At 62.6% G+C, this 57,671-nt stretch carries 51 protein-coding genes, 1 tRNA gene and 1 pseudogene; 24 read left to right on the plus strand and 29 right to left on the minus strand.

Features of this window, described 5'->3' with window-relative positions; genetic code table 11:
- From LVY71_RS00005 to nifA, 3 genes and pseudogenes are all read right to left on the minus strand, one after another.
- Positions 1-156: pseudogene (locus tag LVY71_RS00005) on the minus strand (Fe-S cluster assembly protein SufB); the annotation flags it as partial.
- Between the two features lie 225 nt (positions 157-381).
- Positions 382-576, minus strand: coding sequence for a 4Fe-4S binding protein (locus LVY71_RS00010; protein WP_235097161.1), 195 nt, complete (start codon positions 574-576; stop codon positions 382-384).
- A 158-nt stretch (positions 577-734) separates the two neighbouring features.
- Complete coding sequence (gene nifA, locus LVY71_RS00015) at positions 735-2,474, minus strand: nif-specific transcriptional activator NifA (RefSeq protein WP_235097162.1); 1,740 nt, start codon at positions 2,472-2,474, stop codon at positions 735-737.
- A 708-nt stretch (positions 2,475-3,182) separates the two neighbouring features.
- On the opposite strand from nifA, the gene LVY71_RS00020 reads away from it, so the two are divergent.
- From LVY71_RS00020 to LVY71_RS00030, 3 genes are all read left to right on the plus strand, one after another.
- On the plus strand, positions 3,183-3,410 hold the full coding sequence (locus tag LVY71_RS00020; protein ID WP_235097163.1) for an FmdB family zinc ribbon protein: 228 nt from the start codon (positions 3,183-3,185) through the stop codon (positions 3,408-3,410).
- A 194-nt stretch (positions 3,411-3,604) separates the two neighbouring features.
- Positions 3,605-5,134, plus strand: coding sequence for a glycosyltransferase family 39 protein (locus tag LVY71_RS00025; RefSeq protein ID WP_235097164.1), 1,530 nt, complete (start codon positions 3,605-3,607; stop codon positions 5,132-5,134).
- A gap of 15 nt (positions 5,135-5,149) precedes the next feature.
- On the plus strand, positions 5,150-6,676 hold the full coding sequence (locus LVY71_RS00030) for a glycosyltransferase family 39 protein (protein ID WP_235097165.1): 1,527 nt from the start codon (positions 5,150-5,152) through the stop codon (positions 6,674-6,676).
- 120 nt (positions 6,677-6,796) lie between these two features.
- On the opposite strand, the gene LVY71_RS00035 is transcribed toward LVY71_RS00030, so the two are convergent.
- Both LVY71_RS00035 and LVY71_RS00040 read right to left on the minus strand, forming a co-directional pair.
- Positions 6,797-6,886 (minus strand) — tRNA-Ser (locus LVY71_RS00035).
- 242 nt (positions 6,887-7,128) lie between these two features.
- The gene (locus LVY71_RS00040) at positions 7,129-8,205 is read right to left on the minus strand and encodes an ROK family protein (protein ID WP_235097166.1); all 1,077 of its coding nucleotides are present in this window, start codon (positions 8,203-8,205) and stop codon (positions 7,129-7,131) included.
- A 425-nt stretch (positions 8,206-8,630) separates the two neighbouring features.
- On the opposite strand from LVY71_RS00040, the gene rplU reads away from it, so the two are divergent.
- From rplU to LVY71_RS00055, 3 genes are all read left to right on the plus strand, one after another.
- The gene (gene rplU / locus LVY71_RS00045; protein WP_235097167.1) at positions 8,631-9,125 is read left to right on the plus strand and encodes a 50S ribosomal protein L21; all 495 of its coding nucleotides are present in this window, start codon (positions 8,631-8,633) and stop codon (positions 9,123-9,125) included.
- Positions 9,126-9,181: 56 nt separating this feature from the next.
- Positions 9,182-9,451, plus strand: coding sequence for a 50S ribosomal protein L27 (gene rpmA, locus LVY71_RS00050; protein WP_235097168.1), 270 nt, complete (start codon positions 9,182-9,184; stop codon positions 9,449-9,451).
- Between the two features lie 138 nt (positions 9,452-9,589).
- Positions 9,590-10,177, plus strand: coding sequence for a GNAT family N-acetyltransferase (locus LVY71_RS00055; protein ID WP_235097169.1), 588 nt, complete (start codon positions 9,590-9,592; stop codon positions 10,175-10,177).
- Between the two features lie 10 nt (positions 10,178-10,187).
- Here LVY71_RS00055 and LVY71_RS00060 read toward each other — a convergent pair whose 3' ends face one another.
- Positions 10,188-11,114, minus strand: coding sequence for a DMT family transporter (locus LVY71_RS00060; protein WP_235097170.1), 927 nt, complete (start codon positions 11,112-11,114; stop codon positions 10,188-10,190).
- 156 nt (positions 11,115-11,270) lie between these two features.
- The gene (locus LVY71_RS00065; RefSeq protein WP_235097171.1) at positions 11,271-12,191 is read right to left on the minus strand and encodes a DMT family transporter; all 921 of its coding nucleotides are present in this window, start codon (positions 12,189-12,191) and stop codon (positions 11,271-11,273) included.
- 251 nt (positions 12,192-12,442) lie between these two features.
- Between LVY71_RS00065 and obgE the strand changes: the two genes are divergently transcribed.
- The 10 genes from obgE (at position 12,443) to LVY71_RS00115 (ending at position 22,692) form a co-directional block, all read left to right on the plus strand.
- Complete coding sequence (gene obgE, locus LVY71_RS00070) at positions 12,443-13,516, plus strand: GTPase ObgE (RefSeq protein ID WP_235097172.1); 1,074 nt, start codon at positions 12,443-12,445, stop codon at positions 13,514-13,516.
- A 45-nt stretch (positions 13,517-13,561) separates the two neighbouring features.
- Positions 13,562-14,707 carry a glutamate 5-kinase gene (gene proB / locus LVY71_RS00075; protein ID WP_235097173.1) on the plus strand — a complete coding sequence of 382 codons (1,146 nt, stop codon included), beginning with the start codon at positions 13,562-13,564 and terminating at the stop codon, positions 14,705-14,707.
- A gap of 149 nt (positions 14,708-14,856) precedes the next feature.
- The gene (locus tag LVY71_RS00080) at positions 14,857-16,167 is read left to right on the plus strand and encodes a glutamate-5-semialdehyde dehydrogenase (RefSeq protein ID WP_235097174.1); all 1,311 of its coding nucleotides are present in this window, start codon (positions 14,857-14,859) and stop codon (positions 16,165-16,167) included.
- 44 nt (positions 16,168-16,211) lie between these two features.
- Positions 16,212-16,832 (plus strand): nicotinate-nucleotide adenylyltransferase, encoded by a 621-nt coding sequence (locus LVY71_RS00085; protein WP_283842522.1) that lies wholly within the window; start codon positions 16,212-16,214, stop codon positions 16,830-16,832.
- A 176-nt stretch (positions 16,833-17,008) separates the two neighbouring features.
- A complete protein-coding gene (rsfS, locus tag LVY71_RS00090; RefSeq protein ID WP_283842492.1) occupies positions 17,009-17,419 on the plus strand; it encodes a ribosome silencing factor in 411 nt (136 codons plus the stop codon).
- A gap of 57 nt (positions 17,420-17,476) precedes the next feature.
- Complete coding sequence (rlmH, locus tag LVY71_RS00095) at positions 17,477-17,959, plus strand: 23S rRNA (pseudouridine(1915)-N(3))-methyltransferase RlmH (protein WP_235097175.1); 483 nt, start codon at positions 17,477-17,479, stop codon at positions 17,957-17,959.
- 58 nt (positions 17,960-18,017) lie between these two features.
- Complete coding sequence (locus LVY71_RS00100) at positions 18,018-19,376, plus strand: murein hydrolase activator EnvC family protein (RefSeq protein ID WP_235097176.1); 1,359 nt, start codon at positions 18,018-18,020, stop codon at positions 19,374-19,376.
- The gene (locus LVY71_RS00105; protein WP_235097177.1) at positions 19,373-20,716 is read left to right on the plus strand and encodes a S41 family peptidase; all 1,344 of its coding nucleotides are present in this window, start codon (positions 19,373-19,375) and stop codon (positions 20,714-20,716) included. The genes LVY71_RS00100 and LVY71_RS00105 overlap by 4 nt, the downstream gene beginning before the upstream one ends.
- 164 nt (positions 20,717-20,880) lie before the next feature.
- Positions 20,881-22,089, plus strand: a complete 1,209-nt coding sequence (locus tag LVY71_RS00110; protein ID WP_235097178.1) for a divergent polysaccharide deacetylase family protein — start codon at positions 20,881-20,883, stop codon at positions 22,087-22,089.
- Between the two features lie 108 nt (positions 22,090-22,197).
- Entirely contained in the window at positions 22,198-22,692 is a 495-nt protein-coding gene (locus tag LVY71_RS00115; RefSeq protein WP_235097179.1) for an RNA pyrophosphohydrolase, read from the plus strand.
- A gap of 116 nt (positions 22,693-22,808) precedes the next feature.
- On the opposite strand, the gene LVY71_RS00120 is transcribed toward LVY71_RS00115, so the two are convergent.
- The 5 genes from LVY71_RS00120 to LVY71_RS00140 form a co-directional block, all read right to left on the minus strand.
- Positions 22,809-23,216 carry a F0F1 ATP synthase subunit epsilon gene (locus LVY71_RS00120; protein ID WP_235097180.1) on the minus strand — a complete coding sequence of 136 codons (408 nt, stop codon included), beginning with the start codon at positions 23,214-23,216 and terminating at the stop codon, positions 22,809-22,811.
- A 139-nt stretch (positions 23,217-23,355) separates the two neighbouring features.
- Positions 23,356-24,786, minus strand: a complete 1,431-nt coding sequence (gene atpD, locus LVY71_RS00125; RefSeq protein ID WP_235097181.1) for a F0F1 ATP synthase subunit beta — start codon at positions 24,784-24,786, stop codon at positions 23,356-23,358.
- 40 nt (positions 24,787-24,826) lie between these two features.
- Positions 24,827-25,705 (minus strand): F0F1 ATP synthase subunit gamma, encoded by an 879-nt coding sequence (locus LVY71_RS00130; protein WP_235097183.1) that lies wholly within the window; start codon positions 25,703-25,705, stop codon positions 24,827-24,829.
- Between the two features lie 88 nt (positions 25,706-25,793).
- Positions 25,794-27,326, minus strand: a complete 1,533-nt coding sequence (atpA, locus tag LVY71_RS00135; protein WP_235097184.1) for a F0F1 ATP synthase subunit alpha — start codon at positions 27,324-27,326, stop codon at positions 25,794-25,796.
- Complete coding sequence (locus LVY71_RS00140; RefSeq protein ID WP_235097185.1) at positions 27,326-27,886, minus strand: F0F1 ATP synthase subunit delta; 561 nt, start codon at positions 27,884-27,886, stop codon at positions 27,326-27,328. Before LVY71_RS00140 ends, atpA begins: the two co-directional genes overlap by 1 nt.
- Before the next feature lie 752 nt (positions 27,887-28,638).
- Here LVY71_RS00140 and LVY71_RS00145 point away from each other — a divergent pair.
- On the plus strand, positions 28,639-29,076 hold the full coding sequence (locus LVY71_RS00145; protein ID WP_235097186.1) for a septal ring lytic transglycosylase RlpA family protein: 438 nt from the start codon (positions 28,639-28,641) through the stop codon (positions 29,074-29,076).
- Positions 29,077-29,257: 181 nt separating this feature from the next.
- Here the strand turns inward: LVY71_RS00145 and LVY71_RS00150 are convergent, their stop codons facing one another.
- Positions 29,258-31,432: a primosomal protein N' gene (locus tag LVY71_RS00150; RefSeq protein WP_235097187.1), complete on the minus strand. Its 2,175-nt coding sequence runs from the start codon at positions 31,430-31,432 to the stop codon at positions 29,258-29,260.
- 159 nt (positions 31,433-31,591) lie between these two features.
- Between LVY71_RS00150 and LVY71_RS00155 the strand changes: the two genes are divergently transcribed.
- Entirely contained in the window at positions 31,592-32,503 is a 912-nt protein-coding gene (locus tag LVY71_RS00155; RefSeq protein WP_502797563.1) for a tyrosine recombinase XerC, read from the plus strand.
- Positions 32,504-32,599: 96 nt separating this feature from the next.
- A complete protein-coding gene (locus LVY71_RS00160) occupies positions 32,600-33,190 on the plus strand; it encodes a DUF4337 domain-containing protein (protein ID WP_235097189.1) in 591 nt (196 codons plus the stop codon).
- A gap of 319 nt (positions 33,191-33,509) precedes the next feature.
- On the opposite strand, the gene LVY71_RS00165 is transcribed toward LVY71_RS00160, so the two are convergent.
- The 12 genes from LVY71_RS00165 to LVY71_RS00220 all read right to left on the minus strand — a co-directional run bounded on the left by LVY71_RS00165 (position 33,510) and on the right by LVY71_RS00220 (position 47,364).
- Complete coding sequence (locus LVY71_RS00165) at positions 33,510-34,037, minus strand: hypothetical protein (protein ID WP_235097190.1); 528 nt, start codon at positions 34,035-34,037, stop codon at positions 33,510-33,512.
- A gap of 44 nt (positions 34,038-34,081) precedes the next feature.
- Positions 34,082-35,485, minus strand: coding sequence for a dihydrolipoyl dehydrogenase (gene lpdA, locus LVY71_RS00170; protein WP_235097192.1), 1,404 nt, complete (start codon positions 35,483-35,485; stop codon positions 34,082-34,084).
- Between the two features lie 33 nt (positions 35,486-35,518).
- Positions 35,519-36,262 (minus strand): SDR family oxidoreductase, encoded by a 744-nt coding sequence (locus tag LVY71_RS00175; protein ID WP_235097193.1) that lies wholly within the window; start codon positions 36,260-36,262, stop codon positions 35,519-35,521.
- Between the two features lie 23 nt (positions 36,263-36,285).
- Positions 36,286-36,927, minus strand: coding sequence for a LysE family translocator (locus tag LVY71_RS00180; RefSeq protein WP_235097194.1), 642 nt, complete (start codon positions 36,925-36,927; stop codon positions 36,286-36,288).
- Positions 36,928-36,931: 4 nt separating this feature from the next.
- Positions 36,932-38,188, minus strand: coding sequence for a 2-oxoglutarate dehydrogenase complex dihydrolipoyllysine-residue succinyltransferase (gene odhB / locus LVY71_RS00185; RefSeq protein WP_235097195.1), 1,257 nt, complete (start codon positions 38,186-38,188; stop codon positions 36,932-36,934).
- 106 nt (positions 38,189-38,294) lie between these two features.
- Positions 38,295-41,258: a 2-oxoglutarate dehydrogenase E1 component gene (locus LVY71_RS00190; protein WP_235097196.1), complete on the minus strand. Its 2,964-nt coding sequence runs from the start codon at positions 41,256-41,258 to the stop codon at positions 38,295-38,297.
- 135 nt (positions 41,259-41,393) lie between these two features.
- Positions 41,394-42,278: a succinate--CoA ligase subunit alpha gene (gene sucD / locus LVY71_RS00195; protein ID WP_235097197.1), complete on the minus strand. Its 885-nt coding sequence runs from the start codon at positions 42,276-42,278 to the stop codon at positions 41,394-41,396.
- A gap of 4 nt (positions 42,279-42,282) precedes the next feature.
- A complete protein-coding gene (sucC, locus tag LVY71_RS00200) occupies positions 42,283-43,479 on the minus strand; it encodes an ADP-forming succinate--CoA ligase subunit beta (RefSeq protein WP_235097198.1) in 1,197 nt (398 codons plus the stop codon).
- 115 nt (positions 43,480-43,594) lie between these two features.
- A complete protein-coding gene (mdh, locus tag LVY71_RS00205) occupies positions 43,595-44,563 on the minus strand; it encodes a malate dehydrogenase (protein WP_235097199.1) in 969 nt (322 codons plus the stop codon).
- 192 nt (positions 44,564-44,755) lie between these two features.
- Entirely contained in the window at positions 44,756-45,943 is a 1,188-nt protein-coding gene (zapE, locus tag LVY71_RS00210; protein ID WP_235097200.1) for a cell division protein ZapE, read from the minus strand.
- A gap of 56 nt (positions 45,944-45,999) precedes the next feature.
- Complete coding sequence (gene thpR / locus LVY71_RS00215) at positions 46,000-46,536, minus strand: RNA 2',3'-cyclic phosphodiesterase (protein WP_235097202.1); 537 nt, start codon at positions 46,534-46,536, stop codon at positions 46,000-46,002.
- Positions 46,537-46,644: 108 nt separating this feature from the next.
- A complete protein-coding gene (locus LVY71_RS00220; RefSeq protein ID WP_235097203.1) occupies positions 46,645-47,364 on the minus strand; it encodes an arylesterase in 720 nt (239 codons plus the stop codon).
- Here LVY71_RS00220 and LVY71_RS00225 point away from each other — a divergent pair.
- The 4 genes from LVY71_RS00225 to LVY71_RS00240 all read left to right on the plus strand — a co-directional run bounded on the left by LVY71_RS00225 (position 47,363) and on the right by LVY71_RS00240 (position 52,309).
- On the plus strand, positions 47,363-48,109 hold the full coding sequence (locus tag LVY71_RS00225; protein WP_235097204.1) for an ABC transporter ATP-binding protein: 747 nt from the start codon (positions 47,363-47,365) through the stop codon (positions 48,107-48,109). The genes LVY71_RS00220 and LVY71_RS00225 overlap by 2 nt on opposite strands.
- Positions 48,106-50,688 (plus strand): ABC transporter permease, encoded by a 2,583-nt coding sequence (locus LVY71_RS00230; protein ID WP_235097205.1) that lies wholly within the window; start codon positions 48,106-48,108, stop codon positions 50,686-50,688. The genes LVY71_RS00225 and LVY71_RS00230 overlap by 4 nt, the downstream gene beginning before the upstream one ends.
- 208 nt (positions 50,689-50,896) lie before the next feature.
- A complete protein-coding gene (locus LVY71_RS00235; RefSeq protein ID WP_235097206.1) occupies positions 50,897-51,688 on the plus strand; it encodes a Bax inhibitor-1/YccA family protein in 792 nt (263 codons plus the stop codon).
- Between the two features lie 93 nt (positions 51,689-51,781).
- Positions 51,782-52,309, plus strand: coding sequence for a GNAT family N-acetyltransferase (locus LVY71_RS00240; RefSeq protein WP_235099965.1), 528 nt, complete (start codon positions 51,782-51,784; stop codon positions 52,307-52,309).
- A gap of 3 nt (positions 52,310-52,312) precedes the next feature.
- Here LVY71_RS00240 and LVY71_RS00245 read toward each other — a convergent pair whose 3' ends face one another.
- Positions 52,313-52,615, minus strand: coding sequence for an ArsR/SmtB family transcription factor (locus LVY71_RS00245; RefSeq protein ID WP_235097207.1), 303 nt, complete (start codon positions 52,613-52,615; stop codon positions 52,313-52,315).
- 75 nt (positions 52,616-52,690) lie between these two features.
- Here LVY71_RS00245 and LVY71_RS00250 point away from each other — a divergent pair, with 75 nt between their 5' ends.
- On the plus strand, positions 52,691-53,035 hold the full coding sequence (locus LVY71_RS00250) for a carboxymuconolactone decarboxylase family protein (protein WP_235099966.1): 345 nt from the start codon (positions 52,691-52,693) through the stop codon (positions 53,033-53,035).
- 13 nt (positions 53,036-53,048) lie between these two features.
- Here the strand turns inward: LVY71_RS00250 and LVY71_RS00255 are convergent, their stop codons facing one another.
- From LVY71_RS00255 to acnA, 3 genes are all read right to left on the minus strand, one after another.
- Positions 53,049-53,414: a DUF2794 domain-containing protein gene (locus LVY71_RS00255; RefSeq protein ID WP_235097208.1), complete on the minus strand. Its 366-nt coding sequence runs from the start codon at positions 53,412-53,414 to the stop codon at positions 53,049-53,051.
- 427 nt (positions 53,415-53,841) lie between these two features.
- Positions 53,842-54,612 (minus strand): DUF1223 domain-containing protein, encoded by a 771-nt coding sequence (locus LVY71_RS00260; protein ID WP_502797523.1) that lies wholly within the window; start codon positions 54,610-54,612, stop codon positions 53,842-53,844.
- Positions 54,613-54,741: 129 nt separating this feature from the next.
- Positions 54,742-57,459, minus strand: coding sequence for an aconitate hydratase AcnA (gene acnA / locus LVY71_RS00265; RefSeq protein WP_235097209.1), 2,718 nt, complete (start codon positions 57,457-57,459; stop codon positions 54,742-54,744).
- Positions 57,460-57,671: the final 212 nt, after the last annotated feature.

Raw genomic sequence — 57,671 nt, forward strand, 5'->3', positions numbered from 1 at the left:
GGCCGGCTCGTTCTTCTTCGCCGAGATGAATCGAACCGTGTCCTCCGAAAGACCCTTCGGCGCCTTCTCCGATTCAATGACTGTCTCGAAACCGTATTTGTACTGTTCGACATCAATGCTTTTGACGCGCTCGACGGTTTCCTGCACGGCGGCCATGGGTCACTCCCCTCGCATCTTCGTCGCTTGGGTGTGCCGTGCATACCAACGCGATGTCATCTCAGCATCGTGACTTGAACGCGTGCGCGCGACCCCGCCTGCAATCAAATTACGGACCCGCAAATCTTCCCCGGAAACCAGCGCAGCGAGTTGCCCACCCAGCCACGCGATAAGCCTGCCTGACGCACTCGAGTTGCTGCCATCGTTTGCCATCGCCGCGATTCCTTACGCAGGTACGCAGGTATTTTCGACCGGGCAAACCACCGCGCATTGCGGCGTATCGAAACTCCCAACGCACTCGGTGCATTTCTTGGGATCGATAATGTACATATCGTTCTTGAGACGAATGGCAGCGTTGGGGCACTCGAACTCGCAAGCGCCGCAGACCGTGCATTGTGAGGCGATGATCTTGTAGGACATCTCGTGACTCCCGAACCGCGCATGCGATGTCGAATGACAGCTCCCTTTCAAGCGGCGTGCCAGAAATCAGACCTTTGATTTGTATTGGTTATTTGCGGCAATTGTCGATGAACGGCTGTCGCGCCCACGACAGGCTGTCGCACTTGCGACAGCCGGGATCAGAGGTGCTTGACCTCGATGCCATGTTTTTTCAGCGCATAGCCAATCTGGCGCGGCGTCAATCCGAGGATGCGGGCGGCCTTGGCCTGAACCCAGCCCGATTTCTCCATCGCCGCGATGAAGCGATCACGATCCGGCATCTGCCCACGGCTCACGGCTCCCGAACCAGCCGTCGCATGAGCCGGGTCTGCAACTGCTTGCCCCGGCGTTGTATCAGCACTCGTGCCGTCAGCGGCGGCCGGCAACACCGGAAACGAGACCGCAGGCCGCAAACGCGGCGGTGCCACCTCGGAATGGCCTCGCCACAGCATCGCAGACAGACACTCGTTCCGGCGGCAGGCAAAGTCATCCATCATGATCGACGGACCATGCGCCAGGGTTGCGGTTCGCTGCACGCAGTTCTCAAGCTCGCGCACATTTCCCGGGAAACCACAGCTCATCAGCACCTCCAATGCACTCGGGTCGAGCGACATGGCGCGGCCATTCTCTTCATTGAAACGCTTGAGAAATTCGCCCGCAAGCGGCGGAATATCCCCGCGCCGTTCGCGCAGCGGCGGCAGCAGCATCGGCACAACGCTGATACGATAGTAAAGATCGGCGCGAAATTCGTTGCGCGCCACAGCTTCTTCGAGATTCCTGTTGGTTGCTGTCACGAGACGCACGTCGACCTTGATGGTGTGATTGCCGCCGACACGCTCGAATTCCTGCTCCTGCAACACACGCAGGAGCTTGGCCTGAAAGGCCGGAGAAATTTCTCCAATCTCGTCGAGGAACAGCGTGCCTTTGTCGGCAAGTTCGAAGCGCCCCTTGCGCGCATTGACGGCACCCGTAAACGCCCCTTTTTCGTGGCCAAACAATTCGGACTCGAGGACGGATTCCGGCAACGCTGCACAGTTGATCTTGATGAAAGGACCCTTCGCACGGGGCGACAGCTCGTGAATCGCCTTGGCGATCAACTCTTTGCCGGTGCCGGATTCGCCGCGAAGGAGCACCGTGGAATTGGATTTGGCGACAATCATGATCTTGTCGAGTAACGAGCGAAGCGCCGGGCTGTCTCCAATAATACCCTTGATATGAACCTTCTTGCGCTCCTTCACCGGCTTGAGTTCGAGCAACTCCTTCTGAAGACGGTGGCTCTCGGCCATGAGGCGGTCGCGGTCACGCGAGACCACGCGATAGAGCTGAACGGTCTGGCCGATCAAATTGGCGATCATCGTGAGAAAGCGCACGTCATTGTCGAGACGGAAGACCGAGCGGCCGTCCCAGACGCGGTCGATGGTCAGCGTGCCGACAACCTTCGCGCCGATACGGATCGGAACGCCGATGAACGAGACCCTGACGTCATCCGCAGCGCCAAGCAACGCCGCATCGGTCGCAAACAGAGGATGCGTGGCAACGTTTTCCGCGACCAACGGAACGGCCGTCGCCACAATCTGTCCGATTGCCGTTTCCGGCAGACGCGCCCGGTAGCGTTCGTCGGCCCCCTCGTTCCAACCGATACCGACGGTAATGTCCGGGATGTCGTCATCCGCTAACAGCGAAATAACGCCGTGCCGCATCTGCAGGAATGACGACAGAACATTGAGAACGTTTGAAAGCGTAGCCTCAAGCCTGTTCGGCGCGTTGAGGATCTTGGATATCTCGTAAATGCCCGTGAGCGCAATCTCACTCAGCGGAATCAGCGGAGCGCCCGGCCGGGCTTCCAATCTTACGGCTTCAGATACATCAGCATGAGCCATAGCGGGTTCTCCATCGTCCTGGACTTTCCCCGCCGACTTTTCTGAGTGCTTTTTATTATCCTGTCCCATCTTCACACGAATGTCGTGCCCAACTTGAACGCATCGCAGCAGAACAAGAGGGCGAGAATCTGCTCATTTACTGTTCGCAAGCCGCAGCGCCAAATCCAGCAATTGCGGGCAAATAGATGGTCCCGATGATCGCCACAATCCGCACATTGACCTGGATCAAACTGCTGCGGCTAAATTGACAGCATCCGGCACCTCGCCAATCAACGCTTCGCTTCCTTTTCGGATTCTTCAACACAGGCCACTCCGGCATGCTGTCCGCCAACTATCTTGAGTGGCGCAACTCCGCGCTGTTTCAACGCGTCGCATCGGAAGCTTTCCGACACTGAATGCGTTTGCATGATCCGGGCCAAGTTATGAAAATCGGTTTTCGGTGGCGAAGTGATCCGATCGTGTGAAGCACGAACCAGATTTGACACGTGGTGCCAATCGAATGTCGATTTTCCGACATCTCCCGTCATGTTCGATACAAAGCATGCGCCGCCTGGGCTCCATTGACGACGCTCGAACTTGGTCCGGTTCCTGCACGACTGTGCTGGAAGTTCCGAGCGACAGGAATCGGCCCAACAAGACGATCACCTCACCGGCCGGAATTACCTGAAGAAAGTATGCTGCCGAGGCAGTCAAACAGGAGGCGCGGCCATGCCGCTTTATAGTTACCATTGCGCGGAGTGCGACAAGGACGTGGAGTTGCTGGCCAGCTTTTCCGACACGCCCATCTGCCCAACCTGTGGAAGCCAAAAGATGGAGCGTCTGATGTCGCGCACAGCTCCGCCGGGCAAGAGCCGCGGCATCATAAGATCCGCAAGAGCGCAGGCGGCCCGCGAAGGACATCTGAGCAATTATAGTCGTTCCGAACGCCGGCGCTGAAAGTATCTGCGAGCGGGAAGCGGCGCATACCGCTTATGCAACCGGTCCGTCACCGAATTGATTAACGGCGGAAAAATCCTTACGATGCGCCACCATCGCTCCATTAACTGTTGTGAGCGCACAATCATACTCGGCCGCAACATCGGAAGGCTTGTAGTTTCATTCGTGGGCATTCGTCGTCTGAGGCTATTAAGATGCTGGTGTTGGAACGGCCAGCGAGGCTTGTCGCGTGGACGATCGCCTGCAGCACTGCGTTTCGCATCGCAATTGCCGTTGCCGGCCTGGATTTCGATCACAGCGAAGCCTACTACATCGCGAACGCCCGCAGCTTCGAACTCAGCTATTTTGACCACCCTCCTCTGGCGTTCTGGATTATTTGGCTGACGCGGACGGTAACCGGAGCCGATGCGCTGGCCATCCTGCGCGGGCCGTTCATCGCCATGTCGATCGGCTCGACCTGGATGCTTTACCGGATCGGCACAGACCTGTTCGACAAACGGGCGGGCGCCGTGGCGGCGCTGCTCCTGAATCTCTCGCCGCTTTTCACCATCAGCTTCTCGGCCTGGGCGCAGCCCGATGGCCCGATGACGTTCTTCCTGCTGGCCGCGATCCTGCTCATTGTCCACCTTGAAGGGGTAATCCGCGAGAGGCAGCGCCTTATCCGTTGGCTTGGCGTAGGCATGTGTCTGGGTTTGGCATTGCTGTCCAAGTATTCAACCGTCGTTGTCGCATTCGGTTTGATCCTGTTTGCGATCACAAGCCCGAGCCACCGACGCTGGTTTTCCGAACCCGGTCCCTATCTCGGAGCGGCTTTGGCTTTGGCCATGTTCAGCCCGGTCCTGATCTGGAATTGGCACCACGACTGGATTTCATTCGGCTTTCAGGGTCAGCGAGCGATTGAATTCGAAGGGATCAATTTTCTCAGCCTGCTTGAGACGATTGCCGGACAGGCGGCGCTGATCGGCCCATGGATATGGATACCCTGTATCCAGGCTTGCATGTGGGGATTTGGACAAGGCCCACGCGACTGGCGAACCTGGCTGCCATCGGTGATCGGCGCGACGCCGATTGTGCTGTTCAGTATTATTTCACTGTGGGTTTCGTCGGGTGGTCATCATCACTGGCAGGCGCCGGGCTATCTGGCGCTGTTTCCGCTGGCCGGGCATTTCATTGTGCAGCGGCTGGAACGCGACAATGCGCTGACGCGAAACTGGCTGCTAGCGTCCATCGCGGCCACGGTGCTGATGGTCTCGCTCGTCACTGCGGAGATCGCGACCGGCGCGCTCTGGAACCGACTGCCATCATCGTTGGTAGACGGCCGCTTCAATCCCTCATTGAAGGGCTTGCGATGGAGGGAGTTGCGGCCCGCGTTCGATGCGCACGGCTTTACAAGACAGTCGCGACTCTTCGTGGCGACAACGGCCCGCGGCGTTACCGGAAAGGTGGACTTCGAACTTGGCAGCAAGCTGCCGGCCTTTTGTTTATGCGGCGACGCGCGCAGTTTCGCATTCAGTCACGATTCCCGATCCGCGGTCGGATGGGATGCCGTGATCGTCATCGCCGATGACCAGGAGCCTCAGCTCATGGCTCGGCTCGGTCCCTTTTTCGAGAAGATCGAACCGATCGAGGTGGTGGAGGTTCGGCGTGGCGATCAGCTCGTGATCAGGCTACATCTTCATTACGCCAGAAACTATTTGAGGCCTTACCCGACATCGCCGTTTTAGCCCCAAGGAGGCTCGATGACGATTCTCGCCAATCACGAACCGCATCAGATCGCGCCGCTTGAATTCATCACGCGAAATCCTCGCGCCGCGTTTGCGCTGTTTCTGGCTTTGCAGTTTGGTATCTGGACCGCTCTTCCATCCCTGCTTTACAACGCGCTGCCCCTCGACGGACTCGAGGCGCTGATCTACGGCCGGGAGTGGCAACTCGGGTACGCCAAGCTATCGCCATTGCCTTGGTGGATTGCCGAAGCAGTGTATCGGATCCTGCCTTATGATGCCGCGTACTATGCACTATCGCAACTTTTCGTCGTAGCGACCTTTGCTATCGTCTGGGCGACGGCGCGACGGCTGGTCGGCCCTGTCGGCGCGCTGGTCGCCGTGCTGATCGTGGACGGCCTCGATTACTTCCAGTCAGCTTCGACACACTTCAATCACGACGTGGCGCAATTGCCATTCTGGGCACTTGCGGGTTACGCGCTGCACGCAGCTTTACGCAACGGGCGTCATCGTGACTGGATATTGCTCGGCGCTGCGCTCGGAGCCGCGTTCTGGGCTAAGTATTTCGTCATCGTTCTCGCGCTGCCCATTGCCGCATTCATGATTCTGGACCGCGACGCCCGTCCGAACCTGAAGCGGCCGGGCCCGTGGATCGCCGTGGCGGCGGGACTCGTCGTCATCCTGCCGCACCTGATCTGGCTGATGCAGCATAACTTCGCCCCGTTCGAATACGTGGATCAAAGAGCCGCACCATCGCGAAGCATACTGGACCACGTCGTTTATCCGGGACAGTTCGCAATCAGGCAGCTCGGCTACCTGTTGCCATCGCTTTTAATAGCCGCTCCGCTTCTCTATTTTTCAATTTTCAAACTCGCTGTCACGCTCGGCAAGCCCGTCGTACCGGCAGGCTTTGACGCCTTCGACCGGCGGATCGTAGCGCTTCTGGCCTTTGGACCATTCTTGACCATGATCCTGCTCAGCGCCGTTACCGGCCGCGGGACCATTGCACTGTGGGGCTACCCGCTGTGGCTCTATCTCGGGCTTTGGTTTGTCGTAACTTACAATCATGCGATTGAATCGCGCAGTCTTGCCTGGATAACGGGTGCATGGGCGGCAGTTTTCACTGCATCCGCCGTACTCATCATTATCTTCAACAGCGGGGCTTTCAGCCTGAACTATGTAAGGCGAACCCAACAGTTTCCGGGTCCGCAGCTCGCAGCCGAAATTGAGCGCAGGTATGTTGCAGCGACTGGACGCACGCCGGCTTACGTGATCGGCCCCCTGATCGAGGCCGGGAATATATCGCGTTATCTTGCCAGCCGACCACGCGTGGTGATCAACGCCGATTTCGCCAAGGCTCCGTGGATTGATCCGACCGATGTGCGGGCCAGGGGTGCGATTCTGATCTGGAATCCGAATGACGAAGGATCAATGCCGAGCCATCTCGCCAAAATTGCCGGAAACGTGCCGCAACAGCCCCCTGTTGTGATCCCGGTGGCGAACGGCCGCTTCACCTTCTATTTCGCCTGGGCGATCCTTCAATAACGTTCAAGCGCGCGGCGCGACAGATTCAGCGCGTCGAATTGCAGGTCCGGGATTTCGGTCGGCCTTCGCGACGCCGGGATCTCCGAATGATGCTTATGTCGGGTATACGATTCGTGAGGGTGGCGGAGAGGGAGGGATTCGAACCCCCGATAGGCTTGCACCTATGCCGCATTTCGAGTGCGGTGCATTCGACCACTCTGCCACCTCTCCGGGTACCAAAGCGGCGGTTTCCCGCCGGGTCGCGGGCGAGTTCTAAGCGAGGACGCCGGTCCAGACAAGGCGCTGGACCTCTTTTCAAGCCTTTAGAATGAACGGATTGGCCCGGAAGCGGGAGGGTGCCGGGGCTGGCGCTCTGCTCACGGTCAAGGAACACGCATTTACCGCCACTTCATGTCACGGGAAGCAGCCCGGCCGCCACTGCCGGGTACAGCCCGGCAACCCCACCGCCCGCGTCACCCTTTTTTCTTCTCCTTCGGATTGCGCATGGTGAAGCGCGCGTTGCCAAGCCCGGTTCCGATGGTGAGGATTCCCCATCGCTTGTAGTCCTGCATGAAGGGAATTTCGCTTAAACCCTGCACCACGCCGTCATTGTGCATGAGTACGGCGGTGTCGTGATCGCGGATGGCGGGGATCGCCTCGATCAGGCTTGCAGGCAAATTGAACTTGCTGCTTTCCCAGTTGCCCGGCAGGTTCTGCGCGCCTTTCTCGATCGATCCATCGGAATCGATCGCGCCGGGACACGACACGCCAATGAAAGGCGCAAGTTTGAGACCTTCGGCCTCCGCCTCCTTGAGCAGGCCCTTCAGCATTCCAGCGAGCTTTTTCACGGCCCCTTCGCGCGTCGGCTCGTCATCCGCATGACGCCACAGTTCGGATTTCCAGACCGAGGCTTTCGACAAATCCGGTGTCTTTTTCTGCCGCGTTTCCACCACGCCGCAGCGGATATTGGTGCCGCCGATGTCGACAGCGAGAAGACTGTCATGACCCTCAAAAATCCATGACGGCGCGAGATGAGCGCAGCCGATCAATGCAGCTTCATCGGGATGGAAGCGGATCGGGATCAGGCCAGCTTTTCCGCCGTTCGCGGCAAGAATAATGCTGGCTCGCGCGATCGCCAGTTCTCCGATCCGGCTTTGCCGGAAACCGCCGCCGACGATGATCGCCTCGGTCTTGTCCCACGCCTTGGTCTTGAGAAAACGTTGCGTGACGTAGGCCAGCTCCTGCGCAAACTCTTCGATGGCGCTGTGCACCAGCGCCGCCGCCTCGACATCATCACCACCGAGAATCTCGTCTAGCTTCTTCTTGCTGATGTCTTCCGACGCCTTGCCGCCGAATGGATCGTCGCCATTCTTCTTGAGCGGTTTGCGCCACTTGTCGAGAATGTCCTGAAACGCACCCTTGCTGGCGCGGTCGCCGAGAAACCCGTCATCGTCCTTGAGTTCGATGTTGTAGCTGTCGATGTCCACGGACGGCAGCCGCGCCGCCCCATGATTGCCGATTCCGGCAGTTGCGAGAGTGTCCTCAGCCATATGCGGTGCCCCTTGCCTGTTGCCGGGTATAACGGCCGGGGAACCGGATGGTTGCGGTGGCGCGGCGACGCAGCGGCCGCAAAGGGCCGGAAGGCAGGAAAATTGGCCCAAATGGCTTACAAATGGCCCATTTTCAGGCCACTTTTTCTTGACTCGCAGCCTTCTGCGGCTATAACACCCGCAACCCGGCGCGGGATTTCTCGCGCCGTTTGTTTTTGCGTGACCGGACCGCTCCGAAACGAGAGCAGCCGCGATAGCGCAGAGATTTCGCGATGATCGCATGATGATCGCGGCGAACCCAACGAGCGCGGCCCAGCAAAAGTGGAAACCGGTTTTGCTTCCGGTCGCGCTTAAAATGTAACGACTGAACAAGAAGCCGGGCCGGAGTCATCCGAGCGCCGGAATCGAACACAAGGAAAAAAACGATGTTCGCAGTCATCAAAACCGGGGGCCGGCAGTTCCGCGTCGTTCCGGATGATGTGCTTGAGATTGGCAAGATCGCCGGCGATGTTGGATCGATCGTGCAGCTTGGTGAAGTTTTGGTGGTTGGCGGCGATACGCCGGTTCTGGGGGCTCCGTTCGTCAGCGGCGCATCCGTGGCCGCCGAAGTGCTGGACCACAAGCGCGGCCCGAAGGTTATTGCCTTCAAGAAGCGCCGCCGCAAGAATTCGAAGCGTAAGCGCGGCTATCGCGATGAAATCACGGTGATCCGCGTCACCGAAATTCTGACCGATGGCAAGGCCCCGACCGTGGGTCCGCGCCCGAAGAAAGAAAAGAAGGTCGAGGCCGCGCCGGTTGACGGTGACGAGGCTCCGGCCAAGGTCGCGAAAAAGGCTCCGGCCAAGAAAGCGGCTCCCAAGGCCGCGGCCAAGCCGAAGGCTGCTGCGAAGAAGACCGCGGCAAAGAGCGACAAAAAGTGAAATGATTCCGTCAAGGAATCGGTCTATAGCTTAAAGCGAATTTTGGAGACGGAGCCATGGCTCACAAAAAAGCAGGCGGTTCATCGCGCAACGGACGCGACTCGGCAGGCAAGCGCCTTGGGGTCAAGGCGTACGGCGGCGAGCACGTGATTCCGGGCAACATCATTGCGCGTCAGCGCGGCACGACCTGGCATCCCGGCCTCAACGTCGGCATGGGCACCGATCATACCCTGTTCGCCAAGGTCGAAGGCAAAGTCGAATTCCGCGCCAAAGCCAACGGCCGCACCTTCGTCTCGGTTATTCCGACGGCGGAAGCGGCTGAATAAACGGTAGACACATCGCGTCTGCCGGGTCTCGTTGAACCGGCAGAGCACTGGAAGGCTCGAAGGGGAGACGGGAAACCGGCCTCCCCTTTTGTTTTGCGCGCTCGTTGCTTTCGGGGCGAGCGCAATAAGGAGCCCACCATGCTGCAGCCAACGCCAACTCTCACCTTGCGGGAATCAAGAGCCGTCGTCCTCGAGACCGATCGGCTGGTGTTGCGTCAGCCGACGCTCGCGGACGTAAAAGCCATCGCGCAGGTCGTCGGCGACAAGCGCGTGTCGATCAATCTGCGCCGCGTGCCACATCCGTACACAACGGACGATGCCATCAGCTTCGTGACCACCGTCGCGGCCACCATCGATACTGTTTTCCTCGTCGAGCGCGAACGCGCTGCCGTCGGCCTGGTCGGCGTGAGTTGGGAAAACGAGAACGAACCCGAGCTTGGCTACTGCTTCGGTGTCGAGCACTGGGGCAAGGGCTATGCGACCGAGGCCGCGCGCGCGGTGATCGATTACGCGTTCGAGGAATTCGCCATCGAGCAGCTTCTCGCCGGCGCACGGGTGCTGAACCCGGCGTCGCGTCATGTGCTGGAGAAGTGCGGCTTCCAGTGGACCGGCGTCGAGCTGCACCGGTTTCTCGCGCTTGGATCATCGACCCCGGTGGACCGCTTCAAGCTGGAGCGCGGCGTCTGGTCGTCGATCAAGAGCTGGAACAACTCGACTCGGCGCTAGGCAAGACGCATCATACCACCGTCGGCGGATTGGGCTGGGGCTCGCGGTGCATCGCCGTCCGCTCGCGCAGGAAGATGTAGATTCCGGCGCAGGCAACGATGGTTGCTCCTATCACGGTGTTCGGTGACGGCACGTCGCCGAACACCAGAAAGCCCAGCACAATCGCCCAGACAATCATGGTGTATTGAAACGGCGCCACCACGCTGGCCGGCGCAAGAATCAGCGAACGGTTGAGGCACAGCACCGCGGCGACATTGACGACGCCGCTAATCAGCAACAGCGCGACGAGAATCCACGTCGGCGGCACGAACAGAAACGCCGACACCACGCCGCCGAACACGAACGATCCGACCACCTGGGTGGTCGCCAGAAAGATATTCGACGTCCCGCGCACGTATCGCGTCACGATCATGAAAATCGACTGACAGAGACATCCGGCCAGCGCGATCAGCGCAGGCCAGGAGATGGCCGCACCGGTCGGCCGAAGCGCGATCAGCACCCCCACAAAGCCGACAACGACGGCGGTCCAGCGCCGCCAGCCGACATGCTCGCGCAGGAAAATCGCTGAAAACGCGGTGACGAAAATCGGCGCTGCGAGATAGCACGTCGTGGCGTCCGCCAGCGGAATGTACTTGATCGCCGTGAAGAACAGCATGCCGTCCGAGACCGACAATGCCATTCGCAACACCTGCAATCCGGGCCGCGGCACATTGCGGGCGGCGGCGAAATTGTCGCGCGCCAGAAACGGCAGCAGCGCTGCAATCGCACCGAAGCCGCGAATGAAAAACAACTGCGCCGGCGGATAAGCCGCCACCATCATCTTGCTGAAGACATTGACCAGCGAGAAGATCGTCATCGCCGCCAGCATGAATAGAATCCCGCCAAGCGCGGCGGAAAGCGGCGGCCTGCGGCGCAACGATTTGAAGGAAAGATTCATCGGCAACGGGCTGGCGCAGAAACCGCTAAATGGAGGTGTTTAAAACAGGAGCGGTGCGCGCCGAATCTGACCGACGCGCCGCACGCAATCCTGCTTAGAAAGCAATCGCTTCCCACACAACCGCCAGAAACGCAGGCCGTTTTGCACGGCCATGCTTCAACCCGGCGGCGGCACCACAACCGGCTCGGCGCGCACAAGCTGGCGCTCGCGCAGGAAGATATAGAGGCCGGCGAGGATGATCACCGCCGCACCTGCGAGCATGGCAATCGACGGCACATCACCGAACACCACGTAACCGAAGATCACGGCCCAGATAATCATCGTGTACTGGTACGGCACGACCACGCTGGCCGGCGCGAGCTTGAGTGAGCGGTTGACGCACATGGCTGCCGCAATGGAAATGCAGCCCGCCACCGCGAAAAGACCGAAGTCCGGCAGGCTCGGCGTTATCCAGCCGAACGGCGCAGCAATCAGGCCGAACAGCAGGGTTCCGGCGAACTGCGCCGAGGTCAGCACGATGTCCGGCGTGCCGCGCAGCGAACGCGTAATGATCATCAGCGCGGCAAACGACGCGCTGCCCGCCAGCGCGATCATCGCCGGCCAGCTCACGGCCTGGGTCGATGGACGCAATGCGATCATCACGCCGACAAAGCCGACGAGGATGGCGCTCCAGCGCCGCCAGCCGACATGCTCGCCCAGGAAGATCGCGGAGGCCGCAGTGACGAAGATCGGCGCAGCGAGATAGTAGGTGATGACATCCGCGAGCGGCAGATAAACGGAGGCAGCGAAGAACGCCGCCACCTCGAGCGTGGACAGCACGACGCGGATGGCTTGCAGACCCGGCCTCTGAATGTTGCGAAGTGCTGCACGCTGGCGCCAGATCGCCGGAGACAGCAGAACGAGACTCGAGGCGGCGCGCAGCAGCAGCAACTGCCCGACCGAGTAAGTCGCCACGATGTACTTGCCCAGCGCGTCGCCGAACGAGAACATCCAGACCGCCAGCAGCATCAGCGCGATGCCCGCGAGCGCCGCCGAGCGGTTGCCGGTATCGGCCGAGATTTTCGCCAACAGGGTCATGCGCCGCCGCCGGGGTGAATGGGTCCAAAATGCGGCCGCGAGACATTCCGAGTGAAGCAGCACCGGCTCGCGACGATTCTGCCGCTGTTTAAGAGACCCAGACGTTTACCGCAACCGCCGGAAATACGGCCTTTTCGGCGTTATTTGGCATGAATGGGTTGCCGCTCGGGCACCCATGGCGCATATATCCGGAGCGTGACTGGAGGCAAAAAGCCGACTTTTCTTGCCCGTCGCGGCACCATGGAAAACCGATGAAATTTCTCGACGAAGCCAAGGTCTATATCCGCTCCGGCGACGGCGGTAACGGCTGCGTGGCATTTCGCCGCGAGAAGTTCATCGAGTTCGGCGGGCCGAGCGGGGGCAACGGCGGCCGTGGCGGCGACGTCATCGTCGAAGTCGCCGATGGTCTCAACACGCTGATCGACTACCGCTACCAGCAGCACTTCAAGGCGCCCAAGGGCGTGAATGGCATGGGCTCGGATCGCCACGGCGCCAACGGCAAGGACGTCGTCCTCAAGGTGCCGCTCGGCACGCAGATTTTCGACGAAGACCGCGAGACCCTGATCCACGACTTTACTGAAGTCGGCGAGAAATTCGTGCTGGCGACGGGCGGCAACGGCGGTTTCGGCAACGCGCATTTCAAGACCTCGACCAACCGCGCGCCGCGCAACGCCAATCCTGGCCAGCCCGGCGAGGAGCGCTGGATCTGGCTGCGGCTGAAACTGATCGCCGATGCGGGACTCGTCGGACTGCCCAATGCCGGCAAGTCCACATTCCTGTCGGTCGTCAGCGCGGCAAAACCGAAGATCGCGGACTATCCCTTCACAACACTGCACCCGCAGCTTGGCGTCGTCAGCATCGACGGACGCGAGTTCGTGCTGGCGGATATTCCGGGGCTGATCGAGGGCGCGCATGAAGGCGCGGGACTGGGTGACCGTTTTCTCGGCCACGTGGAGCGCTGCCGCGTGCTGCTGCATCTGGTGGACGCAACGTGCGAGCACGCTGGCAAGGCTTACAAGACCGTGCGCGCCGAACTTGAGGCCTACGACGAACATCTCGCCGAGAAGATCGAGATCGTGGCGCTCAACAAGATCGATGCGGTGACGCCCGAGCACCTCAAGGACCAGAAGGCGCGGCTGAAGCGCGCGGCGAAGAAAACGCCGCTCTTGCTGTCCGGTGTCACGCGCCAAGGCGTGCCGGAAGCGCTGCGAGCGCTGGTGGCGCTGATCGACGAAGCGCCGGTCTCCGCGAAGGCCAAGAGAGCGACAGAAAGCGTTGTGGAGGCGGACCCGGAGCCGGCCGGCTGGACGCCGCTGGGCCACTGACGCCTTCCGCCTTTTTCAAGTTATCCCTGATAATGCTGATTTCTCATGTCGCACCCCAAGCTGAAAAACTTTCGCCGCATCGTCGTCAAGGTCGGATCGTCGCTGCTGATCGATTCAGTTGCCGGCGAAGTACGCGCAAGCTGGCTGGCCGCGCTGGCCGCCGACATCGCGAAACTGCATCATGACGGCAAGGATGTGCTGGTCGTCTCGTCCGGTTCGATCGCGCTCGGACGCAGCCGCCTGAAATTGCCAAGCGGCGCGCTCAAGCTCGAGGAAAGCCAGGCGGCGGCGGCAGTCGGGCAGATCGCACTGGCACGGATCTGGTCGGAGGTGCTCGGCGCGCACGGAATCGGCGCGGGACAAATCCTGGTGACGCTGCAGGACACCGAGGAACGGCGGCGCTATCTCAATGCGCGCTCGACGATCTCGAAACTTCTGGAATGGCGCGCGGTGCCGGTCATCAACGAGAACGATACCGTCGCCACCAACGAAATCCGCTACGGCGACAATGACCGCCTCGCTGCGCGCGTCGCCACCATGACCAGCGCTGATCTGCTCATTCTGCTCTCGGACATCGACGGCCTCTACACTGCGCCGCCTTCGGCAAACCCGAACGCAAAGCTGATACCCGTCGTCGAATCCATCACCGCCGATGTCGAGGCGATGGCGGGCGCTGCGGAGTCTGAACTGTCGCGCGGCGGCATGCGCACCAAGATCGAGGCCGCGAAGATCGCAACCAGCGCCGGCACCCACATGCTGATCGCATCGGGCAAGATCGAGCATCCGTTGCAAGCCATCGCCGACGGAGGGCCATGCACCTGGTTTCTCACCCCGGCCAATCCCGTCACCGCGCGCAAGCGCTGGATCGCGGGGTCACTGGAGCCGAAGGGCACGCTCACCATCGACGCGGGCGCGGTCGCGGCATTGCGCGCCGGCAAGAGCCTGCTGCCGGCCGGCGTGATCCGGGTCGACGGACAGTTCGCGCGCGGCGATGCCGTGGTGGTGCGCGGTCCGGATACCCATGAGATCGGGCGCGGTCTCGTGGCCTATGACGCGGAGAACGCGGAACTGATCAAGGGCCGCTCCTCCTCGGATGCCGCCCAGATCCTCGGCATCAGCGGGCGGGCGGAAATGATCCACCGCGACGACCTCGTGGTCGGCGGCCCCCGCGGCGTCGACAGCGCCAAGTAGGACAAAGCGCAAGCCCGGCCAATGACCTAGAGGCGACCGCAACAGGCCATTGGCCGACCCGCCGACCAGCCATGTTCCCGGCGGCTCGCCGGATCAGAATTTCTGTGCTAGGGCATAGCCTTACAGGCAATCCGCACTAGATAGACCTCATGTCCGCACCGCTCAAAGTACTGGATAGCGCCAAAGATCTGGATGGCGCTGCTGATCTGGCCGCGCTGATGACCGACCTCGGCGCGGGAGCGCGCCGTGCTGCGCGGGTTCTGGCGCTGGCCCAAAGCGCACAGAAGGACGCGGCGCTTGCCGCCATGGCCGCGGCTATCCGGGCCAGTGCAAAAGAAATACTCGCCGCCAATGCCGAGGACGTTGCCGAAGCAAAAGCCAACGGATCAAGCGGCGCCTTCGTCGATCGTCTCGCGCTCAATGACGCGCGCATCGCCGCCATGGCCGACGGCATCGACGTGGTGCGAGCGATCCCCGATCCTGTCGGCATCGTCACCGAATCCTGGACGCGCCCCAACGGCATGACCATCGAACGCGTGCGCGTGCCGCTCGGCGTAGTCGGCGTGATCTTCGAGAGCCGCCCCAATGTCGCCGCCGATGCCGGTGCGCTGTGCCTGAAATCCGGCAACGCCGTGATCCTGCGCGGCGGCTCGGACAGCTTCCGCTCCTGCCGCGCGATCCATCAGTGCCTCATCGAAGGTCTCCGCAAGGCGGGACTTCCCGAAGAATCCATTTCGCTGGTGCCTACCCGTGACCGCGCGGCGGTCGGGCAGATGCTCGCAGGACTCAACGGCGGGATCGACGTGATCGTGCCCCGTGGCGGCAAAAACCTCGTCGCCCGCGTGCAGCTTGAGGCGCGCGTGCCGGTGTTCGCGCATCTCGAAGGCGTCAATCACGTCTATGTCGACAAGGCGGCGTCGCTCCATATGGCAAAGACGATTGTTCTTAATGCCAAGATGCGACGCCCCGGTGTCTGCGGCGCGGCCGAAACGCTGCTGATCGACAAGGCTGCGGCGGACAAGCAACTCAAACCGCTGGTGACGATGCTGCTCGATGCCGGCTGCGAAGTGCGCGGCGGCGATGACATTCGCGCGGTCGATGCACGAGTCAAACCCGTCTCGGACGATGACTGGGCCACCGAATACGAAGACGCGATCATTTCCGCGAAGCTGGTGGACGGCGTCGACGACGCGCTCGCCCATATCGCACGCTACGGCTCGCATCATACCGACGCCATCGTGACCGAGGACACGAAAGCCGCACAGAAATTTCTCAACGAGGTGGATTCCGCCATCGTGCTGCATAACGCCTCGACGCAGTTCGCCGACGGCGGCGAGTTCGGCTTCGGCGCGGAAATCGGCATCGCCACCGGCAAGTTTCACGCACGTGGCCCGGTCGGCGCGGAGCAACTCACCAGCTTCAAGTATCGCGTTCACGGCACCGGACAGACACGTCCGTGAATCGCGCGCCCGGGACCGACGCGCCCTCGCATGACGCGACGTGCCTGTCTCACGGCATTCCGCTTCACACCGACGGCATGCGGATCGGCCTGCTCGGCGGATCGTTCAATCCGCCGCACGAGGCTCATCGTGCGATCAGCCTGTTCGCAATGAAGCGGTTGCAGCTTGATCGCATCTGGTGGCTGGTCTCGCCTGGCAATCCGCTCAAGGACAACGGCTCGCTGCATGCCTTGCGCGAGCGCATGGCGGCAGCCGAGAGGGTTGCGCATCATCCGCGCATCGATGTCAGTTGTCTCGAAACCGTCATTGGCACCCGTTACACTGCGGATACGATTTCCTACTTGCGGCGCCGCTGTTCCGGTGTGCGTTTTGTGTGGATCATGGGCGCTGACAATCTCGCGCAGTTCAACCGCTGGGAAAGCTGGCGGCATATCGCCGACATGGTGCCTATCGCCGTGATTGATCGCCCGCCCAACAGTTTCCGCTCCCTGTCGTCCGTCGCCGCTCAGGCCCTGATGTCTTGCCGCATTGACGAGCGCAATGCCGGAGCGCTGGCGAGCCGCCGCGCGCCGGCATGGACCTTCCTCACCGGGCTGAAATCGAGCCTGTCCTCGACACGATTGCGGAACCCGGACGGAAGCTGGAAGGATGCCGATTCGCGATGACGCTTTCCGGCAACAGAACGGCGCAAATCACCGCGCGCTCATCTGGAACATTGAAACCGTTAACCCCACATGCGTATGATGAAGGCGGGCGTCAGGATTCGGCGCTCGCGATACAGTGAAAGGAATGGTCCCTGACCACATCTGTATTGTCCAAAACTGCCTCGGCCAAGGCTGCTTTGTCCAAGCCTCGTGTTAGAGCGACGCCTGTCTCCGTCGGCCTCGTTCCCGCCTTGCAGGCGCGGCCGGATTCCGACGAGACGCTGAAACTGATCCTCTCCCGCCTTGACGACATGAAAGCGGAAGAGACGGTCACCATCGACCTTCGCGGCAAATCCTCCATCACCGACTACATGGTCGTGACCTCCGGACGGGCCAACCGTCACGTCGGCGCGATCGCGGAGAACGTCGCAAAGGGCCTGAAAGAGAGCGGCATCCCCGCCCCTCATATCGAGGGACTGCCCAACTGCGACTGGGTGCTGATCGATTCCGGCGATGTGATCGTTCACGTGTTCAGGCCGGAAGTCCGCGAGTTCTACAATCTTGAAAAGATGTGGACCTCCGAGAAGCCGGCGGCGAAGGCGCGCTGAACGGAGCTGAGGCTGCGCGTGTATTCACGTGCGTGCGCGCATGGTAGTTTGCGCGCCATGCGCATCCTCGTCATCGCCATCGGCCGCCTGAAACAGGGTCCGGAACGGGAGCTTGCCGAACGTTATCGCGAGCGGTTCGACGATATCGGCCGCAAGCTTGGATTCCGCGGCCTCGAGATTCATGAAATTCCGGAAAGCCGCGGGCGCGATGCCGCTGCCCGGATCGGCGAAGAAGCGGCGGCGATCGCGGCTCTGATTCCTGACAAATCGTCCATCATCGCGCTCGACGAGCGCGGCGAGACCATCGACAGCGCAACCTTCGCGCGGCATCTTGGCCGCTGGCGGGACGAATCGGTTCCAAACGCCGTTTTTTTGATCGGCGGCGCGGACGGACTTTCGCCCGATTTAAGGCGCAAGGCAAAACTCAGCGTTGCGTTTGGAAAAGCAACCTGGCCGCACCAGATGGTGCGCGTCATGCTGCTGGAGCAGGTTTACCGGGCCGCGACCATTTTATCAGGCCATCCGTACCATCGCGCGTAAGGCATGATCTGCTTTAAAAGATCACGTCCACTCAGAAGATCCGAGAGATCGACCGTACGTGACCGACACTGCAACCCCGCTGACCATACGCAGGCTGACGCGCGGCGCGGCGCTGCCCTTGTCGCTGGTGTTGTCATCACTGCACGTTACGGTCGGAAGCTGGCCCGCATCGGCGCAGAGCGCCGTCAAGCAGGTCAGCGCGCCGGATCCGGAAGCCCTCAAGCAACGCACGCAGGAACTTGAAGCTGCGCGCGAGCAGCAGAAGAAAGCCGCCGAACTCGAACAAAAGCTGAAGGCCGATATCGCGGCCATAGGGCAGGATCGCACCAAGCTCAACCAGCAGCTGATCGGCATCGCCGCACAGGTCCGCGACGTCGAAGGCAAGATGGCCGAGACCGAGGGCCGCTTGCGCCCCCTTGATGCGCGCGAGCTTCAGATTCGCGCCTCGCTCGAGTCGCGCCGCGATGAAATTTCCGAAGTATTGGCGGCCCTGCAGCGCGCCGGACGCCGCGCACCGCCGGCGCTCTTCGTGCGGCCTGAGGATGCATTGCAGTCACTGCGCACAGCGATGCTGCTCGGCGCCGTCGTGCCGGAGATGCGCGCACGCGCCGCCAAGCTCGCCAGTGATCTCGGCGAACTGGTGAGCTTGCGCAAGAATATCGCGGAAGAACGCGACCGGCTGGCGACGGATCGCGACAAGCTCAACGACGACCGCGCGCGCCTCGCGGCGCTGGTGCAGGCGCGTCAGAAACAGCAGACCGACACCGAGAAGGATATGGAAGCCGAACGGCAGCGCGCTATCGCGCTGTCCAGACAAACCGAGACCCTTCAGGACCTGATCGCCAAAATGGAACAGGACGTGAAGGCGGCGGCGAAGGCCGCCGCTGCGGCCGAACTGCAAGGCACCCCAGTCTCCCTCAACGGCAAGCCGAACCTGGGCGCGCTGAAGGACCCGGCGCGATTGAGCCCGGCGATCGCCTTCGCCTCCGCCAAGGGACTATTGCCAATTCCGGTTAACGGCACCCGGATCCGCAGTTTTGGCGGTTCCGACGGAAGCGGTGGCCAGGAAAAGGGCATTTCCATCGCCACGCGACCGGGGGCGCAGGTCACAACACCTTGTGATGGCTGGGTTGTTTACTCAGGCCCGTTCCGGAGCTACGGACAACTCTTGATCCTCAACGCCGGCGGCGGGTATCATGTCCTGATCGCCGGGATGGAACGTATTTCGGTCACGATCGGGCAGTTTGTTCTAACGGGAGAACCGGTCGCGACCATGGGGAGCACCTCTCAGGTCGCGTCAATTCTGGCGGCAGCGTCCAGCCAGCCTGTGCTCTACATCGAGTTCCGTAAGGACGGCACTCCAATCGATTCTGGTCCATGGTGGGCCGCAAGTGAAGGCCAAAAGGTTCGCGGATGATGCGCAAGACTTCCCTGGTTCTCCTCAGCGTCGCGGCGGGCGCGGCGGCAACACTTTTCCTCACTCAGCCGCGTGCTGCGCTGGTGGGATCGACGGCGCGTGCCGCGTCGTCCGACACCTATCGCCAGCTCAACCTGTTCGGCGATGTGTTCGAGCGGGTACGTAGCGACTATGTCGAGAAGCCGGACGACAGCAAGCTGGTGGAGACCGCCATCAGCGGCATGCTCACCGGCCTCGATCCGCATTCCAGCTACATGGACGCGAAGAGCTTCCGCGATATGCAGGTGCAGACGCGCGGCGAGTTCGGCGGCCTCGGCATCGAAGTCACGATGGAAGACGGCCTTATCAAGGTGGTCTCGCCGATCGACGAAACGCCGGCATCCAAGGCCGGCATCATGGCCAATGACATCATCTCGAATCTGGACGACGAGCCGGTGCAGGGCCTGACCCTCAACCAGGCCGTCGAGAAGATGCGCGGCCCGGTCAACACCAAGATCAAGCTGAAGATCATCCGCAAGGGGCAGGACAAGCCGCTCGAAGTCACGCTGACGCGTGACAACATCCGCGTGCGCTCGGTGCGCGCGCGCGTCGAGAGCGACGATATCGCCTATATCCGCATCACCACCTTCAACGAACAGACCACCGAGGGTCTAAAGCGCGAGATGACGAACCTGACCACACAGATTGGTCCGGACAAGATCAAGGGTTACATCATCGACCTGCGCAACAATCCCGGCGGACTGCTCGAGGAAGCCGTGTCGGTCTCCGATGCGTTCCTCGATCGCGGCGAGATCGTCTCCACTCGCGGCCGCAACGCCGAGGAAACCCAGCGCCGCACCGCCAAGGCCGGCGACCTCGCCAAGGGCAAGCCGGTGATCGTGCTGATCAACGGCGGCTCCGCATCGGCATCGGAAATCGTCGCCGGCGCCTTGCAGGATCACAAGCGCGCAACGCTGCTCGGAACCCGCTCGTTCGGCAAGGGTTCGGTGCAGACCATCATTCCGCTCGGCTCCGGCAACGGCGCGCTGCGGCTCACCACCGCGCGCTACTTCACCCCGTCGGGCAAGTCGATCCAGGCCAAGGGCATCATCCCGGATATCGAAGTCCAGCAGGATGTGCCTGACGACCTGAAGTCGAAGACCGACACCAAGGGTGAAGCCTCGCTGCGCGGCCATCTGAAGGCCGAGGGCCAGGAAGAAACCGGCTCGCAGTCTTACGTGCCGCCGGATGCCAAGGACGACAAGGCGCTGAAAATGGCCGCAGACCTTCTGCACGGCATCAAGCAGACCACGTCGGCCCCTGCGCCCACGGACAAGGCCTCGAACAAGGCTGCAAACTGAGCCTCGATTCCGGAAAGTTATTTCCATCCGTTTGGGCGGCCTCCGGGCCGCCCTTTTTGTTGGGACATAGCGACCTTCTCAATCGCTCCGGAACCCACGCCTTTGCGGCCACGAGTCAGGTGCCGTGATAGGATTCGGCGATTGATTCGCGAGGGTTGAGGTCAGTGACCACCGACGATCTGAGCGCTCCGCTCGGACAGGATCCGCCGCGCAAGCGGCGATACCGGCTTCCGTTCACGGCACCGCAGGCGATTGCGGCGCTGTTCGGGCTGTTTCTGACCGTCTTTCTCGGCTTCGCAATCTTCAACCACGACCCGATGGGCGGCGAGCCACTGGCGAAGGTCGCCTACGATCCCGCTACGCTACCCGGTGAGAAGGCCGCACAGCAGCAGGCCGGCGCTGCTCCCCCGTCAGCGCCCAAGGAAGCCCCTGCAAGCGCCCGAGAGCCCACCGCCGGGCAACAGACTGTCACCATCATCGACGGCTCGAGCGGCGCCCGGCAAAGCGTCATTGTCGGTACCGCGGCAGACGTTCCGGTGAAAGCGGACGGGCCGCCGGCCGGGACGGCCGGCATCAATCCGAAGCTGCTTGAGAGTTCACGCTATGGCATGATTCCGGTGGCGGCCGACGGGTTGAAGCCGTTCCGGGCCTATGCTGCCGGCAGCGACGCCGAGCGAGCGGTCGCCGGCAAGACCCCCGTCATCGCCATTGTCGTATCCGGCCTTGGCGTGGGTGCCGCCAAAACCAGCGATGCGATTACCAAGCTGCCCGGCGCGGTGACGCTGGCTTTCACCCCTTATGGCTCGGATCCCGGCAAGCTGGTCGAGCGGGCGCGCGCGCAGAAGCACGAAGTTTTGCTGCAAGTGCCGATGGAGCCGTTCGACTATCCCGACAACGATCCCGGTCCACAGACGCTGCTCACCACGCTGGCTGCCGATCAGAACTCCGACCGGCTGGCGTGGCACATGAGCCGGTTTCAGGGCTATGTCGGAATCGCCAATTTCATGGGCTCGCGTTTCGTCGCGACCGACGCGGCAATGCAGCCGGTCGTCAAGGAAGCGGCCCGGCGCGGCCTCGCCTGGCTGGATGATGGCAGCGCGCCGCGAAGTGTCGCGCGCGTGATCGCCGAGGGTCAGGCGATGCCGTTTGCAAAAGCCGACCTGACCATCGACACCGTACCGACGGTGGCGGAAATCGACCGGTCACTTGCGCGGCTGGAGGCGCTGGCGAAGGAGCGCGGGTCCGCCGTGGGTATCGCGTCGGCACTGCCGATCTCCATCGAACGGATCGGAACCTGGGCAAAGCAGCTTGAGGGCAAGGGCGTCCTGCTGGTGCCGTTGACAACGGCGATGCTGAAACCAAAATCTAGCTAGGTGCGCTTAAGTTGGCGGGAACGGCGTTCCGCGCCCCCACGCAGACGAGAGCAAAGAGCGTAATGAGCACGCCCGGCGCACCGGACAAGGACCGAGGATTTTAGCAGTATGGCGCGTTACGACGATCTGCCCTACCGGACTTGCGTCGGGATTACCCTGATCAATGCACACGGACTGGTTTTTATTGGACGCCGGATCGGCGGCCCCGAGCATGTCGATCAGACTCACGTCTGGCAGATGCCGCAAGGCGGTGTCGATGCCGGCGAAGACACCTGGGCCGCAGCCAAGCGCGAGTTGTACGAGGAAACCAACGTCAAGTCGGTGGAGAAACTCGGCGAGGTGAAAGACTGGCTCACCTACGACATCCCGCGCACGGTCGCCGGACGGGCCTGGAAGGGCCGGTTCCGGGGCCAGAAGCAGAAATGGTACGCGCTGCGCTTTACCGGCAAGGATAGCGAGATCAACGTCGCTTCTCCGGCCGGGCACAAGCCCGAGTTCATTGACTGGCGCTGGGAGCCAATGAAGAATCTCCCGGAGCTGATCGTGCCGTTCAAGCGCCCGGTCTACGAGCGCGTGGTCGAGGAATTCTTGCCGCTGACCTGAACACGAACGACGACGACGCGAGCGCTGTCATGCGTGGCTTCGGGAAGCCTGTTTTGCAGAAGGTATTTGAAATCGCCGGTGTCCGGCCGCTGGCGCGCGCGACAAGCGCACGCGCCTCAATGCATAGCGGTCGAGATGATCTGCTGCTGAATGACCTTGAAGTGATCGAGGCGGGTGATGGCGCGATCGAGCGCGTCGCCCTCTTCTTCCTTCAGCCCCTCTTCCATCTCGGCGATCTGCTGCGCGAACAGTTCGCGATCCAGTTCCGCGATCGAGGTCGCGGTGTCGGCAAGCACCGTGAGGCCCTTGTCCGAAATTTCCGCAAGGCCGCCGAGCACGATGATCTTCTCGTGCTTGCCGCCGACCGTGACGGTCATGATGCCGGGGCGAACGGTCGCCACCAGCGGCGCATGACCGGCCATCACGCCAAAGTCGCCTTCGACGCCTGGAATATCGACCTGCTCGACTTCACCCGAGAAGGCGATCTTTTCCGGCGACACGAGATCGAAATGAAAGGTGGCCATATGCAGTCAAACCTTAGCTACAAGCGCGATCGTCATCCTGAGGTGGCCGTTTCTCCGCGGCTCTCGAAGGATAACACCGTCGCCCTTCGAGGCTCGTTGCGCTCGCACCTCAGGGTGACGGCGCAGTCTCCGATTGCAGTCAGGCCGCTTCCGCCGCGAGCTTCTTGCCCTTCTCGACGGCTTCTTCGATGGTGCCGACCATGTAGAACGCGGCTTCCGGCAGGTGATCGTACTTGCCGTTGCAGAGATCCTTGAAGCCCTTGATGGTGTCGGCGAGGTCGACGAACTTGCCCGGCGAGCCGGTGAAGATTTCAGCGACGTGGAACGGCTGCGACAGGAAGCGCTCGACCTTGCGGGCGCGGGCCACGGTCAGCTTGTCCTCCTCCGACAATTCATCCATGCCAAGAATGGCGATGATGTCCTGGAGCGACTTGTAGCGCTGGAGCACCTGCTGCACGAGACGCGCGGTCTGGTAATGCTCTTCGCCGACAATCAGCGGCGACAGCATGCGCGAGGTCGAGTCGAGCGGGTCCACCGCCGGATAGATGCCCTTTTCCGAAATTGCGCGGTTCAGCACCGTCGTCGCGTCCAAGTGGGCGAACGAGGTTGCAGGCGCCGGGTCGGTCAAGTCGTCGGCCGGAACGTAAATCGCCTGCACCGAGGTGATCGAGCCCTTGTTGGTGGTGGTGATGCGCTCCTGCAGCGCGCCCATGTCGGTCGCGAGCGTCGGCTGATAACCCACCGCCGAAGGAATACGGCCAAGCAGAGCGGACACTTCCGAACCTGCCTGGGTGAAGCGGAAAATGTTATCGACGAAGAACAGCACGTCCTGGCCCTGATCGCGGAAGTGCTCGGCGACAGTCAGGCCGGTGAGGCCGACACGCGCGCGTGCACCCGGAGGCTCGTTCATCTGGCCGTACACGAGGGCGCACTTCGAACCTTCGCCGCCGCCTTCCTTGTTGACGCCGGATTCGATGAACTCGTGATAGAGGTCGTTGCCTTCGCGGGTTCGCTCACCCACGCCTGCGAACACCGAGTAACCGCCGTGCGCCTTGGCGACGTTGTTGATCAGTTCCTGAATGAGAACGGTCTTGCCGACGCCGGCGCCGCCGAACAGGCCGATCTTGCCGCCCTTGGCATAAGGCGCGAGCAGGTCGACGACCTTGATGCCGGTGACGAGAATTTCAGCCTCGGTCGACTGATCGGTATAGCTCGGCGCTTCCTGATGGATCGCGCGGGTGCCTTCGGCTTTCACCGGGCCCTGCTCGTCCACCGGTTCGCCGATGACGTTCATGATACGGCCGAGCGTGCCGGCGCCGACCGGCACCATGATCGGCGCGCCGGTGTCGGTGACTTCCTGACCGCGCACCAGACCCTCGGTGGTGTCCATCGCAATGGCGCGCACCGTGGATTCACCGAGGTGCTGCGCGACTTCGAGCACCAGACGGTTGTTGCCGTTCTTGGTCTCGATGGCGTTGAGAATGGCCGGCAGATAGCCGTCGAACTTCACGTCGACGACGGCGCCGATAACCTGCGAAATGCGTCCGGTCTGGTTGGCGGGTGATGCCATGGGATAGTCTCCTTAAAACTCGGTCTGTGCGGCGGTCGGCTCAGATGGCTTCGGCGCCGGAGATGATTTCGATCAGTTCCTTGGTAATCATCGCCTGGCGGGTGCGGTTGTAGATCAGCGTCTGCTTGCGGATCATGTCGCCGGCGTTGCGGGTCGCGTTGTCCATCGCGCTCATCTGCGCGCCGTAGAACGATGCGTTGTTCTCGAGCAGTGCGCGGAAAATCTGCACCGCGAGATTCCGCGGCAGCAGGCTCGACAGAATTTCGTCCTCAGCCGGCTCGTAGTCGTAAACCGACGCCGCACCGGTCGCGGCTTCCTTCTGTTCGATCACAAGCGGAATGATCTGTTGCGCGGTCGGAACCTGCGCTATCACCGACTTGAAACGCGAATAGAACAGCGTGCAGACGTCGAACTCGCCTGCATCGAACATCGCGATGATTTTCTTCGCGATGTCTTCAGCATTCTTGAAGCCGAGAACCTTTACCGAGCGAAGCTCGGTATGGCCGACGATCTGCCTCTCGAACTGGCGGCGCAGCTGCTCGTAGCCCTTGCGGCCGACGCAGAAGATTTTGACTTCCTTGCCCTGGTTCATCAGCGCCAGCGCACGCTCGCGCGCAAGCCGCACGATCGACGAATTGAACGCGCCGGACAGGCCGCGCTCGCCGGTGCAGACCAGCAGCAGGTGAACCTTGTCATTGCCGGTGCCGGCCAGCAGTGCCGGCGCCGTGCCGGAACCGGTAGCCGCGCCCGCAATATTCGTGATCACCGCGTCCATGCGCTCGGCATAGGGGCGCGCGGCTTCGGCCGCGGTCTGGGCACGGCGCAACTTGGACGCCGCAACCATCTGCATGGCCTTGGTGATCTTCTGCGTCGCCTTGGTCGAGGCGATGCGGACACGCATGTCCTTGAGAGACGCCATTCTTTATCTCACCCTGACGATCCAGCTTCGCGCCGGATCGCAACCCCAGTTTCGCCGCGCGCGAATTAATCGGCGCGGCGACGATCTTTTAAGCGAATGTCTTGGTGTAGCCTTCGACCACGCCCTTGAGCTTGCCGGCGCTGTCGTCGGACAGATCCTTCGAGTCGCGGATCGCGTTGAGAATGTCGACATGCTTGCCGCGCAGCAGGGACAGCAGGCCGTCCTCGAACGCACGCACCTTGTTGACCGGAATGCCGTCGAGATAGCCGTTGACGCCGGCGTAGATCACCGCGACCTGCTCTTCCATCTTCAACGGCGAGAACTGCGGCTGCTTCAGAAGTTCGGTGAGGCGCGAGCCGCGCGCCAGGAGGCGCTGCGTCGACGCGTCGAGGTCGGAGCCGAACTGCGCGAACGCCGCCATTTCGCGGTACTGCGCCAGCTCGCCCTTGATCTTGCCGGCGACCTTCTTCATCGCCTTGGTCTGCGCGGCAGATCCCACGCGGGACACCGACAGACCGACGTTCACCGCAGGACGGATGCCCTGGAAGAACAGGTCGGTTTCGAGGAAGATCTGACCGTCGGTGATCGAGATCACGTTGGTCGGAATGTAGGCCGACACGTCGTTGGCCTGGGTTTCAATGACCGGCAGCGCGGTCAGCGAACCATTGCCCTGACTGTCATTGAGCTTCGCGGCGCGCTCGAGCAGGCGCGAATGCAGATAGAATACGTCGCCCGGATAGGCTTCGCGGCCCGGCGGACGGCGCAGCAGCAGCGACATCTGGCGATAGGCAACGGCCTGCTTGGACAAGTCGTCATAGATGATGACGGCGTGCATGCCGTTGTCGCGGAAGTACTCGCCCATGGTGCAGCCGGTGAACGGCGCGAGATACTGCATCGGCGCGGGGTCCGACGCGGTAGCGGCGACGACGATGGAATATTCCAGCGCGCCCTGCTCTTCGAGCACCTTCACGAACTGCGCGACGGTTGAACGCTTCTGGCCGATCGCGACATAAACGCAATACAGCTTCTGGCCTTCCGGCGCGCCGGCGACGTTGAGCGGCTTCTGGTTGAGAATGGTGTCGAGCGCGATCGCGGTCTTGCCGGTCTGGCGGTCGCCGATGATCAGCTCACGCTGGCCGCGTCCGACGGGGATCAGGGCGTCGATGGCCTTGAGGCCGGTCGCCATCGGCTCGTTCACCGACTTGCGCGGAATGATGCCGGGCGCCTTGACGTCCACGCGCTTGCGCTCGGTCGCCTGGATCGGACCCTTGCCGTCGATCGGATTGCCGAGTGCGTCGACGACGCGGCCCAGAAGGCCCTTGCCGACCGGCGTATCCACGATGGCGCGCGTGCGCTTGACCGTCTGGCCTTCCTTGATCTCGCGGTCAGCGCCGAAGATCACGATGCCGACGTTGTCGCTTTCGAGGTTGAGCGCCATGCCGCGCGTGCCGTTCTCGAATTCGACCATCTCACCGGCCTGGACGTTGTCCAGACCGTAGACGCGGGCAATGCCGTCGCCGACCGAGAGAACCTGACCGACTTCCGAGACTTCGGCTTCCTGGCCGAAATTCTTGATCTGGTCCTTGAGGATTGCGGAAATTTCCGCGGCGCGGATGTCCATCAGCCTGCCTCTTTCATCGCGTGCTTGATCGAATTGAGTTTGGTGCGAAGCGAGCTGTCCACCATGCGGCTGCCGAGCTTGACGACAAGCCCGCCGATGATCGACGGATCGACCTTCACGTTGAGATCGACGTCCTTGCCCGACACTGATTTCAGCGCGGCCTTGAGAGCGTCGAGATTCTTGTCGCTGAGCGGCTCGGCGACGGTGACTTCCGCGGTGGCCTCGCCCTTGAACTTGGCGACCAGCGCACGGAACGCCCTGATGACATCATCCACGGCGAACAGCCGGCGATTGGCAGTCAGGACCTTGAGGAAATTCGCGGCAATGCCTCCGATGCCCGCCTTGGCAAGCACAGCGCCAAGCGCCTTGGCCTGCGCGTCGGCGGTGAACACCGGGCTGCGCACCAATCTCAGGAGATCGGGGCTGTCGGCCAGCATCGTGGAAAACCTGTCGAGATCCGCCTTGACGGCGTCGACGGATTTCTGGTCGCGCGCCAGTTCGAAAAGGGCCGTTGCATAACGGCCGGACACGCCAGATACGGAGGGATCTTCAGCTGCCACAGATAAGCTCTTCTAGCTGTCGAATGCCCAAGAAAAAGACCATCGCTGCCAGTGTGGTGTCACGAGGACACCAAGCGATCCAAGTCCTTGGAATTCAAGCGGGACTTCGATTCCTGGCCGGAGCGATCTACCCAGCAGCCCAAAATCGCGGTTTTGCTAACATAGCGCGAGCGCAGGTGCAACATGACCGCGATTGCCAATGAGTTTTTCGTGGCGCCGGTTTGTCGCAGCGCCGATACCGCAATGAACATCTCGCGCGGGAGTTTTTCGGGACCCGTATGTCCGTGTCGCGATCACAACTGATCCGCATCAGGCGGGATGCGCCAAGCCCGCCCTCTCAGACGGCGTCCATACCTCATCCGAGATCCGTCGATTCGCCGTCGGACCGCATGAAACGCGGATTTTGGCAGTCCGAATCCAAAATCGCGGCCGTGAGCTACCCGACCAGCGCATGGAGCATTGCGTGTATTGCATTTCGGGAACGATTTCAGCGAATTCGGTTTACTTGGCGAAGCCAACACTCACAAAAACTATATAGTATATAAATGTATAGAATATCATATGCCCGATACTGATGAGTATACTATCAATAATTTAGGCTAGTTTCTATTCACTCTCTCTATCTCAATGATATTGGAACAAATCTGCTTGCCGCGCTTATGCCTCATTATTGGATGAACCGTCCCGCTACGTGACTGCTGGCTCGATTTAGTCAGCAGCTGGATGGAATATACCAAGACGAGGACAACTATATGATCGCTGCTATCAAGCGCGTGCCGGGGCAACCCGTGAAGATTCGGAATGCCTCTGTCGCGCTGGTCGCTGCCGGAATCCTGGCACTCAGCGCGTCCGCCAGTGAAGCTGGACGCAAATCTTCCTGGCGCGACGCAAACGCCTCGATCGGCTCCGGCCGGAGCTTCTCTGGCGTGGCTTCCTACTACGGCAACGAATCCGGTAGCCGGACCGCTTCAGGGCAGCGCTTCAACCAGAACGCCATGACTGCCGCCCACCGCAGCCTGCCGTTCGGCACCAAGCTCAAGGTCACGCATAGCGGCCGCAGCGTGGTCGTCACCGTCAATGACCGCGGCCCCTTCATTCGTGGCCGCGTACTTGATTTGTCGAAAGGCGCCGCTCACGCCATCGGCCTGACCGGCCGCGGCGTCGGTCGCGTGGTCGCAGAAGTTCAGTAAGCGCGGCGCCCGGAAGCGGGGCATCGCTTCCAGTGAAGTTGCGGACGCTTGCTGATGCGTAAGTAGCGTATGCGTTCAGTTGCGTTGAAAAGGCCGGCGCCGGTTGCGCCGGCCTTTTTCACGGGCTTCGCTTGGGCATGATCTGATCCGAAAACCGATGGCCACCTTTCGGGATCATGCCCTACAAGAAACTTTGCGGATCGATGTCGACTTCGAGCTTGAGATTGCCGGTTGTCTTCGGACCTGCCGCGAGCCAGTCGCGCATATAGGCCGACAAATCGACGGCGCGCGCAGCCTTCACCAGAATCCGAAACCGATAGCGGCCCTTGATGACCGCGAGCGGCGCTTCCGCAGGGCCGAGCACCTGAATGCGCTCGTCGAGCGGCGCAATGGCCGCGAGCTTGCGCGCAAACCCTTCCGCCGCCGGGCGATCGCCTGCTGAAATGATCAAGGACGCCAGCCGGCCGAATGGCGGATACAGCGCACGTTCGCGCGCCTCGATCTCGCTGGCGTAAAATGCCTCGCGGTCGCACGCCACCAGCGCCTTCATCACCGGATGTTCCGGCTGATGGGTTTGCAGATAGCCGACACCGCGGCCCTGCTCGCGGCCGGCGCGGCCGATCACCTGATTGAGCAACTGGAATGTGCGCTCGGCGGCGCGCGGATCGCCGTTGCCGAGGCCGAGATCGGCGTCCACCACACCGACAAGATTGAGGCGCGGGAAGTTATGTCCCTTCGCCACAAGCTGCGTGCCGATGATGATGTCGACGCGACCTTCCGCGATTTCGTTCAGTTCCGAGCGCATGGTCTCGATGTCGGTGATGAGATCGCTCGACAGCACCATGGTGCGCGCATCGGGAAACAGCGCGGCGGCTTCTTCCTGCAAGCGCTCGACGCCGGGGCCGATGGCGGCCAGCGATTCCTCCGCGCCGCAATGCGGGCACTGATGCGGACGCGGCATCGAGAAGCCGCAATGGTGACACACGAGTCTTTGCCTGAAACGATGATCCACCAGCCACGCATCGCAGATGGTGCAGGCGAAGCGATGCCCGCAGGCGCGACACAACGTCAGCGGCGCATAGCCACGGCGGTTGAGAAACAGCAACGCCTGTTCCTTGCGCTCCACCGCGATCTTGATTTCTTCGGCCAGCCGCGGGGAAATGAATTTGCCGCGCTGCGGGCCCTCACGCCTCAAATCGATCGCCTCGATATGCGGCATGTGCTGGCCGCCGAATCGCGAGGGCAGCACCACGCGCCTGTAGCGGCCCTTGCGCGCATTGACTTCGGTTTCCACCGACGGCGTCGCCGAACACAGCACCACGGGAATCTTCGCGATTGACCCGCGCACCACCGCCATGTCGCGCGCATGATAATGCACGCCCTCGTCCTGCTTGTAGGCCTGATCATGCTCTTCATCGACGATGATCAACCCGAGATTGGCGTAGGGCAGGAACAGCGCCGAGCGCGCGCCGACGATCACCTGCGCGTCGCCGGACGCCACCGCCGCCCAGTTGCGCGCGCGGGTGCGCGGCGTCAGTTCGGAATGCCATTCGATCGGACGCACGCCGAAGCGTGCCGCGAAGCGATCGAGAAACTGCCCGGTCAGCGCGATCTCCGGCATCAGGATCATCGCCTGCCTGCCGCGCCGGATGACTTCAGCCACCGCCTCGAAGTAGACTTCGGTCTTGCCTGAACCCGTGACGCCGTCGAGCAGCGCGACCTGAAATTCGTCTTTCGACGCGAGCTCCTTCATCGTGTCGGCGGCGACGCGCTGCTCCGGCGAAAAATCCGGTTCGGCAAAGGACGGATCCGGCGCAGGCGGCGCGAGATCCCGCGGCATCGCCTCCGTAACCAGCGTGCCTTCATCGACAAGGCCGTCAATCACGCCGGCGCTGACACCGGCTTCCTTCGCCGCTTCGGACTTCGCATGCAGCAAGCCATCAGACAGGAGTTCAATCACGCGATGCCGCGCACTGGTCATGCGCTGCGGCGGCGCGCCGACAAGCCGCACGCCCATGCGCACGCGCTCCGGACCGAGATGCTCGCCCATACGCAGGGTCATGCGCAACACCATGCCGCGCGCCGAGAGCGTGTAGTTGGCGACCCAGTCGACGAAGCCGCGCAGTTCGGGCTTCAGTGGCGGAACGTCGAGCTTCTCGCCAGTGTCCTTCAGCCGGTTGTGCAGCCTGGGATCGGGGTTCGGGTTGTCGGCCCAGACTACGGCCGTGACTTCGCGCGGTCCGAGCGGCACGCTGACCACGTCGCCGGGTTTCAGGTCAACATCGTCAGGAACGCGATAGGAATAGGTCTGGTTCAGGGCCACCGGGACAAGAACGTCGACAACTCGTCTTGCCATGGTGAGAGGAATCCAGATTAAGGGGTGTATAAGGAAAAGGGTGCGATAAACTGATTCCTGTCAAGGATCGAACGCATCCGGGATATGATGGCAAAGGCCGCCAAAGCAAGCCGTCCAGCGGACAGCGGAGTGCAGTTGACCTGCGCCGCGCCGGACCTGATGGCCGAGATCGCGCAGTGGCTGTCGCATTTGCGAGCCGAGCGGCGGCTGTCGCCCAAGACGCTGGAAGCTTATGCGCGCGACCTGCGCCAGTGCCTGGTGTTCCTGAGCGAGCACTGGGGCGGCCTCGTCACCCTGAAACAATTTGCAGCCATTGAGGCCACCGACGTGCGCGCCTTCATGTCATCCCGCCGTGCCGACGACATCGGCGGCCGCTCGCTGATGCGCGCACTGGCGGGCTTGCGTTCGTTCGGACGATTCCTGGAGCGCGAAGGCAAGGGCAAGGTCGGCGCGCTGTCGGCGATCCGCGCGCCGAAGATCGGCAAGAGCCTGCCAAAGCCGATTCAAATGGCCTCGGCAAAACAGATGACTGACGCCGATATCCGCGCCGGTGAAAATCGCGAACCGTGGATCTGGGCGCGCGACGCCGCGGTGATGGCGCTGCTTTATGGGTCAGGCCTGCGTATTTCCGAAGCGCTCGGTCTGGTCCGGCGCGACGTGCCTTTGCCCGGCAAGGGCGACGTGATCGTGGTTACCGGCAAGGGCAACAAGACGCGGATGGTGCCGGTGCTGCAAAACGTGCTGGCTCTGATTCAGGACTATGTCGCGATGTGTCCGCACACGATCGCGCCGGACGGTCCGATTTTCGTCGGCGCACGCGGCGGTCCGCTCAGTCCTCGCATCATCCAGTTGACCATGGAGCGGCTGCGCGGCGCACTCGGACTGCCCGACAGCGCCACTCCGCACGCGCTGCGCCATTCCTTCGCCACACATCTCCTGACGCGCGGCGGCGACCTCCGCGCCATTCAGGAATTGCTCGGCCACTCGTCGCTTTCGACCACGCAGATCTACACCGGCGTCGATGCCGACCGGCTGCTCGACGTCTACAAGACGGCCCATCCGCGCGCATGACATAAATAAGTCGTGTCTTGCGATGGCGTCGCCCCTTGCGCGCGAACCGTAGTTCGGTCAATCGTTGCTCGGTTTTGACCGGGAGGACGATCTGTTATGGGCGCACACGAAAGCATGGAGCACGCCGAGCATGCCGAACACGCATCCGGCTCCAACAAGAACATTGCACTGCTGATTGCAGTGATCGCGCTGTTCCTCGCCTTCTCGGAGACACTCGGCAAGGGCGCCCAGACCGAGTCGATCAGCAAGAACGTCGAGGCTTCGAATCTGTGGGCCTTCTTCCAAGCGAAGAGCATCCGCCGCACCGTGGTGCAGTCGGTGTCCGAACACGCCAAGCTCAGCCTTGGGCTTTCCGGCGACGACGCGCAGAAGGCCGCGCTGACCAAGCAGATCGACGACTGGACCAAGACCGCGGCGCGTTATCGCTCCGAGCCGGAGACCGGCGAGGGCTCCGAGCAACTGGCCGCGCGCGCCAAGGAAGCGGAACACGCACGCGACCTCGCCATGGCGCGCTATCACCACTACGAGGTGGCTTCGGCTGCTTTCCAGATCGGCATCGTGCTGGCTTCGGCGACCATCATCACCGGCATGATCGCGCTGGCCTGGGTCTCCGGCCTGCTGGCGCTGGCGGGTATCGCATTCACCGCGATCGGCCTGTTCGCTCCGCATGCCGTGCATCTAATGTAGACGCGCCGAAATTCATCCCGCTTTCAAGGCGTTATGAAAAAAAGCTCCGAACGCTCGCGGCATAAGGCGAAATGGCGGAAAACTCCGCTGCAAAAGGCGGAAAAGCGGCCGGATTGCGATACGCGTTTTTTGGCCCAGGGATGCCCGAACCGCCTCAGAGCTGGCTGAAAAAATCCAAAACGGGAGGTCGTGTATCCCGGGCGCAGCGCAGCACGAAGTGATGCGCTGCTGAACCGGGACCGCAAGAAGCCGTGGCGGTCCCGGCTCTGCGATGCAACGTTGCAGGTTGCATCGCGTCCGGGACAAGCCGATCAGATTCTCACGACGAGGATCGCGACGCCTGCATGCGCCGGCGTAGTCGCCGAATAAATCCGGGCGACGCGCGGCGGCGGAAGCGCGCCATCCATTGCGCGATGGCGAACTTGAACGGCGCGACGATCTCGGACGCCCTGGCACGCAGATCGATGACGAATTCATAGAGCCTGCGGAACCAGTTCATCCGCAGCAGCTTGTCGCGCGTCACGTCGAACACGAACGCGATGATGCCGACGCCCACGATTTTCTGAAGGACAATGAGGAGCGTGGCGCTGACGAAATACTTTTTCATCAGCAGCCACGCCTCGACCAGATTGAACGGCGCCAGAATAATAAACGGGACAGCGAATATCAGCAGCGTCGCGCCGGGCGACAGATGCGCGACGCTCTCGGCAAACCATTTCTTCAGGCGCGGCAGCGGAATGAGAGCGACGATGCGCGCGATGACCGGCTCGACGCGGTCCCACAGCCACGCTTCGAGCAGAAAGATCAGCGCGAGCAGAATCCAGAGGGGACGGAGCAGCCGGCGCATGACGGATTTTCATCCAGCATGACCGGCTGAATGCCGGTCAGTGCTCACATATGGATAGCGCGTTTTGCCACCGCAAGCGCCGCTTCCTTGACGGCTTCCGACCGCGTCGGATGGGCGTGGCAGGTGCGGGCGAGATCTTCCGCGGAACCGCCGAACTCCATCAGCACCGCGGCCTCGTGAATCATTTCGCCGGCTTCCGCGCCGATAATGTGCACGCCATAGACGCGATCGGTCTTGGCATCCGCGAGAATTTTCACGAAGCCGTCGGTGGTCTGGTTGACCTTGGTGCGCGCATTCGCGGTGAACGGAAACTTGCCGACGTTGTAGGCGATGCCGGCCTGCTTGAGTTCTTCCTCGGTCTTGCCGACGGTGGCGACTTCCGGGAACGTGTAGACCACACCGGGGATGACGTCGTAATTGGTGTGACCGGCCTGGCCTGCGAGAATTTCCGCAACCGCAATGCCTTCGTCCTCGGCCTTGTGCGCCAGCATCGGCCCCGCGATCACATCGCCGATGGCGTAGATGCCCTTCACGTTGGTGCCGAAGTGGCCGTCGGTCTGCACCCGGCCGCGCGGATCGAGTTCGACGCCGGCTTCCTTCAGCCCGAGACCGTCGGTGTAAGGCACGCGGCCGATGGCAACGAGCACCACATCGGCTTCGATGGTTTCCGCAGCGCCGCCCGCAGCCGGCTCGATGCTGGCTTTCAGCTTCTTGCCGGATGTGTCGACACCGGTGACCTTGGCGCCGAGCTTGAACGTAATGCCCTGCTTTTCCTGAATACGCTGGAAGGATTTCGCGACCTCGCCATCCATGCCGGGCAGGATGCGATCGAGGAATTCCACCACGGTGACCTGCGCGCCAAGACGCCGCCACACCGAGCCGAGTTCGAGACCGATCACGCCCGCGCCGATCACCAGCAGCTTCTCCGGCACCTTGTCGAGGGTCAGCGCACCAGTGCTTGAGACGATGCGCTTCTCGTCGATCTCGACGCCCTTCAGCTTCGCAACGTCGGAGCCGGTGGCGATGACGATGTTCTTGGTCTCGAGAATCTCGGTCTTGCCGTCGTTGGCCTTCACCTCGACCTTGCCGGCGGAGACGATGCGGCCGGTGCCTTCGTAAGGCTCGATCTTGTTCTTCTTGAACAGGAAAGCGACGCCCTTGGTGTTGCCGTCGACGCCGTCGGTCTTGAACTTCATCATGGTCGAAAGATCGAGCTTCGGCTTGCCGACGCCGATGCCCATCTTGGGCAGCATGTGGGTGACTTCCTCGTAGCGCTCCGAGGCCTGCAGCAGCGCCTTGGACGGAATGCAGCCGATGTTCAGGCAGGTGCCGCCGAAGGTGGAACGTTTCTCGATCACGGCCACCTTCATGCCGAGCTGGGCCGCGCGGATCGCGCAGACATAGCCGCCGGGGCCGGTACCGATAATGACGAGATCATAAGAAGCCATGATGGGAATCCTGTACTTGCAGAGAAATAGAAATCAGCGACCGCCCGAGACGTCGAAAATCGTACCTGTGACATATGATGCTTCGTCGGACATCAACCAGACCACGGCATTGGCGATTTCATCCGCGGTGCCGACGCGCTTCATCGGCACCATATGCGCCAGCCGGTGCGCACGATCCGGCTCGCCGCCGCTGGCGTGAATATCGGTATCGATCAGGCCGGGGCGGATCGCGTTGACGCGAATGCCCTCGGTGCTGACTTCGCGCGCCAAGCCCACCGTGAACGTATCGATCGCGCCTTTCGAGGCGGCGTAATCGACGTACAGTCCCGGCGAGCCGAGCGTCGCCGCGACGGACGAGATATTGACGATGACGCCGCCGGCGCCGCCGTGAGTGGTCGACATGCGTTTCACCGCCTCACGTGCGCACAGAATACTGCCGACGACATTGATATTCATCATACGGACGAGCCGCTCGGCGGACATTTGGTCGACGCGGGCGGTCTTGTCGACCACGCCGGCGTTGTTGACCAGCGCGCCGAGCTTGCCGAATGTCTCAGCTTCCTTGAACAGATGCAGAATGTCGGCCTCGATGCCGACATCGCACTTCACCGCGATGGCCTTGCCGTTGCTGGCTTCGATCGTGGCAACCACCTCATCGGCGGCGGCCTTGTTGCTGGCATAGCCGACAACGACCTTGTAGCCGCGCCTGGCCGCGGCCAAGGACGTCGCGCGGCCGATGCCTCGGCTTCCTCCGGTGACGATGGCGACGCTATCCATCCGAACCAATCCCCGCACGAACGTCAGTTTGCTTTTTGAAGAGCGATACGAATGCCCAGCCCGATCAAAACCAGCCCCGTCACGCGGTCGATCCAGTGTCCGATCCGCTCATAGCCCGCGCGCATCGAGCGCGTCGTCAGGAAGACCGCGACAAAGCTGAACCAGAGCGCAAGAAACACGGCCAGCGCGGCGCCGTAGGCGAACTGCGTCATCACAGGCGTTTCATGCGAAACGATCGTGGCAAACAGCGAAACGAAAAACAGCGTCGCCTTGGGGTTCAGAAGATTGGTGAGAAAGCCCACACCGTACGATGTGACAACGCTGCGCGCGCCGCCGCCGGGAGCGACGGAAGTTCTATCGAGGGCTTGAGATGAGCGGCGGCTCGCCGTCAGCGACCGGACGCCGAGATAGACCAGATAAGCCGCACCGCACCACTTCACGATGGTGAAGATCAGGACCGACTGCGCAACGATCAGACCCACGCCGGTCACGGTGTAGGCGACATGGACCATGATCGCCGATCCCACACCGATGGCCGACACGATTCCCGCCCGCCGTCCAAAACTCACGCTCTCGCGAAGCACGCAGGCGAAGTCCGCGCCCGGCGCGATTGCCGCCAACACAAACACGCCGAACAAAGCGAGGAATTCGGGCGGCAGACTCATCGGCCTACAGATCCAGCACCAGCCGCGCGGGATCCTCAAGGCATTCCTTGACGCGGACCAGGAAGGTGACCGCTTCCTTGCCGTCGATGACGCGGTGATCGTAGGACAGCGCCAGATACATCATCGGGCGCACTTCGATCTTGCCGCCGACGACCACCGGCCGTTCCTGAATCTTGTGCATGCCGAGAATGCCGGCCTGCGGGGCGTTGAGGATCGGGGTCGACATCAGCGAGCCATAGACGCCGCCGTTCGAGATGGTGAAGGTGCCGCCCTGCATGTCCTCGATCTTGAGCTGGCCGTCGCGGGCCTTCTTGCCGAACTCGGCGATGTTCTTCTCGATGTCGGCCAGCGACTTGTGATCGCATTCGCGCACCACCGGCACGACCAGGCCCTTGTCGGTGCCGACCGCGACGCCGATGTGGTAGTAGTTCTTGTAGATCAGGTCGGTGCCGTCGATCTCGGCGTTGACGGCGGGCACTTCCTTCAGCGCCTGCACGCAGGCCTTCACGAAGAAGCCCATGAAGCCCAGCTTGCTGCCGTGCTTCTTCTCGAACAGATCCTTGTAGTGGGCGCGCAGCGCCATCAGGTTGGTCATGTCGACCTCGTTGAAGGTCGTCAGCATCGCCGCGGTGTTCTGCACGTCCTTGAGGCGGCGCGCGATGGTCTGGCGCAGCCGCGTCATCTTCACGCGCTCTTCGCGGGCGGCATCGTCGGCGGGCGACGAGGCGCGCACCTGAATGGCGGCGGCCGGCTGATTGACCGAGGTCGGCGCGGACGCCGCCTTCTCGATCGCGGCCAGCATGTCGCCCTTGGTAACGCGGCCATCCTTGCCCGAGCCGGGCACGGTCGATGCATCGACGCCGGATTCGGCGGAGAGCTTGCGCACCGAGGGAGCCTGCGGCGCATCGGCCGGTGGCGATTTCTGCGCTGGCGCCGGGGCCGCAGCAGCGGGGGCCGCCGGCTTGGCGGGCGCGGGTTCAGCGGCTTTCGCCGGCGCAGGAGCTGACGCCGCCTTGGCGCCGCCTGCGCCTTCGGTGATCTGGCCGAGCAGCGCGCCGACCGCGACCGTCTCGCCGTCCTTGGCGACGATCTCGCCCAGCGTGCCCGCGAACGGCGCCGGCACTTCAATCGTGACCTTGTCGGTTTCGAGTTCAACCAAGGGTTCGTCGACGGCGACGGCATCACCGGCCTTCTTGAACCAGCGGCCGATGGTGGCTTCGGTGACGGATTCACCCAATGTCGGAACGCGAATTTCAGCCATTATCTTTTTCCCCTTGCGTCGTGAGCGGCTCGTTCGCCGTCAGCGCTTTCATCAAATCCAAACAACGAGGCGAGAGGCCCGCGACACGCGCGGGCCATCTGAACCGTCAACCGAGAGCTTCGTCGAGAAACGCCTTCAACTGCGCCAGATGCTTCGACATCAGGCCGGTGGCCGTCGCCGCAGCCGCAGCGCGCCCGGCATAACGCGGGCGCTTGTGGGTCGCGCCGATCTGGTTGAGCACCCACTCGAGATAGGGCTCGATGAAGTGCCAGCCGCCCATGTTGCGCGGCTCTTCCTGACACCACACCACTTCGGCCTTCTTGAAGCGTTCGAGCACCTGCACCAGCGTCTTCAGCGGCACCGGATAGAGCTGCTCGACGCGCAGCAGATAGACGTCGTTGACGCCGCGCTTTTCGCGATCCTCGTAAAGATCGTAATAGACCTTGCCCGAACAGATCACGACACGGCGAATCTTGGCGTCCTCGACAAGCTTGATCTCGCCGCCCTTCTCCGCGTCATCCAGCAACACGCGATGGAACGAGGTCTCGGGACCGAACTCCTCGAGCTTCGAAACCGCCCGCTTGTGGCGCAGCAGCGACTTCGGCGTCATCAGGATCAGCGGCTTGCGGATTTCACGCTTCAACTGACGGCGCAGGGCGTGGAAGTAGTTCGCAGGCGTCGTCAGGTTGGCGACCTGCATGTTGTCTTCGGCGCTCATCTGCAAGAAGCGCTCAAGGCGCGCGGAGGAATGCTCCGGACCCTGACCTTCGTAACCGTGCGGCAGCAGGCAGACCAGACCCGACATGCGCAGCCACTTGCGCTCGCCCGACGAGATAAACTGGTCGAACAGCACCTGCGCGCCGTTGGCGAAATCGCCGAACTGCGCTTCCCAGATCGGCAATGCGTTCGGCTCCGCCAGCGAATAGCCGTATTCGAAACCGAGCACGGCTTCTTCCGACAGCAGCGAGTTGATGACCTCGTAGTGGCCCTGCTTGTCGCCGATGTGGTTGAACGGCGTGTAGCGGCTTTCGTCTTCCTGATCGAACAGCACCGAATGCCGCTGCGAGAAGGTGCCGCGCTCGGAATCCTGACCGGACAGGCGAACGTGGTGGCCTTCCTTCATCAGGGTGCAGAACGCCAGCGCTTCGCCGGTGGCCCAGTCGATGCCCTCGCCGTTCTCGATCGCCTTCATCCGGGCGTCGAGGAAACGCTGCACGGTGCGGTGGATGCGGAAGCCGTCCGGCACCTTGGTGATCTTGCGGCCGATATCCTTCAATTCGTCGATCGCGACGCCGGTGTTGCCGCGGCGCGGATCTTCGCCGAGATCGGCGGACTTCAGGCCCGCCCACTTGCCGTCGAGCCAGTCAGCCTTGTTCGGCTTGTAGCCCGTACCCGCTTCGAGTTCGGCGTCGAGGCGCGCGCGCCAGTCGGTCTTGGCCTTTTCGACCTCGCCTTCGGTGACGACGCCATCCGCAACCAGCCGCTTGGCGTAGATGTCCAGCGTCGAGGCATGGGTCGCGATCTTCTTGTACATCACCGGGTTGGTGAACGCGGGCTCGTCGCCCTCGTTGTGACCGTGGCGGCGGTAGCAGAACATGTCGATGACGACAGGCTTGTGGAATTTCTGCCGGAATTCGACCGCGATCTTGGCGGCGAACACCACCGCTTCCGGATCGTCGCCGTTCACATGGAAGATCGGCGCGTCGATCATCTTGGCGACGTCGGACGGATAGGGCGACGAGCGCGAGTAGCGCGGATAGGTCGTGAAGCCGATCTGGTTGTTGACGATGAAGTGGATCGAACCGCCGGTGCGGTAACCCTTCAGGTCGGACAGCGCGAAGCATTCCGCCACCACGCCCTGGCCCGCGAACGCCGCGTCACCATGCATCAGGAGCGGCAGCACCGAAATGCGCTGGTCCGGCGGATCGCCGTTCTGGTCCTGCTTGGCGCGCACCTTGCCGAGCACGATCGGATCGACGATCTCGAGATGCGACGGGTTGGCGGTCAGCGACAGATGGATCTTGTTGCCGTCGAATTCGCGATCCGACGACGCACCGAGATGGTACTTCACGTCGCCCGAGCCTTCGACCTCGTCGGGATTGGCCGAGCCGCCCTTGAATTCATGGAACAGCGCGCGGTGCGGCTTGCCCATCACCTGGGTCAGCACGTTGAGGCGTCCGCGATGCGGCATGCCGAGCACAATGTCCTGCACGCCAAGATTGCCGCCGCGCTTGATGATCTGTTCGAGCGCGGGGATCAGCGCTTCCGCGCCGTCGAGACCGAAGCGCTTGGTGCCGGTGAATTTCAGGTCGCAGAATTTCTCGAAGCCTTCGGATTCGACCAGCTTCATCAGGATGGCGCGGCGGCCTTCGCGGGTGAAGCTGATTTCCTTGTCCGGACCTTCGATGCGTTCCTGAATCCACGACTTCTGCGCCGGATTCGAGATGTGCATGAACTCGACGCCGAGGGTCTGGCAATAGGTGCGCTGGCAGATCGCGACGATCTCGCGCAGCGTCGCGGTCTCAAGGCCGAGCACGTGATCGAGGAAAATCTTGCGGTCGAAATCGGCGTCGGTGAATCCGTACGAGCGCGGATCGAGCTCTTCGTGATCCTTCTGGCCTTCGATGCCGAGCGGATCGAGATTGGCGTGGAAGTGGCCGCGCATGCGGTAGGCGCGGATCAGCATCAGCGCGCGGACCGAATCGCGGGTCGCCTGCTGCACATCGGCCGATGTCAGGTTGCTGCCAGCGGCCTGCGCCGTGGCAGACATTTTGGCGGCGATCTTGCCGCCGACCGCCTTCTCGACCTGGGCCCAGTTGCCGTCGAGCGCCGAGGTCAGATCATCGTTCGGGGTGGCCGGCCAGTTGGCCTTTTCCCAGGACGGGCCCTGCGCGTTCTTCGCAACGTCCGCGGGCTGATCCTTCAGGCTTTTGAAAAAATCCACCCAGTCCGGATCGACCGACGACGGGTCCTTCTCGTAGCGCGCGTACAACTCGTCGATGTAGGTGGCGTTGGCGCCGTCGAGAAACGAAGTGAGAGCGAAATTGGCATTCGCGTCCTGGCGAGACATGATTGCGTCCTGATGATTGAAATCGCGCGGAAAATCGGGAGAAAATCGCCCGATTTGGTATCGGCATCGTGTTTGGGCCGCACCTTTTACCCTATTTGGGGCAAAACTTCGCGCTGAAAAGAACCAAGGACTGAATTAGCCTTTCAACTTTTCGACAAGCGTCGTTCCAAGCCGCGCAGGCGATGGCGAGACCGTGATGCCGGCCGCTTCCATCGCCGCGATCTTGGATTCGGCATCGCCCTTGCCGCCGGACACGATCGCGCCGGCATGACCCATGCGGCGGCCGGGAGGCGCGGTGCGTCCGGCGATGAAGCCGACCATCGGCTTCTTGCGGCCACGCTTGGCCTCGTCCTTGAGGAACTGGGCCGCGTCTTCCTCGGCGGAGCCGCCGATTTCGCCGATCATGATGATTGACTTGGTCTTCTCGTCGGCCAGGAACAGCTCGAGAATGTCGATGAATTCGGTGCCCTTGACCGGGTCGCCGCCGATGCCGACCGCCGAGGTCTGGCCGAGACCGACCTGGGTGGTCTGGAACACCGCCTCATAGGTCAGCGTGCCGGAGCGCGAGACGATACCGACATTGCCGGGCTTGAAGATGTTGGCCGGCATGATGCCGATCTTGGACTCGCCCGCCGTCACGACGCCGGGACAGTTGGGTCCAATCAGCCGCGACTTCGAGCCGGACAGCGAACGCTTCACGCGCACCATGTCCAGCACCGGAATGCCTTCGGTGATGCAGATGATGAGCGGCACTTCCGCGTCGATGGCTTCGCAGATCGCATCCGCCGCGCCCGGCGGCGGCACGTAGATCACCGACGCGTCGGCGCCGGTCTTGTCGCGCGCCTCCTGCACGGTGTCGAACACCGGCAGGCCGAGATGCGTGGTGCCGCCTTTGCCCGGCGAGGTGCCGCCGACCATCTTGGTGCCGTAGGCGATCGCGCCTTCGGAATGGAAGGTGCCGTTCTTGCCGGTGAAGCCCTGGCAGATGACCTTGGTGTTCTTGTCGATCAGGACGGACATCGGCTTACTTTCCCTTCACGGCGTTGACGATCTTCTGCGCGGCATCGTCGAGATCGTTTGCCGACAGAACATTGAGGCCGGATTCGTTGATGATCTTCTTGCCTTCCTCGACATTGGTGCCTTCGAGCCGCACCACCAGAGGAACCTTGAGGCCGACGGTCTTCACCGCGGCGATGACGCCGCGCGCGATGACGTCGCACTTCATGATGCCGCCGAAGATGTTGACGAGAATGCCCTTCACGTTCGGATCGGCGGTGATGATCTTGAACGCCGCGGTGACCTTTTCTTCCGACGCGCCGCCGCCGACGTCGAGGAAGTTCGCCGGGCTTTCGCCGTAGAGCTTGATGATGTCGAGGGTGGCCATCGCGAGGCCCGCGCCGTTCACCATGCAGCCGATGGTGCCGTCGAGCGCGATATAGGCGAGGTCATACTTCGACGCCTCGATTTCCTTGGCGTCTTCCTCGGTGGTGTCGCGCAGCGCGACGACTTCCGGATGGCGGTAGAGCGCATTGGAATCGAACGACATCTTGGCGTCGAGGCACTTCAGTTCACCCTGCTTGGAGACGATCAGCGGATTGATCTCCAGCATCTCCATGTCCTTGGCGAGGAACGCGGTATAGAGCTGCGCCACGAGTTTCTCGGCCTGCTTGGCGAGATCGCCCTTGAGGCCGAGCGCCTGCGCCACCGTGCGGCCGTGATGGCCCATGATGCCGGTGGCAGGGTCCACGGAAAACGTCACGATCTTCTCGGGCGTGTCGTGCGCGACCTTCTCGATGTCCATGCCGCCTTCGGTGGACACCACGAAAGAGACCCAGGACGATTCACGATCGACCAGCAGCGAGAGATAGAACTCCTTCTCGATGTCGGAGCCGTCTTCGAGATAAAGCCGGTTGACCTGCTTGCCGGCCGGGCCGGTCTGCACCGTCACCAGCGTCGCGCCGAGCATCTGCTTGACGAATTCCTTGACCTCGTCGATCGACTTGGCGAGGCGCACGCCGCCCTTGTCGCCGGCCGAGGCTTCCTTGAACTTGCCCTTGCCGCGTCCGCCGGCATGGATCTGGCTCTTCACCACCCAGAGCGGGCCGCCGAGTTCTTTCGCGGCGGCTTCCGCATCCGCCGCCTTGAGAATGGGTACGCCGCGCGAGACCGGCACGCCGAATTCCTTCAGCACAGCCTTGGCCTGATATTCATGGATGTTCATGGATTGCCCCGAAGAACGAAGAAGGGAACGAAAGCGGAGAAACGAGAGAAGCGATCTCTGAGGACGATCCGGCAAGCATCCTGCCGGATCGCCTCCCTATTCGAGCAGCAGCGCCTTACTTGCCGAGCAGGTCGGGCGCGATCTTCTTGCAGGCGTCGACCAGGCCGAGCACCGCGCCGACCGACTTGTCGAAGCCTTCGCGGTCCTTGCCGGCCAGTTCGATCTCGACGATGCGCTCGACACCCTTCGAGCCGATCACGACCGGGACGCCGACATACATGTCCTTCACGCCATATTCGCCGTTGAGATAGGCGGCGCAGGGCAGCACGCGCTTCTTGTCGCGCAGATAGCTTTCCGCCATTGCGATCGCCGAAGCCGCCGGCGCATAGAAGGCCGAACCGGTCTTGAGCAGGTTGACGATCTCGGCGCCGCCGTTGCGGGTGCGGTCGACGATCTCGTCGATACGCGCCTGCGAGGTCCAGCCCATCTTGACGAGGTCAGGCAGCGGAATGCCCGCAACGGTCGAATACTTGGTCAGCGGCACCATGGTGTCGCCGTGGCCGCCGAGCACGAAGGCGGTGACGTCTTCCACCGAGACGTTGAACTCATCGGCCAGGAAATAACGGAAGCGCGCCGAATCCAGCACGCCGGCCATGCCGACGACCTTCTTGTGCGGCAGACCGCAGGCCTTCTGCAGCGCCCAGACCATGGCATCGAGCGGGTTGGTGATGCAGATCACGAACGCGTCGGGGGCGTATTTCTTGATGCCCGCGCCGACCTGTTCCATGACCTTGAGATTGATGCTGAGAAGATCGTCGCGGCTCATGCCGGGCTTGCGCGGCACGCCGGCGGTTACGATCACGACGCTGGCACCCTCGATCGCCTCGTAGGAATTGGCGCCGGTGAAGTTGGCGTCGAAGCCGTCGACCGGGGAAGACTGCGCGATGTCGAGCGACTTGCCCTGCGGTACGCCTTCGGCGATGTCGAACATCACCACGTCGCCCAGCTCTTTCAGTCCGACGAGGTGGGCCAATGTGCCACCGATCTGGCCTGAACCAATCAAAGCAATCTTGTCACGCGCCATGGGAAATCTGTCCTTTGATGTCGACGGGAAGCGGGTGGGAAACTCTGGACGGCTGGTTAGACCTTTCGCGGCACGCGTTCAAGTCGCCGTTCGCCCAATGGAGAGGCAACGCCCGCGGCCCCGGACGGTCGTTTCATGTCCGGTTTTCGACAAAGCGGCCAACGAAACATAAAGCGAACCCCGGCCGGAAATTTATGTCTCGACCAGACCTGTCGTCGAACCGCTGGCGGAGGAGTCGCTGCGGCCGTGGGGCAGCGCCAGGTAGGATTCCGACCCCATCTCGACCAGCCGCGACGAGGTGCGCTTGAACTCGTTGAGTTCGATGCCTTCGCTCGCGCTGTACAGCGACAACGGATCGGCCTCGGCGGAGGCCATCAGCTTCACGGCGTTGTCGTAAAGCGTGTCGATCAGCGTGATGAAGCGCTTGGCGACGTTGCGCTGCTCCAGCGTCATCGCCGGAATATGGTCGATGATCAGCGTGTGATAATCGTGCGCCAGCCGCAGATAGTCCGACGCGCCCAGCGGCTTCTCGCACAGGTCGGCGAACGGAAACCGCGCCACGCCGTTTGCGGACTGCGGCACGTGCAGCACCCGGCCCTTGATCGCGATGTCGCGCGGATGCCCGATGGCGCCGCCGGTCAGCTTTTTCCAAGCCTTGTCGAGCGCGGCGGTGGCCGCGGCATCGTCCGGCACCATCCACATCTTGATGCCCGCGAGTTTTTCCATGCGGAAATCGGTGCGCGCGTCGAGGCGCAGCACGTCCATGCGATCCTTGAGCTGGGCGATGAACGGCAGAAACAGCGCGCGATTCAATCCACCCTTGTAGAGATCGTCCGGCGCGACGTTGGATGTCGCGACCACCACGGTGCCGAGTTCGAACAGGCGGCTGAACAGCCGGCCGAGGATCATCGCGTCAGCGATGTCGGTGACGTGGAATTCGTCGAAGCACAGCAGCCATGCTTCCTCGAAGATCGACGCCGCGGTCAGCCGCACCGGATCGCTGTCGGCGATTTCCTCGCGCGCGATCTTCTGGCGGAAGCCGTGAATCCGCTCGTGCACGTCGGCCATGAATTCGTGGAAATGCGCGCGGCGCTTGTGCTCGACGGGACTGTCGTTGAAGAACAGATCCATCAGCATGGTCTTGCCGCGGCCGACCTCGCCGTGAATGTAGAGGCCGCGCACGGGGACGGCCTCCTTCTTGTCCTTGAACAGACGCTGCAACAGGCCGCCGCCGCGGCCGGGCCGGTATCCGGCGAGCCGCGCCTCCAGACCGGTATAGGCCTGGACGGCCTGGGCCTGCGCCGGGTCGGCCTCGATAGTGCCGGCGGCGACCAGAGCCTGATAGTGCCCTCGGAACGAGGTGCGGGAGGGAGCGTTCATGGTCCGCTAACGGCCAGAACGACGGGGAAAATGCAAGAGCGGGAGCGGCCGGTTGGTCAGGCGCTCAGCGCATAGGCGTCCTCGACCACATAGGGACCGCCGCCGACCGAGGCGCGCGACGAGAACAGCACGAAACGCGACGCCATGAAGCTGCGGGTCGGGAAATAACCGCGCACCGACAGATAATCCGCCACATCCTGATTGGACGCATCCCGCAGCCGCGCCAGCGTGACGTGCGGAATGAACTTGCGGCCTTCCGGATCGAACCCGAACCGCTGCATCAGCCGCTCGAGTTCCGCCTGCAACTCCATCAGCGGCCGGCTTGGTACAACCGATGCCACCACCGCGCGCGGCTTCTTGCCGCCAAAACTGGACAGGCCCTGAAGCGCCACCTCGAACGGCTTGCGGTTGATCCGCTCCAGCGTCGAGGCGATCTCGTTGGCCGCGACGCCGTCGATGTCGCCGATGAAGCGCAAGGTCACGTGATAATTTTCGGGATCGATCCAGCGAGCGCCCGGCAGGCCCCCGCGCAAATTCGAGAGCGTCTGGCCGATGTCCGGGGGGATTTCCAGCCCGGTGAACAAGCGAGGCATCACGAAACTCCTCGATGCTAGAGAGGATCACGAATCACCTGATGTCTTTTGTACCGCAGCAGCATGACAGTGCGAAGCGGCGATCGCGCGGACGCCCGGAAAAGCCTGTCACGGCTTGCTCAATTGCGCCGCACGATCCTTCAGAAACGCCTCAACGGTGGGCAAGATCCGCTCCACCACAACGTCGACACCGGCGGCGGTCGGATGCAGTCCGTCGGGCTGCGTGAGCTTCGCATCGGTCGCCACGCCGTCGAGAAAGAACGGATACAGCGGCACTTTGTGCGCCTTCGCGAGATCGGGATAAATGCTGTTGAACTTCGCCGTGTACTCCGCGCCGTAATTCGGCGGCGCATACATGCCGCACAATAAAACAGCGATATTCTTCGCCTTCAGCTTGTTGAGAATATCGTCGAGCGCGCCGCGCGCCACCTTCGGATCGACGCCACGCAGCGCGTCGTTGGCGCCGAGTTCGAGGATCACCGCTTCGGTGCCCGGAGGGATCGACCAGTCGAGCCGCGCCAGCCCGCCGGTGGTGGTGTCGCCCGACACGCCCGCGTTGTGGACGTCGGCCGCAATCCCCCTGTCGCGCAGGGCTTTCTGCAACCGGACCGGAAAGGCCGAGGACGCTGGCAGGCCGTAACCCGCGGTGAGGGAATCGCCCAGCACGGCGAGCTTGATCGGCTTCACGTCTTTGGCATCCGCGTTGATGGGTGACGTTTGCGCCAGGGCCGGCCCCGACAGCGCCATCATTGCCCCCGCTGCTGCGACCATGATTCCCCTGGCAAGCCCCTCGACCGCAGCGCCAAAGCTCCCATATGAAAGATCCATGGACAGTCTCATTGCACCCTCGAAGCGCGCCGGTCTCGAACCGGACACCATTTCCATCTCGAACGTCAATCTCTCGCTGGGCTCAGGCGCCGCGCGCGTTCACATCCTCAAGGATGTGTCCTTGCGCGTCGCGCCCGGTGAAGCCGTCGGCCTGATCGGCCCGTCGGGTTCCGGCAAGTCCACGCTGCTGATGGTGATGGCGGGGCTCGAACGTCCTGACAGCGGAGAGGTGGTGGTCAACGGCGTGTCCTTCAATGCCCTCGACGAGGACGGCCTCGCACGATTCCGTGGCCGCCATGTCGGCATCGTGTTCCAGTCGTTTCATCTGATCCCGACCATGACCGCGCTGGAAAACGTCGCGGTGCCGCTCGAACTCGCGGGCCGCGCCGACGCGAATGCGCGCGCGGCGAAAGAACTGGCAGGCGTCGGCCTCGGAGAACGGCTGCATCATTATCCGTCGCAACTGTCGGGCGGCGAGCAGCAGCGCGTCGCGCTGGCGCGCGCGATGGCGCCCGATCCCGCTATTCTGGTGGCCGACGAGCCGACCGGAAATCTCGACGAGACCACCGGCAAGCAGATCGTCGATCTGTTGTTCGCCAAGCATCTCGAACGCGGCATGACGCTGGTTCTCGTCACCCACGACACCGCGCTGGCGCAGCGCTGCGACCGCGTGGTGCGGCTGCGTTCCGGCCGCATCGACGGCCCCGCCACCGACCGGCACTGGATCGAGACAGCATCGCAATGAGCACACCCGCGCAACCCACGGCGCGCGGCGGCGCGTTGCCGCTGGCGATCCGCTATGCCCTGCGCGAATTGCGCAGCGGGCTTCGCGGCTTCTACGTTTTCATCGCCTGCATCGCGCTCGGCGTGATGGCGATCGCCGGGGTCGGCTCGGTGGCCGGAAGCCTCAGCGAAGGCCTCGATCATCAGGGCCGCACGCTGCTCGGCGGGGACGCATCGTTTGCGCTGATCCAGCGCGAGGCGACCAAGAACGAACGCGCCTTTCTCGATTCCTCGGGCAAGGTTTCGGTCGCGGCGATGATGCGCGCCATGGCACGTTCATCGGCGCGCGCGCCGAGCGGCGAGTTCGCGCTGGTCGATCTGAAAGCCGTCGACGACAACTACCCGATGCTGGGCGCGGTCAGGCTCGCGCCGCAAATTCCGATGGCCGACCTGCTCGCGCAGCGCGACGGCGCGTTCGGCGCAGGCGTCGACGCCGTGCTGCTGGCGCGCCTCGGCCTCAGGATCGGCGATCGCATCACCGTCGGCAGCGCCACGTTCGCCATCCGCAGCGTCGTCGAGTCCGAACCGGACAAGCTCGCCGGCGGCGTCGGCCTCGGACCGCGTCTTCTTGTCAGCGAGACCGCGTTGCGCGCCACGGGCCTTTTGCAACCCGGCACGCTGGTGCGCTGGGTCTATCGCCTGCAACTGCCGGACGCTGCCGTTGACGAACGCGCGACCCAGACGCTGGTCGAGCGCGCCGACAAGGCGCTGCCGGAAGCCGGCTGGGAAATCCGCACCCGCAGCAACGCGTCGCCGCAGCTCGAGCGCAACATCACCCGCTTCACCCAGTTCCTGACGCTGGTCGGTCTCGCCGCGCTGCTGGTGGGCGGCGTCGGCGTCGCCAATGCGGTCAAGAGCCATCTCGACGAGCGGCGCGACGTGATCGCGACCTTCAAGGCGGTGGGCGCGACCGGCCGCGAGGTGTTCACGATCTACCTCGTGCAGGTGCTGGTGCTGGCGATCATCGGATCGCTGATCGGCCTTGCCATCGGCGCGGCGCTGCCGTTCATCATCGCCGGCCTGTTCAGCAACATCCTGCCGCTTCCCATCGAGCCGACCTTCCATGCCGGCGAACTGGCGCTGTCGTTCCTCTATGGCCTTTTAACCGCGCTCGCCTTCGGTCTGTGGCCGCTCGGCCGGGTTCATGACGTGCCGGCGGCGGCGCTGTTCCGCGAAGGCGTGACGGCGGAATTTCACTGGCCCCGCCGCCGCTATCTCGCGCTGATGGCCGCGGTGATCGCCCTGCTGATCGCTGTCGCCATCGGTCTCGCCTACGACAAGCGCGTGGCCGCGGTGTTCGTTGTCTCGTCGATCGCGGTGTTCGCGCTGCTGCGCGGCATCGCGTCCGTGCTGATGCTGCTGGCGCGCAGCGCGCCGCGTCCGCGCTTCACCATGCTGCGGCTGGCGATCGCCAATATCCATCGCCCCGGCGCGCTGACGCCGTCCGTGGTGATGTCGCTGGGTCTCGGCCTGGCCGTGCTGGTGACGATCACGCAGATCGACGGCAACCTGCGGCGGCAGTTCATGGCGGCGCTGCCGGAGCGCGCGCCGTCGTTTTACTTCATCGACATCCCGGCGGCAGAGGCCACGCGGTTCAGCGACTTCCTGAAACAGGCCGATCCGGCGGCGGTGATTGAAACCGTGCCGATGCTGCGCGGACGCATCACCGCGGTGAAGGGTGTCCGAGCCGAAGATCTCAAGCCCTCTTCCGACGCCGCCTGGGTGCTGCAAAGCGACCGCGGCCTGACCTACACCGGCGACATTCCGCGCGGCTCGAAGGTGGTCGACGGCACCTGGTGGGACGCCGGATACGACGGCCCGCCGCTGGTGTCGCTGGAGAAGAAGATCGCCGACGGACTTGGCGTGACAGTCGGCGATGAGATCACCGTGAACGTGCTGGGCCGCGACATCGCGGCGAAGATCAGCAACCTGCGCACGGTGGACTGGCAGAGCCTCGGCATCAATTTCGTGCTGGTGTTCTCGCCGAAGACCTTCGCCGGCGCGCCGCATACCGACATCGCAACGCTCACCGAGGCCAATTCCAGCGCGGCGGGCGATGCCCGGCTGATCAAGGAGGTCGCGGCCGCCTTCCCGATGGTGACCAGCGTGCGGGTGCGCGAGGCGCTCGATTCCATCGGCAAGGTCGTCACCAACCTTGTGCTGGCGATCCGCGGCGCCAGTTCGGTCACGCTGATTTCGGCCATCCTGGTGCTGGGCGGTGCGCTGGCAGCGGGGCACCGTCACCGGGTCTACGATGCGGTGATCCTCAAGACGCTCGGCGCCACGCGGGCGCGGCTGCTGGGCGCCTATGCCCTGGAGTACCTGCTGATCGGTCTGGCCACTGCGGTGTTCGGAGTGGCGGCAGGATCGATCGCCGCATGGCAGATCGTCACCCGGCTGATGACCCTGAGTTTCGCCTGGGAGGCCGGCAGCGCGGCCATCGTGGTGGGTCTGGCGCTGGCTGTTACGGTCGGGCTGGGGCTGATGGGAACATTACTGGCCCTTAACCAAAAGCCGGCAACCGTGCTCCGCGACTTATGACAATTTGTAGCAGCAAATAGCGGGTTTTGCGACATTCAGCCGCGCGCCCGACGTTGCATCCGGTGTGTTAGTTTCCCACATACCGAGCGGGTTCAGAATCCGGCTTGATGCCATCACTGAATGGGCTATCAAGTCGGTCCTCTGGGACAAACTTATAGCTGGCGGCGCAGACCCTTCGCTTTCGCCAGTCAAACACGAGGTTTCGACAATGTCGGACTTGGACCGCAACTACGCTTCTCCGTTCGGCCGGGCCGCCGGGCGCACTGACGCCGCGACCGTCGATGCCGGTCTGCGCTCGTACATGCTCAAAATCTACAACTACATGGCGATCGGCCTTGCCATCACCGGTCTGGCCGCGCTCGGCGTCTACATGGGGGCCGTGACGCCCGACCAGACCGCCGCGGCTGGCCGGATCGGCAACCAGTACCTGACGTCGTTCGGCGTCGCGATGTTCGTCAGCCCGCTGAAGTGGGTTTTCATCCTCGCGCCGCTGGTCATGGTGTTCGCGATTTCGTTCGGCATCAACCGCCTCAAGCCCGCGACGGCCCAGCTCCTGTTCTGGGTGTTCGCCGCGCTGATGGGCATTTCGCTGTCGTCGATTTTCCTGGTCTATACCCACACCTCGATCGTGCGGGTGTTCTTCATCACGGCGGCTTCGTTTGGTGCGCTGAGCCTGTACGGCTACACCACCAAGCGTGACCTGACCGGGATGGGTTCGTTCCTGATGATGGGCCTGTTCGGCATCATCCTGGCGAGCCTGGTGAACCTGATCATCGGCAGCTCGATGCTGCAGTTCGTGGTCTCGGTGATCGGCGTGCTGGTGTTCGCGGGCCTCACCGCCTGGGATACCCAGCGGCTGAAGAACGACTACATCTACGGCTATGCCGCCCAGGGCGGCGACGTGGCAGAGAAGGCCGCCATCACCGGCGCGCTCTCGCTCTACCTGAACTTCATCAACCTGTTCACGCTGCTCCTGCAGCTTCTCGGACAGCGCGACTAACAGTTCTGCCTGACGGATACGAAGCCCCGGCCAAAAGCCGGGGCTTTTGTTTGCGGACTTTCGTTTTCGGCAGAGCGAATTATGCTCCCGCTCATGTCCGACTCCGCGATCCGGTCCGCCACCCCGGCGGACATTCCCGCCATCACCGAAATCTACGCGGAGGCCGTCAGGCACGGCACCGCCACGTTCGAGCTTGAACCGCCGGATGCCGGCGAGATGCGGCGGCGATTCGAAGCGCTGCAGGCCGGCAATTTTCCCTATCTCGCAGGCACCGTGGATGGCCGCATCGTGGGCTATGCCTATGCCGGGCCCTATCGTCCCCGGCCGGCCTACCGCTTCACCGTGGAGAATTCGGTCTATCTCTTGCCCGCCAGCCACCGGCGCGGGATCGGCCTCGCGCTGCTCAACGAACTGATCACGCAATGCGCGGCGCGCGGCTATCGCCAGATGATCGCGGTGATCGGCGATTCCGCCAATGTCGCCTCGATCGGCGTTCACGCCCGCGCCGGATTCGACATGATCGGCACGCATCCGAATGTGGGTTTCAAGTTCGGCCGCTGGCTCGACACCGTCATGATGCAGCGCGCGCTCGGCGCGGGCGGACGCACCACTCCCGAGTGACGATCAATTCTTCTTGCAGAAATGGCTGTAGAGAATGGCCATCACATCGCGCGCAGCCGCATTGCCAATGAAGTAGAACAGGCTGCGGTGCTCGCGCCTGACATCGATGATGCCCGCAGCCTTCAGCTTGGCGAGATGCTGCGACATGGAAGTCTGCGCGATGCCAGTCGCCGCAATCAGATCGCTCACGTTGCGCTCGCCATCGGCAAGTTCGCAGAGAATCAGCAGCCGGTGCGGACTGGCCAGCCCCTTCAGGAAATCAGCCGCCAAGCCGGCCTTTGCCGGCATTTCGTCCGCCAGTCCCATGACCGCCTCTTTACATTTCACATATTTCTAATATCATATATATATGAAATAAAAATCATGCAAGGAATGACAGCAATGGCGAAGGACTATCAGGAAATCACCCGGGGAATTTCCGAGTTTACGCGGGAACTGGGGAAACTGGCGCCGGATGCCATGAAAGGTTTCTACGGGCTGGCGAAGAGCGCCAGCGCGGACGGACAGATCGACAAGAAGACCAAGGAAATGATTGCGCTGGCGATCGGCGTGACCCAGCACTGCGACGGCTGCATCGGCTTTCACGTCAAGGCGCTGAAGGATCTCGGAGCGACGCGCGAGGAAATCGCCGAGGTGATGGCGATGTGCGTCTACATGGGAGGCGGACCTGCGCTGATGTACGCCGCCGATGCGTTGCGCGCCTACGACCAGTTCAGCAACGCATAAAAAAGCGGACCGGCTACACCAGCGCGAGCTTGCGGTCGATCACCAGCAGTACGCGCTCAAGGTCGTGGCCGCGCCGCAGGATCTGGCCGCTGGCGGCGATCACGCTGTAGACGCCCTGCTTGCGGGCCAGCCGCGGATCTTTCTCGATGCGGTAGATCGGCACTTCCGACGCGCGGCGGAAGATCGAGAACACCGCGCGGTCTTTCAGAAAATCGATGGCGTAGTCGCGCCATTCGCCGTCGGCAACCATGCGCCCGTACAGATTGAGAATGCGGTTGAGTTCAGCACGGTTGAAGGTGACGCTTTGGGGGAGCGGCGGCGTGCTGCGCTCCGGCCCCCGGCTCTCGCTTGGATCTCTATCGCCCGATACGGAACTCATCGGCGCCTCCTGTCATCTGGACGACATGATCCACCCGTCCGGTGAAGCCTGCAAGCATGATTTAGGGCCGCATTCTGCCCGGCCAGGAGGCAAGAGGCGCATCACGCGGACGTTAGGCAAAATCATAATGCCGCCTGAATTCGGTCAATCCGCCGCCGTGCTGGATAGCAATAAGAATGAAACTGCGTTGACCCGGTCCTTTCGGCACCGGATTCCTCAGCCCCCAGCCCCCCGGGGTCGTCAGGATCGGGTCTAGTTCTTCGCGGTGAATATTGGATCCCCAATCTTCCGGTCAGCGCAAGCTGGCCGTTTTTGTTTGTGGACCGGTCTGCGCGACTGGCTCACCTCACGAACGAGGGTGCGCACCAATTCAACGCGCACGACATCAGCGCGCGAACGCGCCGGTCATATGTGGCAATCGGAAATTTCAGTTGAGCGAATTGAACGCCGCGCCGAGCATTGCGCCCGGCTTGTCGCGGCTGCCGTCCTGCACATAGACCACCGCCGCATCGACGCCGTCACGCGTGATGTTCTCGATCGGCACGGTCCAGTTCCCGGCCTTGCCGTTCCAGTCGCCGACCTTCAGCATGTTGCGCACCACGTTGTGATACGTCACCTGCTGACCGCGGTTCTCACCGCGCGAGATGGTGATCGGCACCGACTTCGACACGGCGCAGATCCACACTTCGCCGCTCTTGCCGCTGGCTTCCGCCACCGAGACTTTGATCTGGCCGCCGGACTGCGTCATCGTCACCGGCACCGACATCACGCCGTCGACTTTCTGCGTGCGGTTCACCGCATTCTCGATGCCGGCGCGGTCGCTGCCGAGAACATTGGTGGTGCCGTTGACCACAGCCTGCGGCGTGTAGACGCCGCGATCGCCGCGCATATGGGAGTAGGCCTTCTGGCGCGCGCTGAAACGCGAATCCGCCAGCGTGTCCTTCCAGCCGAGATAATCCCAGTAATCGATCGGCAGGCTCAGCGCGATCATCGACGGGTCCTGCGCGAGTTCGCCGAGCACCTTGTCCGCCGGCGGGCACGACGAGCAGCCCTGCGAGGTGAAGAGTTCGACCACGGCGCGCGGCTCGGCGTACACCGGCGTGATGACGGTGAAAATCGCGCAAACGCCAAGCGTACGCGACAGCCGCGACGCAAAAGCGCCGGCTGCCGTCATCTTCGATCCTGGCAAGTCAGACATCCGTCTGCCCCTACGATACATGATGCCTTCCATCAGCAAGAAGGCGGCCTATTGATAGGCCGCCCCCTGAATCCCTGCCACTCACGTCGCAGTGAGCCTGTTCACGGATACGTTTTCGAACCGCAATCCTCAGGCCGCCAGCTTGCGCAGCACGTAATGAAGGATGCCGCCGTTGCGGTAATATTCAAGCTCGTCCAGCGTGTCGATGCGGCAAAGCAACGAAACGTCCTTGCGCGAGCCGTCGGCCGAGACGATTTCCGCCGTTAACTTTTGACGCGGCTTCAGATCGCCCTGCAGGCCGCGAATGGTGACCTGCTCGTCGCCCTTCAGGCCGAGCGACGCCCACGATGCACCGTCCTCGAAGGTCAGCGGCAGCACGCCCATGCCGACGAGGTTGGAGCGGTGAATACGCTCGAAGCTCTGGGTGATCACCGCGCGCACGCCGAGCAGACGCGTGCCCTTCGCCGCCCAGTCGCGCGAGGAACCGTTGCCGTATTCCGCGCCGGCGAACACCACCAGCGGAACCTGCTCGGCCTGATACTTCATCGCGGCGTCGTAGATCGACATCTGCTCGCCGTCCGGCCAGTGCCGGGTGAGACCGCCTTCCGGAACGTTGCCGTCGGCGCCCTTCAGCATGAAGTTCTTGATGCGGATGTTGGCGAAGGTGCCACGCATCATCACTTCGTGGTTGCCGCGGCGCGTGCCGTACTGGTTGAAGTCGGCGGGCCGCACCTGATGCTCGGACAGATATTTTCCGGCGGGCGACGTCAGCTTGATCGAACCGGCCGGCGAGATGTGGTCGGTGGTGATCTTGTCGCCGAACAGCGCGAGGATGCGCGCGCCGATAACATCGACGATCGGCTCCGGCTCCATCTTCATGCCTTCGAAATACGGCGGGTTCTGCACATAGGTCGAGCTCATGTTCCAGGCGTAGGTGTCGCTGGTCACGGTCTTGATCTTGCGCCAGTTGGTGTCGCCCTTGAACACGTCGGCATATTTCTTCTTGAAGATGGTCGAGGTGACGTACTTCTTGATCGCCGCGTTGATTTCCTTCGAGGTCGGCCAGATGTCCTTCAGATAGACCGGCTTGCCGTCCTTGCCCGTGCCGAGCGGCTCCTTGGCGAGGTTGATATTGACGTTGCCGGCCAGCGCGTAAGCCACCACCAGCGGCGGCGAGGCGAGATAGTTCGCCTGCACGTCGGGCGAGACGCGGCCTTCGAAGTTGCGGTTACCGGAGAGCACCGCGGCGGCAACGATGTTGTTGTCGTTGATCGACTTCGAAATCTCCTCCGGCAGCGGACCGGAATTGCCGATGCAGGTGGTGCAGCCGAAGCCGACCAGGTTGAAGCCGACCTTGTCGAGATCCTTCTGCAGTCCGGAGTTCGACAGATACTCGGCAACCACCTGGCTGCCCGGCGCCAGCGAGGTCTTCACCCACGGCTTCGCCGTCAGGCCCTTCGCTGCGGCGTTGCGCGCCAGCAGGCCCGCGCCGATCAGCACGCTCGGATTGGAGGTGTTGGTGCAGGAGGTGATCGCCGCGATCACCACGTCGCCGTGGCCGAGATCGAAATTGCGGCCGTCGACCGAGTAACGCTTGCCGTCCAGTGCTTTCTTGTAATCCGACGCCATCGCCGCGGCGAAGCCGTCCGCCACGCCCGGCAGGGCCACGCGGCCTTCGGGGCGCTTCGGACCTGCGAGCGACGGCACGACGTCGCCGAGATCGAGGGTCAGCAGTTCGGTGAACACCGGATCGGGCGACGCCGAGGTGCGGAACAGGCCCTGCGCCTTGGCGTACTTCTCGACCAGCGCGACGCGCGCCGACGCGCGGCCCGAGGTCTTGAGATAATCCAGCGCGGCCTTGTCCACCGGGAAGAAGCCGCAGGTCGCGCCGTATTCCGGCGCCATGTTGGCGATGGTGGCCTTGTCGGCGACCGACAGATGGTCGAGGCCGGCGCCGAAGAATTCGACGAACTTGCCGACCACGCCCTGCTTGCGCAGCATCTGGGTGACGGTCAGCACGAGATCGGTGGCGGTGACGCCTTCCTTGAGCTGGCCCTTGAGCTTGAAGCCCACCACGTCGGGCAGCAGCATCGACAGCGGCTGGCCGAGCATCGCGGCTTCGGCCTCGATGCCGCCGACGCCCCAGCCGAGAACCGCGAGGCCGTTGACCATGGTGGTGTGCGAGTCGGTGCCGACCAGCGAATCCGGATAGGCGACTTCGAACGTGCCGGTCTTCTTGCCGACGGTGAGCTTTTCTTTGCGCGTCCAGACCGTCTGCGACAGATATTCCAGATTGACCTGATGGCAGATGCCGGTGCCGGGCGGCACGACGGAGAAGTTGGAGAACGCCTTCTGGCCCCACTTCAGGAATTCGTAGCGTTCCTGGTTCTGCTTGTACTCTTCCGCGACGTTCTTGCCGAAGGCCTTGTTGTCGCCGAAGAAGTTCACGATCACCGAGTGATCGATGACGAGATCGACCGGCACCAGCGGATTGATCTTTTCGGCGTCGCCGCCGAGCGCCTTCATGGCGTTGCGCATGGCGGCGAGATCGACCACCGCCGGCACGCCGGTGAAGTCCTGCATCAGCACACGCGCGGGGCGGAATGCGATTTCATGTTCGAGGGTTTTCTTGCTCGCCCACTTGGAGAACGCGACGATGTCGGCTTTCTTCACCGTGCGATCGTCTTCGTTGCGCAGCATGTTTTCGAGCAGCACCTTCATCGAGTAAGGCAGCTTCGAAATGCCCTTGAGGCCGTTCTTTTCAGCGGCAGGCAGGCTGTAATAGACGTAGGTCTTGCTGCCGATCTTGAGGGTTTTCTGGCATTTGAAACTATCGAGTGAGGGCATATGAACGGTCCCAGTTCAGAAGTTGAAGATACCGGCAAAAAGGTATCAAAACACCGTCGGACGCGGGAGAATCAGGGCTGACCGTGCTGCTTCCGGCGGCTGTTTGTGTGCTGCACCAAGTTCCGGTTTTATAGAATCTTTCCAGTCTGTCCACCACACCCGCTATGGATTGTCCGCCCAAATGCTCCTGACAACTGGAACAACGGCCCCCC

Origin of the sequence: Bradyrhizobium sp. G127 (assembly GCF_021502575.1) — a bacterium.
Taxonomy (GTDB): domain Bacteria; phylum Pseudomonadota; class Alphaproteobacteria; order Rhizobiales; family Xanthobacteraceae; genus Afipia.

Coding starts and splice junctions, on each gene's coding strand:
- LVY71_RS00030 (WP_235097165.1), top strand. CDS start 5,150: ATGACGATTCTCGCCAATCACGAACCGCATCAGATCGCGCCGCTTGAA.
- LVY71_RS00145 (WP_235097186.1), top strand. CDS start 28,639: ATGATCGCTGCTATCAAGCGCGTGCCGGGGCAACCCGTGAAGATTCGG.
- LVY71_RS00080 (WP_235097174.1), top strand. CDS start 14,857: ATGTCCGCACCGCTCAAAGTACTGGATAGCGCCAAAGATCTGGATGGC.
- LVY71_RS00115 (WP_235097179.1), top strand. CDS start 22,198: ATGGCGCGTTACGACGATCTGCCCTACCGGACTTGCGTCGGGATTACC.
- rlmH (WP_235097175.1), top strand. CDS start 17,477: ATGCGCATCCTCGTCATCGCCATCGGCCGCCTGAAACAGGGTCCGGAA.
- LVY71_RS00235 (WP_235097206.1), top strand. CDS start 50,897: ATGTCGGACTTGGACCGCAACTACGCTTCTCCGTTCGGCCGGGCCGCC.
- proB (WP_235097173.1), top strand. CDS start 13,562: ATGTCGCACCCCAAGCTGAAAAACTTTCGCCGCATCGTCGTCAAGGTC.
- LVY71_RS00165 (WP_235097190.1), bottom strand. CDS start 34,037: ATGCGCCGGCTGCTCCGTCCCCTCTGGATTCTGCTCGCGCTGATCTTT.
- sucC (WP_235097198.1), bottom strand. CDS start 43,479: ATGAACATCCATGAATATCAGGCCAAGGCTGTGCTGAAGGAATTCGGC.
- LVY71_RS00105 (WP_235097177.1), top strand. CDS start 19,373: ATGATGCGCAAGACTTCCCTGGTTCTCCTCAGCGTCGCGGCGGGCGCG.
- rpmA (WP_235097168.1), top strand. CDS start 9,182: ATGGCTCACAAAAAAGCAGGCGGTTCATCGCGCAACGGACGCGACTCG.
- LVY71_RS00245 (WP_235097207.1), bottom strand. CDS start 52,615: ATGGGACTGGCGGACGAAATGCCGGCAAAGGCCGGCTTGGCGGCTGAT.
- LVY71_RS00065 (WP_235097171.1), bottom strand. CDS start 12,191: ATGACCCTGTTGGCGAAAATCTCGGCCGATACCGGCAACCGCTCGGCG.
- LVY71_RS00040 (WP_235097166.1), bottom strand. CDS start 8,205: ATGGCTGAGGACACTCTCGCAACTGCCGGAATCGGCAATCATGGGGCG.
- LVY71_RS00055 (WP_235097169.1), top strand. CDS start 9,590: ATGCTGCAGCCAACGCCAACTCTCACCTTGCGGGAATCAAGAGCCGTC.
- LVY71_RS00240 (WP_235099965.1), top strand. CDS start 51,782: ATGTCCGACTCCGCGATCCGGTCCGCCACCCCGGCGGACATTCCCGCC.
- atpD (WP_235097181.1), bottom strand. CDS start 24,786: ATGGCATCACCCGCCAACCAGACCGGACGCATTTCGCAGGTTATCGGC.
- nifA (WP_235097162.1), bottom strand. CDS start 2,474: ATGGCTCATGCTGATGTATCTGAAGCCGTAAGATTGGAAGCCCGGCCG.
- LVY71_RS00155 (WP_502797563.1), top strand. CDS start 31,592: ATGGCCGAGATCGCGCAGTGGCTGTCGCATTTGCGAGCCGAGCGGCGG.
- LVY71_RS00225 (WP_235097204.1), top strand. CDS start 47,363: ATGGACAGTCTCATTGCACCCTCGAAGCGCGCCGGTCTCGAACCGGAC.
- LVY71_RS00020 (WP_235097163.1), top strand. CDS start 3,183: ATGCCGCTTTATAGTTACCATTGCGCGGAGTGCGACAAGGACGTGGAG.
- LVY71_RS00010 (WP_235097161.1), bottom strand. CDS start 576: ATGTCCTACAAGATCATCGCCTCACAATGCACGGTCTGCGGCGCTTGC.
- acnA (WP_235097209.1), bottom strand. CDS start 57,459: ATGCCCTCACTCGATAGTTTCAAATGCCAGAAAACCCTCAAGATCGGC.
- LVY71_RS00175 (WP_235097193.1), bottom strand. CDS start 36,262: ATGGATAGCGTCGCCATCGTCACCGGAGGAAGCCGAGGCATCGGCCGC.
- LVY71_RS00060 (WP_235097170.1), bottom strand. CDS start 11,114: ATGAATCTTTCCTTCAAATCGTTGCGCCGCAGGCCGCCGCTTTCCGCC.
- LVY71_RS00150 (WP_235097187.1), bottom strand. CDS start 31,432: ATGGCAAGACGAGTTGTCGACGTTCTTGTCCCGGTGGCCCTGAACCAG.
- LVY71_RS00260 (WP_502797523.1), bottom strand. CDS start 54,612: ATGTCTGACTTGCCAGGATCGAAGATGACGGCAGCCGGCGCTTTTGCG.
- LVY71_RS00130 (WP_235097183.1), bottom strand. CDS start 25,705: ATGGCGTCTCTCAAGGACATGCGTGTCCGCATCGCCTCGACCAAGGCG.
- mdh (WP_235097199.1), bottom strand. CDS start 44,563: ATGGCGCGTGACAAGATTGCTTTGATTGGTTCAGGCCAGATCGGTGGC.
- LVY71_RS00120 (WP_235097180.1), bottom strand. CDS start 23,216: ATGGCCACCTTTCATTTCGATCTCGTGTCGCCGGAAAAGATCGCCTTC.
- sucD (WP_235097197.1), bottom strand. CDS start 42,278: ATGTCCGTCCTGATCGACAAGAACACCAAGGTCATCTGCCAGGGCTTC.
- zapE (WP_235097200.1), bottom strand. CDS start 45,943: ATGAACGCTCCCTCCCGCACCTCGTTCCGAGGGCACTATCAGGCTCTG.
- LVY71_RS00025 (WP_235097164.1), top strand. CDS start 3,605: ATGCTGGTGTTGGAACGGCCAGCGAGGCTTGTCGCGTGGACGATCGCC.
- obgE (WP_235097172.1), top strand. CDS start 12,443: ATGAAATTTCTCGACGAAGCCAAGGTCTATATCCGCTCCGGCGACGGC.
- LVY71_RS00255 (WP_235097208.1), bottom strand. CDS start 53,414: ATGAGTTCCGTATCGGGCGATAGAGATCCAAGCGAGAGCCGGGGGCCG.
- odhB (WP_235097195.1), bottom strand. CDS start 38,188: ATGGCTGAAATTCGCGTTCCGACATTGGGTGAATCCGTCACCGAAGCC.
- LVY71_RS00250 (WP_235099966.1), top strand. CDS start 52,691: ATGGCGAAGGACTATCAGGAAATCACCCGGGGAATTTCCGAGTTTACG.
- LVY71_RS00220 (WP_235097203.1), bottom strand. CDS start 47,364: ATGGATCTTTCATATGGGAGCTTTGGCGCTGCGGTCGAGGGGCTTGCC.
- LVY71_RS00230 (WP_235097205.1), top strand. CDS start 48,106: ATGAGCACACCCGCGCAACCCACGGCGCGCGGCGGCGCGTTGCCGCTG.
- LVY71_RS00160 (WP_235097189.1), top strand. CDS start 32,600: ATGGGCGCACACGAAAGCATGGAGCACGCCGAGCATGCCGAACACGCA.
- rplU (WP_235097167.1), top strand. CDS start 8,631: ATGTTCGCAGTCATCAAAACCGGGGGCCGGCAGTTCCGCGTCGTTCCG.
- LVY71_RS00190 (WP_235097196.1), bottom strand. CDS start 41,258: ATGTCTCGCCAGGACGCGAATGCCAATTTCGCTCTCACTTCGTTTCTC.
- LVY71_RS00180 (WP_235097194.1), bottom strand. CDS start 36,927: ATGAGTCTGCCGCCCGAATTCCTCGCTTTGTTCGGCGTGTTTGTGTTG.
- lpdA (WP_235097192.1), bottom strand. CDS start 35,485: ATGGCTTCTTATGATCTCGTCATTATCGGTACCGGCCCCGGCGGCTAT.
- atpA (WP_235097184.1), bottom strand. CDS start 27,326: ATGGACATCCGCGCCGCGGAAATTTCCGCAATCCTCAAGGACCAGATC.
- thpR (WP_235097202.1), bottom strand. CDS start 46,536: ATGCCTCGCTTGTTCACCGGGCTGGAAATCCCCCCGGACATCGGCCAG.